At 39.7% G+C, this 57,671-nt stretch carries 49 protein-coding genes, 1 tRNA gene, 2 pseudogenes and 1 riboswitch (2 of these 53 only partly in view); of the genes and pseudogenes, 27 read left to right on the top strand and 25 right to left on the bottom strand.

The annotated features are described in order from the left end of the window. On the top strand, window positions 1-626 hold the 3' portion of the coding sequence (gene lipA / locus QT327_RS06255; RefSeq protein WP_130858586.1) for a lipoyl synthase. Its footprint begins 256 nt before the window's first position; 626 of the gene's 882 nt are visible here — the last part of the coding sequence; its start codon lies off the left edge, out of view; the stop codon is at window positions 624-626. A gap of 11 nt (window positions 627-637) precedes the next feature. Here lipA and QT327_RS06260 read toward each other — a convergent pair whose 3' ends face one another. Together QT327_RS06260 and metE are read right to left on the bottom strand one after the other, a co-directional pair. After that, a complete protein-coding gene (locus QT327_RS06260) occupies window positions 638-2,137 on the bottom strand; it encodes an NAD(P)H-hydrate dehydratase (protein WP_130858587.1) in 1,500 nt (499 codons plus the stop codon). 169 nt (window positions 2,138-2,306) lie between these two features. Further along, the gene (gene metE, locus QT327_RS06265) at window positions 2,307-4,628 is read right to left on the bottom strand and encodes a 5-methyltetrahydropteroyltriglutamate--homocysteine S-methyltransferase (RefSeq protein ID WP_130858588.1); all 2,322 of its coding nucleotides are present in this window, start codon (window positions 4,626-4,628) and stop codon (window positions 2,307-2,309) included. Window positions 4,629-4,771: 143 nt separating this feature from the next. Next, window positions 4,772-4,973, bottom strand: a riboswitch (cobalamin riboswitch). 178 nt (window positions 4,974-5,151) lie between these two features. Here metE and QT327_RS06270 point away from each other — a divergent pair. Both QT327_RS06270 and QT327_RS06275 read left to right on the top strand, forming a co-directional pair. Continuing rightward, entirely contained in the window at window positions 5,152-5,646 is a 495-nt protein-coding gene (locus QT327_RS06270) for a cation:proton antiporter regulatory subunit (protein WP_013668451.1), read from the top strand. Window positions 5,647-5,676: 30 nt separating this feature from the next. Continuing rightward, window positions 5,677-6,945: a cation:proton antiporter gene (locus tag QT327_RS06275; RefSeq protein ID WP_130858589.1), complete on the top strand. Its 1,269-nt coding sequence runs from the start codon at window positions 5,677-5,679 to the stop codon at window positions 6,943-6,945. A 16-nt stretch (window positions 6,946-6,961) separates the two neighbouring features. Here QT327_RS06275 and QT327_RS06280 read toward each other — a convergent pair whose 3' ends face one another. From QT327_RS06280 to QT327_RS06300, 5 genes are all read right to left on the bottom strand, one after another. Then, the gene (locus QT327_RS06280; RefSeq protein WP_242627413.1) at window positions 6,962-7,228 is read right to left on the bottom strand and encodes a hypothetical protein; all 267 of its coding nucleotides are present in this window, start codon (window positions 7,226-7,228) and stop codon (window positions 6,962-6,964) included. Window positions 7,229-7,318: 90 nt separating this feature from the next. Then, the gene (locus tag QT327_RS06285) at window positions 7,319-7,633 is read right to left on the bottom strand and encodes an MgtC/SapB family protein (RefSeq protein ID WP_242627414.1); all 315 of its coding nucleotides are present in this window, start codon (window positions 7,631-7,633) and stop codon (window positions 7,319-7,321) included. A gap of 9 nt (window positions 7,634-7,642) precedes the next feature. Then, on the bottom strand, window positions 7,643-7,963 hold the full coding sequence (locus QT327_RS06290; protein WP_013668454.1) for an iron-sulfur cluster assembly protein: 321 nt from the start codon (window positions 7,961-7,963) through the stop codon (window positions 7,643-7,645). A gap of 11 nt (window positions 7,964-7,974) precedes the next feature. Continuing rightward, the gene (uvrA, locus tag QT327_RS06295) at window positions 7,975-10,833 is read right to left on the bottom strand and encodes an excinuclease ABC subunit UvrA (RefSeq protein WP_130858590.1); all 2,859 of its coding nucleotides are present in this window, start codon (window positions 10,831-10,833) and stop codon (window positions 7,975-7,977) included. 220 nt (window positions 10,834-11,053) lie between these two features. Next, window positions 11,054-11,848, bottom strand: coding sequence for a lytic transglycosylase domain-containing protein (locus QT327_RS06300; protein WP_013668456.1), 795 nt, complete (start codon window positions 11,846-11,848; stop codon window positions 11,054-11,056). A 211-nt stretch (window positions 11,849-12,059) separates the two neighbouring features. On the opposite strand from QT327_RS06300, the gene QT327_RS06305 reads away from it, so the two are divergent. Together QT327_RS06305 and dnaA are read left to right on the top strand one after the other, a co-directional pair. Continuing rightward, window positions 12,060-13,325: a pseudouridine synthase gene (locus tag QT327_RS06305; protein WP_130858591.1), complete on the top strand. Its 1,266-nt coding sequence runs from the start codon at window positions 12,060-12,062 to the stop codon at window positions 13,323-13,325. A 1,089-nt stretch (window positions 13,326-14,414) separates the two neighbouring features. After that, window positions 14,415-15,845 carry a chromosomal replication initiator protein DnaA gene (dnaA, locus tag QT327_RS06310; protein WP_013663329.1) on the top strand — a complete coding sequence of 477 codons (1,431 nt, stop codon included), beginning with the start codon at window positions 14,415-14,417 and terminating at the stop codon, window positions 15,843-15,845. Between the two features lie 74 nt (window positions 15,846-15,919). Here the strand turns inward: dnaA and QT327_RS06315 are convergent, their stop codons facing one another. After that, window positions 15,920-16,357: an Hsp20/alpha crystallin family protein gene (locus QT327_RS06315; RefSeq protein WP_130858353.1), complete on the bottom strand. Its 438-nt coding sequence runs from the start codon at window positions 16,355-16,357 to the stop codon at window positions 15,920-15,922. A 130-nt stretch (window positions 16,358-16,487) separates the two neighbouring features. On the opposite strand from QT327_RS06315, the gene QT327_RS06320 reads away from it, so the two are divergent. Further along, window positions 16,488-16,934, top strand: a complete 447-nt coding sequence (locus QT327_RS06320) for an acyl-CoA thioesterase (protein ID WP_130858352.1) — start codon at window positions 16,488-16,490, stop codon at window positions 16,932-16,934. A gap of 90 nt (window positions 16,935-17,024) precedes the next feature. After that, complete coding sequence (locus QT327_RS06325; RefSeq protein WP_013663332.1) at window positions 17,025-17,378, top strand: HesB/IscA family protein; 354 nt, start codon at window positions 17,025-17,027, stop codon at window positions 17,376-17,378. Window positions 17,379-17,471: 93 nt separating this feature from the next. On the opposite strand, the gene QT327_RS06330 is transcribed toward QT327_RS06325, so the two are convergent. Continuing rightward, complete coding sequence (locus tag QT327_RS06330) at window positions 17,472-18,446, bottom strand: NAD(P)-dependent oxidoreductase (RefSeq protein ID WP_013663333.1); 975 nt, start codon at window positions 18,444-18,446, stop codon at window positions 17,472-17,474. 8 nt (window positions 18,447-18,454) lie between these two features. Next, complete coding sequence (gene rsmA / locus QT327_RS06335) at window positions 18,455-19,237, bottom strand: 16S rRNA (adenine(1518)-N(6)/adenine(1519)-N(6))-dimethyltransferase RsmA (protein WP_041386989.1); 783 nt, start codon at window positions 19,235-19,237, stop codon at window positions 18,455-18,457. 207 nt (window positions 19,238-19,444) lie between these two features. On the opposite strand from rsmA, the gene pdxA reads away from it, so the two are divergent. The 11 genes from pdxA (at window position 19,445) to QT327_RS06390 (ending at window position 30,015) form a co-directional block, all read left to right on the top strand. Next, window positions 19,445-20,500: a 4-hydroxythreonine-4-phosphate dehydrogenase PdxA gene (gene pdxA, locus QT327_RS06340; RefSeq protein WP_013663335.1), complete on the top strand. Its 1,056-nt coding sequence runs from the start codon at window positions 19,445-19,447 to the stop codon at window positions 20,498-20,500. Window positions 20,501-20,826: 326 nt separating this feature from the next. After that, entirely contained in the window at window positions 20,827-21,201 is a 375-nt protein-coding gene (locus QT327_RS06345; RefSeq protein WP_289552371.1) for a YceD family protein, read from the top strand. 14 nt (window positions 21,202-21,215) lie between these two features. Beyond that, entirely contained in the window at window positions 21,216-21,407 is a 192-nt protein-coding gene (gene rpmF, locus QT327_RS06350; protein ID WP_013663337.1) for a 50S ribosomal protein L32, read from the top strand. A gap of 105 nt (window positions 21,408-21,512) precedes the next feature. Further along, complete coding sequence (gene plsX, locus QT327_RS06355) at window positions 21,513-22,451, top strand: phosphate acyltransferase PlsX (RefSeq protein ID WP_130858351.1); 939 nt, start codon at window positions 21,513-21,515, stop codon at window positions 22,449-22,451. A gap of 8 nt (window positions 22,452-22,459) precedes the next feature. Then, complete coding sequence (locus QT327_RS06360) at window positions 22,460-23,449, top strand: beta-ketoacyl-ACP synthase III (protein WP_013663339.1); 990 nt, start codon at window positions 22,460-22,462, stop codon at window positions 23,447-23,449. Window positions 23,450-23,553: 104 nt separating this feature from the next. Further along, complete coding sequence (gene accB / locus QT327_RS06365; protein ID WP_130858350.1) at window positions 23,554-24,039, top strand: acetyl-CoA carboxylase biotin carboxyl carrier protein; 486 nt, start codon at window positions 23,554-23,556, stop codon at window positions 24,037-24,039. A gap of 49 nt (window positions 24,040-24,088) precedes the next feature. Continuing rightward, on the top strand, window positions 24,089-25,429 hold the full coding sequence (gene accC, locus QT327_RS06370; protein ID WP_130858349.1) for an acetyl-CoA carboxylase biotin carboxylase subunit: 1,341 nt from the start codon (window positions 24,089-24,091) through the stop codon (window positions 25,427-25,429). A gap of 226 nt (window positions 25,430-25,655) precedes the next feature. Beyond that, window positions 25,656-26,540 carry a twin-arginine translocase subunit TatC gene (tatC, locus tag QT327_RS06375; protein ID WP_013663342.1) on the top strand — a complete coding sequence of 295 codons (885 nt, stop codon included), beginning with the start codon at window positions 25,656-25,658 and terminating at the stop codon, window positions 26,538-26,540. A gap of 12 nt (window positions 26,541-26,552) precedes the next feature. Continuing rightward, on the top strand, window positions 26,553-26,993 hold the full coding sequence (rpiB, locus tag QT327_RS06380; protein ID WP_013663343.1) for a ribose 5-phosphate isomerase B: 441 nt from the start codon (window positions 26,553-26,555) through the stop codon (window positions 26,991-26,993). Between the two features lie 10 nt (window positions 26,994-27,003). After that, window positions 27,004-28,584: a M28 family peptidase gene (locus QT327_RS06385; RefSeq protein WP_130858348.1), complete on the top strand. Its 1,581-nt coding sequence runs from the start codon at window positions 27,004-27,006 to the stop codon at window positions 28,582-28,584. Between the two features lie 42 nt (window positions 28,585-28,626). Then, the gene (locus tag QT327_RS06390) at window positions 28,627-30,015 is read left to right on the top strand and encodes a LutB/LldF family L-lactate oxidation iron-sulfur protein (protein WP_013663345.1); all 1,389 of its coding nucleotides are present in this window, start codon (window positions 28,627-28,629) and stop codon (window positions 30,013-30,015) included. Between the two features lie 17 nt (window positions 30,016-30,032). On the opposite strand, the gene QT327_RS06395 is transcribed toward QT327_RS06390, so the two are convergent. The 5 genes and pseudogenes from QT327_RS06395 to QT327_RS06415 all read right to left on the bottom strand — a co-directional run bounded on the left by QT327_RS06395 (window position 30,033) and on the right by QT327_RS06415 (window position 36,983). Further along, window positions 30,033-30,833, bottom strand: coding sequence for a DUF4198 domain-containing protein (locus QT327_RS06395; RefSeq protein WP_165447084.1), 801 nt, complete (start codon window positions 30,831-30,833; stop codon window positions 30,033-30,035). A gap of 172 nt (window positions 30,834-31,005) precedes the next feature. After that, a pseudogene (locus QT327_RS06400) lies at window positions 31,006-32,798 on the bottom strand (acyl-CoA dehydrogenase FadE). Between the two features lie 62 nt (window positions 32,799-32,860). Next, window positions 32,861-34,033, bottom strand: coding sequence for an acetyl-CoA C-acyltransferase (locus tag QT327_RS06405; RefSeq protein ID WP_130858345.1), 1,173 nt, complete (start codon window positions 34,031-34,033; stop codon window positions 32,861-32,863). Between the two features lie 22 nt (window positions 34,034-34,055). Further along, window positions 34,056-36,485, bottom strand: a complete 2,430-nt coding sequence (locus tag QT327_RS06410; RefSeq protein ID WP_130858344.1) for a 3-hydroxyacyl-CoA dehydrogenase/enoyl-CoA hydratase family protein — start codon at window positions 36,483-36,485, stop codon at window positions 34,056-34,058. Between the two features lie 60 nt (window positions 36,486-36,545). Beyond that, a complete protein-coding gene (locus QT327_RS06415; RefSeq protein WP_013663350.1) occupies window positions 36,546-36,983 on the bottom strand; it encodes a MarR family winged helix-turn-helix transcriptional regulator in 438 nt (145 codons plus the stop codon). Between the two features lie 256 nt (window positions 36,984-37,239). Here QT327_RS06415 and QT327_RS06420 point away from each other — a divergent pair, with 256 nt between their 5' ends. Further along, the gene (locus QT327_RS06420; RefSeq protein WP_013663352.1) at window positions 37,240-38,106 is read left to right on the top strand and encodes a cupin-like domain-containing protein; all 867 of its coding nucleotides are present in this window, start codon (window positions 37,240-37,242) and stop codon (window positions 38,104-38,106) included. Between the two features lie 27 nt (window positions 38,107-38,133). Here the strand turns inward: QT327_RS06420 and QT327_RS28200 are convergent, their stop codons facing one another. Together QT327_RS28200 and QT327_RS06425 are read right to left on the bottom strand one after the other, a co-directional pair. Further along, a complete protein-coding gene (locus QT327_RS28200; RefSeq protein ID WP_354004758.1) occupies window positions 38,134-38,574 on the bottom strand; it encodes a hypothetical protein in 441 nt (146 codons plus the stop codon). 7 nt (window positions 38,575-38,581) lie between these two features. Beyond that, window positions 38,582-39,928: an AMP-dependent synthetase/ligase gene (locus QT327_RS06425; RefSeq protein ID WP_354004759.1), complete on the bottom strand. Its 1,347-nt coding sequence runs from the start codon at window positions 39,926-39,928 to the stop codon at window positions 38,582-38,584. 268 nt (window positions 39,929-40,196) lie between these two features. Between QT327_RS06425 and QT327_RS06430 the strand changes: the two genes are divergently transcribed. Continuing rightward, entirely contained in the window at window positions 40,197-40,691 is a 495-nt protein-coding gene (locus QT327_RS06430; protein WP_013663354.1) for a hypothetical protein, read from the top strand. A 50-nt stretch (window positions 40,692-40,741) separates the two neighbouring features. Here QT327_RS06430 and QT327_RS06435 read toward each other — a convergent pair whose 3' ends face one another. Next, complete coding sequence (locus QT327_RS06435) at window positions 40,742-41,041, bottom strand: PDZ domain-containing protein (RefSeq protein WP_289552375.1); 300 nt, start codon at window positions 41,039-41,041, stop codon at window positions 40,742-40,744. Between the two features lie 29 nt (window positions 41,042-41,070). Next, window positions 41,071-42,510, bottom strand: coding sequence for a M61 family metallopeptidase (locus tag QT327_RS06440; RefSeq protein WP_289552376.1), 1,440 nt, complete (start codon window positions 42,508-42,510; stop codon window positions 41,071-41,073). A gap of 268 nt (window positions 42,511-42,778) precedes the next feature. On the opposite strand from QT327_RS06440, the gene QT327_RS06445 reads away from it, so the two are divergent. The 5 genes from QT327_RS06445 to QT327_RS06465 all read left to right on the top strand — a co-directional run bounded on the left by QT327_RS06445 (window position 42,779) and on the right by QT327_RS06465 (window position 49,745). Next, entirely contained in the window at window positions 42,779-43,837 is a 1,059-nt protein-coding gene (locus QT327_RS06445; protein WP_130858341.1) for an efflux RND transporter periplasmic adaptor subunit, read from the top strand. Between the two features lie 3 nt (window positions 43,838-43,840). Further along, complete coding sequence (locus tag QT327_RS06450; RefSeq protein ID WP_013663357.1) at window positions 43,841-46,957, top strand: efflux RND transporter permease subunit; 3,117 nt, start codon at window positions 43,841-43,843, stop codon at window positions 46,955-46,957. A gap of 13 nt (window positions 46,958-46,970) precedes the next feature. Next, a complete protein-coding gene (locus tag QT327_RS06455) occupies window positions 46,971-48,278 on the top strand; it encodes a TolC family protein (protein WP_013663358.1) in 1,308 nt (435 codons plus the stop codon). A 90-nt stretch (window positions 48,279-48,368) separates the two neighbouring features. Beyond that, a complete protein-coding gene (locus tag QT327_RS06460) occupies window positions 48,369-49,220 on the top strand; it encodes an N-acetylglucosamine kinase (RefSeq protein WP_013663359.1) in 852 nt (283 codons plus the stop codon). 12 nt (window positions 49,221-49,232) lie between these two features. Next, window positions 49,233-49,745, top strand: coding sequence for a glutathione peroxidase (locus QT327_RS06465; RefSeq protein WP_130858340.1), 513 nt, complete (start codon window positions 49,233-49,235; stop codon window positions 49,743-49,745). A 404-nt stretch (window positions 49,746-50,149) separates the two neighbouring features. Here the strand turns inward: QT327_RS06465 and QT327_RS06470 are convergent. After that, a tRNA-Val gene (locus tag QT327_RS06470) sits at window positions 50,150-50,224 on the bottom strand. A 333-nt stretch (window positions 50,225-50,557) separates the two neighbouring features. On the opposite strand from QT327_RS06470, the gene QT327_RS06475 reads away from it, so the two are divergent. After that, window positions 50,558-51,193 carry a hypothetical protein gene (locus tag QT327_RS06475; protein ID WP_013663363.1) on the top strand — a complete coding sequence of 212 codons (636 nt, stop codon included), beginning with the start codon at window positions 50,558-50,560 and terminating at the stop codon, window positions 51,191-51,193. Window positions 51,194-51,260: 67 nt separating this feature from the next. On the opposite strand, the gene QT327_RS06480 is transcribed toward QT327_RS06475, so the two are convergent. The 5 genes from QT327_RS06480 to QT327_RS06500 all read right to left on the bottom strand — a co-directional run bounded on the left by QT327_RS06480 (window position 51,261) and on the right by QT327_RS06500 (window position 54,503). Then, on the bottom strand, window positions 51,261-52,160 hold the full coding sequence (locus QT327_RS06480) for a DUF72 domain-containing protein (RefSeq protein ID WP_130858339.1): 900 nt from the start codon (window positions 52,158-52,160) through the stop codon (window positions 51,261-51,263). Between the two features lie 68 nt (window positions 52,161-52,228). Continuing rightward, window positions 52,229-53,188, bottom strand: a complete 960-nt coding sequence (locus tag QT327_RS06485) for a M20/M25/M40 family metallo-hydrolase (protein ID WP_013663365.1) — start codon at window positions 53,186-53,188, stop codon at window positions 52,229-52,231. A 25-nt stretch (window positions 53,189-53,213) separates the two neighbouring features. After that, on the bottom strand, window positions 53,214-53,936 hold the full coding sequence (gene recO / locus QT327_RS06490; protein ID WP_013663366.1) for a DNA repair protein RecO: 723 nt from the start codon (window positions 53,934-53,936) through the stop codon (window positions 53,214-53,216). Then, the gene (locus QT327_RS06495; protein ID WP_130858338.1) at window positions 53,926-54,300 is read right to left on the bottom strand and encodes a diacylglycerol kinase family protein; all 375 of its coding nucleotides are present in this window, start codon (window positions 54,298-54,300) and stop codon (window positions 53,926-53,928) included. The genes recO and QT327_RS06495 overlap by 11 nt, the downstream gene beginning before the upstream one ends. A gap of 2 nt (window positions 54,301-54,302) precedes the next feature. Next, window positions 54,303-54,503 carry a signal peptidase gene (locus QT327_RS06500; protein WP_242627399.1) on the bottom strand — a complete coding sequence of 67 codons (201 nt, stop codon included), beginning with the start codon at window positions 54,501-54,503 and terminating at the stop codon, window positions 54,303-54,305. 207 nt (window positions 54,504-54,710) lie between these two features. Here QT327_RS06500 and ileS point away from each other — a divergent pair. Further along, window positions 54,711-57,671, top strand: a pseudogene (gene ileS / locus QT327_RS06505) (isoleucine--tRNA ligase) (it continues 452 nt past the right edge of the window).

The raw sequence follows: 57,671 nt of genomic DNA on the forward strand, positions 1-57,671 counted from the left end.
AAGCGGTTGAATTAGATGAACCCATGCGTGTAGCCACCTCTGTTAAGCTCATGCAGGTAAAGCATTGCGTAATTACTTCGGTAGATCGAGATGATTTGAAAGATGGTGGATCGACTATTTGGGCCGAAACAGTAAATGCCATTCGAAGGGAAAGTCCCGGAACAACTCTAGAGACACTCATACCGGATTTTAAAGGCATTTGGGAGAATTTAGATCGGGTATTAGCGGTACGTCCTGAAGTCGTATCTCATAATTTAGAGACTGTTCGACGTCTCACAAGAGAAGTACGTATACAAGCCAAATATGACAGAAGCCTTGAATGTTTAAGAAGAATATCTGCTGCAGGCTTACGCACGAAGTCTGGTATAATGCTTGGTTTCGGTGAGACGGAAGCTGATGTGATTGAGGCGATGCAGGATTTATATGATGCCGGTGTGCATATTCTCACGTTGGGACAATATTTACAACCGACGAAAGCTCATCACCCCGTAATTGAATGGATTACGCCCGAGCAATTTAAACATTATCAGGATATTGGCTTAAAGATGGGCTTTAAATATGTAGAAAGTGGACCTTTGGTACGTTCTTCTTACCATGCAGAAAAGCATTTATTCGATATGCAATAATTGATTTATGTCTATATCGACGACGAAAAATCCTCAATAACATTGGGGATTTTTTTTATCAAACAGCTTGCGGGTATTACACCCATGCCCTCTGCAGCTAATAGGTCTCCTGCTTTTCCATGTATAAAAACACCTAATATTGCAGCATCTGCTGCTTTATAACCCTGCGCCAATAAGGCTACTAAAATGCCCGTCAATACATCGCCCATACCGCCACTCGCCATAGCGGGATTTCCCGTAAAGTTAACCCATATCTTGCCATCAGGCAGAGCCACAAAGGTATATCGATTTTTTAGTACAATGATTAGTTTCCTCCTTGAAGCTTCTGTTCTTGCTTTTATGACACGATCCCACCAGTGATCACTATGTCCAAAAAGGCGGTCAAATTCTTTCATATGAGGTGTAAGGATTGTTTCCGCTTTTAATAGCGTCAGCAAGTTTTTATTTGCTGCCACTACATTTAACGCATCTGCATCCAACACGAGGGGGGGGAGATCATCTGCTAACAATTCGCTTAAACATCCCCTTATTTCCTCTCCCGTTCCTAAACCCGGGCCTATGCCTAATGACTTATACTTCCCTGTTCCTAATTCTGATAGTTTTGATCGGTCAAGTGCCATTACCTCGGGCAATCGAGTATTCAGGGCGCTTAATCCGCTTGACGGGATACAAACAGTAGTCAGCCCCGCTCCTGTATATAAACAAGCTTCAGCAGACAGCAATGCAGCTCCCATTGTATGCTCATTGCCAGCCAATATGCAGGCATGTCCATAGGTACCCTTATGACTAAAATTCTCTCGCACCTTTAAGCGAGAACGGATATCGTCATTCATAATCGAACAAAATTCAGTATCCAAGGAGGCCATAAAACCTTGGTGCAAACCGATATCCACCACATGGAAGCGTTTCAAAAACTTTCCGCTTTCGGGAAATAAGAAACTTATCTTAGGTGCTTGAAAAGTAATCACATCCTGCGCGATAATAACATTTTCGAAAGTCTCCATATTGCCTTCTGCAGGCATTCCGGTTGGAATATCGACCGAAACTACCACCTTTGCCTCTTTATTAATGTATCTAACAAGGGAACGCCAAGGATCAATTAGTGGCTTATTCAATCCTGAACCGAAAAGTGCATCAATCACAACGTCAGCTGTTATCGAAGGGAGCTGCTCAGCGGGAAATAATTCTTGAACTTGAATAGAATAGGTCAATAATCGTTTATAGTTGACCTCAAAGTCATCAGTTTTTTTATTATTATACCTAACTATCCATACCACAATATTGGTATAACCTCTTTCGAAAAGTAAACGAGCTATGGCTAGACCGTCTCCACCATTATTTCCCGTGCCACAGCAAATTATTACAGATGGGCGGTCTGTATATAAACTAACAAACTTATTCACAAAAGCCTCGGCTGCTCGTTCCATTAAATCAATGGACGAAACTGGTTCATTTATTATCGTATAAGCATCCACCTCCCGAATTTGAGAAGCTGTCAATAAATTTTGCATAGCGTAAGTTAACCAAAAAAAGTGGCATATTAAACATAGATAAATCCCTTATTATAGGAAACGTAATACGTTATCTATTAATAAGGGACTCATCAATATCCGTCGCTATTGAGGCTTATTTAGAAGAAAACAAGCTGCACAGCTCAAACTGAAAAAAGCCTATTCATTATTAAACGACTTCTATGACACCTCTGAGTGTTTTTGCAGCGTCCACCATTGCTTCCAGCGCTGCTTTTGTTTCCGGCCAAGCTCTTGTTTTTAGTCCACAGTCCGGATTTACCCATAATTGTTTAGGATTTATTACAGCCGATGCTTTGTCCATTAGCGAGATCATCTCCTCCTTACTTGGAATTCTCGGGGAATGGATGTCATAAACTCCCGGACCGATGTCATTTGGATAGTTAAAGTTAGCAAAAGCGTCCAGTAATTCCATTTGTGAACGAGACGTTTCGATAGTAATAACATCAGCATCCATAGCAGCGATGTCTGAAATAATGTCATTAAATTCAGAGTAGCACATATGAGTATGGATCTGGGTATCATCCTCGACACCAGCAGCAGTTAATCTAAAAGCTTTTACTGCCCAGTTTAAATAATCTCGTTGGTCTTTTTGACGCAAGGGCAGTCCTTCCCGAATAGCTGGCTCATCTATCTGTATTATCTTAATACCTGCGTGCTCCAATGCCAGTACTTCATCTCTTATGGCTAGTGCGATTTGAAAAGCAGTTTGCCAGCGAGGTTGATCATCTCTTACAAATGACCATTGTAGAATGGTGACCGGCCCCGTTAACATCCCTTTTACAGGCAGTCGAGTAATTGACTGGGCATAAGACGTCCAATATACCGTCATGTCTTTTGGTCGGCTAACATCACCAAATAAAACGGGCGGTTTTACGCAACGTGATCCGTAACTTTGCACCCATCCGTTCTTTGTGAAGGCATAGCCCTGTAATTGCTCGCCAAAATATTCAACCATATCATTCCTTTCGAACTCCCCATGTACCAAGACATCCAAACCGACCTGCTCTTGCCAGGCAATCGCCTCTTTTGTTTCTGCTCTAATTAGATTTTCGTATTCATCAATGGTGATTTCTCCTTTTTTAAATTTCGCCCGCCAGCCCCTCACTTCTTTTGTCTGCGGAAATGAACCGATGGTAGTGGTTGGATATAAGGGCAGGTTTAACGTTTCGAGCTGCTTTGCTTTTCGCTCCGCAAAAACGCTACGCCTGTTTGTATCTTTATCTGAAATTGCATTAACACGGTCTTTTACCTCTTGATGATGAATTAAGGCAGAAGTCTTACGCCGATTTTGCGAAACTTTGTTATCCTTAAATCGCTGAAGAACAGCTGTATCTTCATACTCGCTTCGTAACAAGGCCAGATCTTTTACTTCTTCCAATTTTTGTTTAGCAAAAGCAAGCCAGTCCTTCACTTCCAGTGGTAATGTCTCTTCATTATCCTCATAAGCCAAGTCACATGGAACATGTAACAGCGAACATGAAGGGGCAATCCATATCCGCTCCTTACCGATTTTCCGGATTGCTTTGTCAATCAGTGTGAGAGAGCGTTCATAATCATTTTTCCAAATATTTCGACCATCCACGACTCCTAAAGACAAAATAAGCTCGTTCGGTATGTTATCCAGCACTGCTTCGAGTTGATTTGCTGCCCTGACAAGATCTAAATGTAACGCATTAATAGGAAGTGACAAAGCGACCTCTAAATTATCATTTACTCCCTCGAAATAGGTTGCAATTAAAAGTTTAGTATCCCCGGCACTTTTAGCTAAACGCTTATAGACCTGCTGATATAACTTGCGAGCTTTATCAGGTAAATCCAATGCCAAAAAAGGTTCATCGAATTGAATCCATTTCACCCCATACTTTCGCAATCTCCCAATCACCTCTTCATAAACAGGCAGTAATGCCTCGATTAAATCTAAGCGATCGAAACCCGCTTCCTTTTCTTTACCCAATAGAAGATAAGTTATTGGCCCGATCAATACCGGTTTGGTATCGACACCCAATTGTTTCGCCTCGTAATATTCGTTGATAATTTTTTCCGAAAAAAGACTGAACTGCTGATTCTTTGTAAATTCCGGCACTAGGTAATGGTAATTGGTGTCAAACCATTTAGTCATTTCCATTGCAGTGACATCGATACCCTCATGTTGGAAACCTCTTGCCATAGCAAAATAGAGATCTAGTTCATGTTCCGAACTCTTATTTGCTGCAAGTCCGTGATACCGCGCAGGGATAGCCCCTACCATCAGTGTTGTGTCCAATACTTGATCATAGAAAGAGAAATCATTCGAAGGGATAAGATCTATTCCTATTTCCTTTTGAATTTTCCAATTAGTAGCGCGGATTTTAAGTCCTGCATCCAATAGCTCTTTTCTCGTAATCTTACCGCTCCAAAAGGCCTCACTTGCCTTTTTTAATTCCCGTTGGGCACCAATGCGCGGGTACCCTAAATTGTTTGTAAACAACATAGTTAAATAATTTAATGAATAACACTTGTTCTTTTTCAAAAACCCGCGGCTTGTAAAGAAGGAAGTTTAAGGCATAGTACGACAGGCTCCGATAAAGGAGTAGTATACTAAATGGGCCTCAACACAGCTTCTTCTCGCGAAAGCCTGTTGAAAATTCAATGGCAAGTCTCCTGGCTTGCATTCGTCCGTTTTACGTCTTCCCATTCTGGATTTTCCTGAACAGTGACTGTGGTATGTAAAACCTATCCCAAGAGGGAGAATGCTTACAGTTGCGCGACAGCCCATGATTTGCACATGGTTCCTTATTAATTCCCGTTAAGGGAAACCATTAAACGCTCAATCTGAGTATTACTTGATTAACAAGTCTCCAAACCTAAGATATTTTTAGTAACTTTGCAATTTGTTTACAAAGTATTCGACATAATAGGTAGACTACTACAATAATAAAATTTCCGCCAAACAGATAGTACAGGGTTGGCAATGGCGCCCAACTCATATATTGTTAACTAAATTAAGGATCAAAATGTCTATAGTTAGGGAAAGTGACTTACCTGGTATAGGTAAGAAATACCAAATTGAAACCGGAGCCGGTGATAACATGGTAGTGGTTATCCACGATGATGGTAATCGCGAGTTGTATCGTTTAGATGAGGAAGAGAATGAATCTAAATGTGTAATGACACTAAATGATGAGGAGTCTCGTCAAGTAGCAGGTATTATAGGTGGTTTATCTTACAAACCCAAGGCTCTTGAGACGATGGAGTTAGCAGTTAATGATCTTGTTATTGAATGGTATAAAATCGAAGAAAAGGCAGTCATTAATCAACAAACTATCGGACAATTAGGCGTTAGGCAAAAAACCGGGGCTTCTATTATTGCAGCGATTAAAAATGAAGACAGCGTAATAAACCCAGGTCCTGACTATTTAATAACACCCGGTACTACGTTAGTGGTTGCTGGAAAGCGGAGTAATATAAAAGCGTTAAAAGAATTATTAAAAAGCTATCAAGTTGTATAGTTAACCTTATAGGAAAACCCATGTGAAAGTATGCATACAGAAACCCTGATCTTAGAAATTGGAATAGCCGTTGGACTTGTTGCTTTAGTAGGTCTATTAGCCAATAAACTGCGTTTTTCAGTTATACCTTTCTTTATTTTGATTGGCATGGCCTTGGGAGAACACGCACCAACAATCGGTTTAATCGATTTGCAATTCACTGAAAGCAAACCCTTTATCGATTTCATGGGCAGATTAGGTGTTTTGTTTTTACTTTTCTATCTAGGTCTTGAGTTTTCAGTTGGACGGCTCATAAAATCGGGAAAAGCAATTGTATCCGGCGGATCAATCTATGTGTTTCTAAATTTTGTTTCCGGTTTATTAGTGGGGTGGATGATGAATTTACCTTTTGCGGAAATGATGATTCTATGCGGCATCATGACCAGCTCGTCCACAGCAATTGTTGCAAAAGTGTTGACAGACTTAAAGCGAACCGCAAACCCGGAAACGGAGGTTATTATGGGTATGATCATGTTTGACGACTTGTTTATAGCCATGCATATCTCTTTTCTTTCCGGTTTGGTTCTAACCGGTGGTGGCTCATTTTGGACCGTAGCCAGCACCTCCTTACTAGCACTTGCCTTCATTCTGCTTTTTTTGGTTCTCGGAAGGAAGGTGATCCCTTATATCGATAAGGTACTAAATGTTAAATCGGGCGAACTATTTATACTGATAATTTTCTCACTTCTATTCTTAGTTGCTGGCTTTTCGGAAACAATTCACGTTGCTGAAGCGATTGGGGCGCTGATGGCAGGCCTCGTTCTTGCTGATTCTCAATATATTAAACGAATAGAACAAATCGTATTGCCATATAAAGACTATTTTGGTGCGATGTTCTTCTTTAGCTTCGGTTTATCCATTGATCCTTTTTCCCTTGGAGGCGCCGTCATGTGGGGAGCTATAGCTGCATTGATAACTATCTTCGGAAATCTCGCCTCTGGTTATTTTGCTTCACATTTTGCTGGGTTGAAAAAGAAAACTTCTTTTGATATTGGCTTTACCTTATCTGCTAGAGGAGAGTTTTCCATTATCATGGCTAACATAGGCAAAGCGGGAGGGCTTAATCCGATTATCCAGTCTTTTGTGGTCGTATACGTGCTAATTCTAGCTATCGTTGCTCCAATATTAACCAAAGAATCCAGAAATATCTGGCATGGAATATTTGGAGGAGGATTATATGCGAAGGATAAGCAACCAGCGAAAACGCTTGAGGCATTAGAAGCGAAGAGTGCGGAGCAAGTACAGGTAGAAGATAAATAACCTACAAATATTATTATTATTTTCTCCAAGCAATCTCTTTGATGGAACTATGATGTTGAATTTTGTCTATGGCAGCCAAGATCTCTTTGTCTTTCTGCCCCTGAAACCCAATTTCAATAGTGATCTCATTATTAGCCTTATCAAAAAACAAATTGGCCAGCTTTAATTGCTCCGTATCTAACCATTCGTCAACGAATCTCATCGGATTGGTATCGTTGGTAAGCGTTAAACGTAGGATACGAGGTGCATAACGTTGTACAAGTCGCTTTTCTAGCGGTTGCAAAACCCACAATATAATAAGAACAAAGATTGTTGCAATTAGCGCGGCAAAATACATGCCACCACCGCAGGCCAAACCAATTCCGGCAACGGTCTATAATCCTGAGGCTGTCGTAAGCCCCTTCACAATGCCCTGTTTTAGAAACATAATGGTGCCTGCACCTAAGAAACCTATACCGCTCACTACCTGAGCCGCGACACGAGAAGGATCTAAAGTTACATGCCCTGTTTTGAGAATATCCGAAAAACCGAAAGACGACACCATCATCATCAAAGAAGCGCCAAGACAGACCATCATATGGGTGCGCATACCCGCAGCCCAATTCTTACGCTCGCGCTCTAATCCCACAGCAGCGCCAAATGCAGCTGCCAGCACAAGACGTATAACGGTTTCCTGATAGGATAACATAAAACATTTTTACATAAATCCCAACTCCAATCGAGCTTCCTCACTCATCATACTTTTATCCCATTTAGGCTCGAACGTAAGCTCCACAAGAGCATTCTTTACTCCCTCCACCTTCGCTACCTTTCGTTGCACTTCATCCAACAACTCACCTGCAACCGGACAGGCTGGTGCTGTAAGCGTCATAACTATTTTAGCCGTCCCATCCTCTTTGGTAATAATCTCGTAGACAAGTCCTAGCTCACATATATTAACAGGAATCTCAGGATCGAAAACTGTTTCTAACTCTGACTTGATTTTATCCGCTATTCCAAGTTTATCTAAAACTATCATGTTATATCGAATTATTTAGCAATACTCTCTTTGACGCTTTCCAGAAGCTCTGTTTTAAGAAAACGAGCCGTCTCACTCTTCTTATTTTTCACCATCTCCTCAGGCGTTCCGCTAAAAAGAATTTTTCCCCCACCCGCTCCACCTTCAGGGCCTAAATCTATAATCCAGTCCGAAACCTTAATAACGTCTAAATTATGCTCTATAACCAGAACGGTATTACCCCGATCTACTAATCGATTTAAAACACCCAACAGAACGTTAACGTCTTCGAAGTGTAGTCCTGTTGTGGGTTCATCAAGTATATAGAATGTATTCCCGGTATCTTTCTTTGATAATTCAGTTGCTAATTTTACCCGTTGTGCCTCACCTCCGGATAAAGTTACGGAAGATTGTCCTAAAGTGAGATATCCCAGGCCAACATCTTGCAATGTTTTGATTTTCCGATAAATTGCAGGAATTGACTCAAAAAACGGAACAGCTTCGTCAATACTCATATCTAGCACATCGCTGATAGATTTTCCTTTATATCTTACTTCGAGCGTTTCCCTATTATAACGTTTTCCATTACATCCTTCACATGGTACTTGTACATCCGGCAAAAAATTCATTTCAATCACCTTCATTCCGGCTCCCTGACAAACTTCGCAACGTCCACCTTTAACATTGAATGAAAATCTACCTGGCTTATATCCACGAATTTTAGCTTCAGGAAGCTGAACAAATAGACTTCGAATGTCTGAAAATACGCCAGTATACGTTGATGGATTTGACCGAGGTGTCCGGCCTATTGGAGTCTGATCTATTTCGATTACTTTATCAATATGCTCTAAGCCCTCAATCTTCGCATAAGGCATCGGAGTCTTTTTTGCCCTAAAAAAATGGTGGTTAAGAATTGGATAAAGAGTTTCCGTAATTAAAGTTGATTTACCACTTCCTGACACACCAGTAACCGAAATCAACGTTCCCAATGGAAAATCTACTGAAACATTTTTTAAATTGTTGCCCGTAGCCCCTCTTAAGCGTAAATGAAAGCCATTGCCTGTTCTTCTATTTTTCGGTACACGGATTTGCTTTGTGCCATTTAAATATGCGGCGGTTAACGTATCAGCTTCTTTAATCTGCGTAGGCTTCCCTTGTGCAACGACCACCCCGCCATTGAGGCCGGCCGCGGGGCCCATATCGATAACATAATCAGCTTCTAATATCATATCCTTATCGTGCTCCACAACAAGCACTGAATTACCGATGTCGCGAAGATCTTTTAATGCATTAATTAGACGCGCATTATCTCGTTGGTGCAAACCAATGCTCGGCTCGTCCAGAATATATAGTACATTAACTAACTGTGATCCTATTTGAGTAGCCAAACGTATCCTCTGTGCCTCCCCACCAGATAGCGTTTTTGCAGTACGATCCAACGTAAGATAACCTAAACCAACGTTTAACAGAAAATTCAAACGATTAATGATTTCTTTTAAAATTTCCTCGGCTATCACGATCTGACGTTCATTTAGTTTCTCTTTTAAAGAAGAAAACCAAGAGCTAAGCGCTACAACATCCATATTTGCCAGTTCGGATATGTTCTTATTAGCAAGCTTGAAATGAAGAGATTCTTTTTTTAGTCGTGCACCACTGCAAGCTGGACATTTCTTCATCACCCTGAAAAGTTCAATGTCTTCCGTTTTCCGTTCAGATTGTTCTTCCAGTAGTTTAAATATTCCGTCAAAGGTTATCTTGTATTCTTTAACATTCCACTTGTTATAGGCAACGGGCACTGTTATTAAATCAGGCGAACCATTTAACAATATGTCCAACTGTTCTTCTGTAAGCTTATTTAGAGGCTCAGACAATGAAAACTCATATTTCTTGGCAACAGCCTTTAACTGCTGAAAGGTCCAATTGTCTTTATACTCTCCCAGCGGAGCTATTCCTCCTTTAAGAATGCTTAATTTTGGGTTAGGTATAACGGACTCCTTGTCGATTTCAAACACATAACCTAGACCGTCGCATTGGTCACAGGCACCATACGGCGAATTAAAAGAAAAAGTGTTGGGCTGTGGCTCATCATAAGAAATGCCACTTTCCGGATCCATTAAGTAACGACTAAAGAAATATTCATTATTATCTTGGTCACTCAGCTTTATGATTCCTTTGGCTGCTTTCATAGCCTGTTGAATAGATGCTTGAAGCCGCTTTCTCTCTTGCTCACTAATCGTCAACCGATCGATAACCATTTCGATATCATGAATCTTGTATCGATCAACCTGCATTTTAGGTACTAAATCCATCATCTCACCGTCAACTCTCACTTTAACAAAGCCTTGTTTGCGAATCTGCTCAAACAGTTCTCTATAATGCCCTTTTCGGCCTTTTACTAAAGGGGCCAAAATATTCACGGCTTGCCCATCAAATTGTGTTAATATTCTTGTAATAATCTGATCTTCGGACATCCGTTCCATTTTACGGCCCGTAACATATGAATATGCTTCGCCAATACGGGCATACAGTAATCGCATAAAATCATATATTTCAGTAATAGTGCCAACTGTAGACCGCGGATTTTTACTGGTTGTTTTCTGCTCGATTGCAATTACAGGACTTAGACCAGCAATTTTGTCTACATCAGGGCGTTCCATGCCCCCCATAAATTGCCTACTGTAAGCACTAAAAGTCTCCATATAACGCCGCTGTCCCTCGGCGTAAATTGTATCAAATGCAAGTGACGATTTACCACTTCCGCTTAAACCTGTTATTACTACCAGCTCGTTCCGTGGTATCACAACGTCTATATTCTTTAGATTGTGAACACGCGCGCCAAAAACTTCAAGTTCACTTTGCTCTCCTAAATCAGGTGTATTCCGATTACTCATGTATAAAAAAGGATATAAATTGTGAATCTGTCAAGGGATAATCGCTGATGCTTTTATTTAGTATTTTTAACCTCTCCTCAACAGCCAAAGCATAGTACAAACTTAGGTAAATTACTTCGATATACAATCAAAGCTACGTCAATACTAATCATTTTTGCTAAAAAAATTAACAAAAAAAGTCACAGCATAAGCTGCGACTTTTTTATATCAGCGTAATAAGCTACAGCCGATCGGAATGTCCCTCGCTTTCATGGTTGGCATCAAGCGCAAGTTTTGAGTTTGGGCTGCTGACACCCTTATATCCGTAGCTTGTTGGGTTTTCAATAACCTCTTTCGTAGAAATTAGTTTATAAACGTAATTAGCTGTCTCTTTATTCAGCTTCAGTTTATAGTAATCTTCCTCGTTCTGTCGACGGATAGTCTTTCTAAGGCTCCCTCCTCCTACATTATAAGCCGCAGCTACGAGTGTCCAGTTTCCAAAATCTTTATATAAGACTTTCAAATACTTGCATGCTGCCTCAGTAGACTTTTCTACGTCAAGGCGCTCATCGAAGGACGGTCCAACTTTTAATCCGAAAGCCTTCGCGGTAGCTGGCATAAATTGCCATAGACCTGCCGCTCCTTTGTGTGAGGTGCCTTCGATCAACCCACTTTCGACAAGTGGCAAATACTTGAAGTCTTCTGGGATTCCGTATGCGCGAAGAATAGGTTCAATTTTTGGGAACCATGCTTTCGCATTCTTGTGAAGTTTGTGAGTCTTAAGTCGCTCAAAGGAGTGTGCTTTTAAAGAACGCTTAATCTTTCGTTCAACATTTTCATCTCCTACTGGAAGATATTCATCTGCAAAATTTAAGCTCGCAAATAAAGATCTCTTACTTTTTGACCCACTTTTTGTACTTGCTGGTATGGCGTTATAAGTTCGATGCTCAACTACAGGCCGGCTGTAAATAAACATTTTTGAAAGAACTAAAACAACTAAAACCACCACGCTTGTACATAGGTGTTTTTTTATCATTTTTTACCTTTCTGTTTTGGTTATGCAAAAAAGCGCAGCAAATATAAAAATTATTTCCTTACAATACAAACACTTACAAAACACACCTTGATTATGTGAAATTTTATACGTATAATATAAGTCTAATATTTTGGTAAAATTCACATTCAAAGTACTTTAATACTCATTATTTTGAGTACCTTTGCGAGATAATTTTACGGATAAAATAATTATGCCATTCAGCAACAAAAGGAACAGTCGAGATGACAAATCCGCTTATTCAAGACGTTCTTCTTCAAGGAACGACACCAGGAACAGTCGAGATGACAAGTCCCCCTATGTAAAACGTTCTTCTTCGAGGGATGAAGACAGGAATCAACGAAGCGATAAACCTTATTCTACGCGTTCGTTCTCACAAAGCGATAACAACAAAGAATTTAGAGACAAAGAGGAAAAATCGGCCTTTTCAAAAAAATCGAATTACGGAAGTCAAAAACACAAAAGGGACGACCGATCTTCCAGTACAAATCAAACGAACAAAACAGATAGATATAATAAACAAGAAAGGTCCTATTCGGGAACTAGAAGAAACACAAGAGACGAACGGCCTTACTCGTCGGACAGGAAAAATCAAAATACGAGGTTTAAGTCTGACAACAATTTTGCTGAGGGATCAAGGTATCGTTCCGATGAAAAAATGGGTAACCGATCTTATGGCAACACAAAGCGTGATAAATTTAAATCCAACGAACAGCGCTTTTCAAAAGAAAGAGAAGAAAATGGTTTAATCAGGCTTAACCGCTATATTGCGAATTCAGGTGTTTGTTCACGCCGAAAGGCGGACGAACTCATACAGGCAGGAGTTGTGACAGTGAACGGTGTGGTTGTTACGGAATTAGGCACAAAGGTCGATGCTGCGAAAGATGAAATAAGATATAATGGTGAGAAGTTGAAAAGGGAAAAAATGGTGTATGTGCTTCTGAACAAGCCTAAAGACTATATTACCACAACTGATGATCCACAAGAAAGAAAAACGGTGATGCATTTGGTTGAAAAGGCCTCAAGAGAGCGGATTTATCCTGTAGGTCGATTAGACAGAAATACGACAGGCCTTCTGCTTTTGACAAACGATGGTAATCTGGCAGAGAAGCTCTCTCATCCGAGAAACAACATCATGAAAATATATCATGTGGAGCTAAATAAGAGCTTAACCCAGGGAGATTTCAACAAAATAGGCTATGGGGTTGAACTAGAAGATGGCTTCATTAAACCCGATGAAGTAAGTTATATTCAAGGAGCAAGTAAACGGGAAATTGGGATACAGATTCATAGTGGTAGAAATAGAATCGTGCGGCGCATATTTGAATCTTTAGGCTATGATGTTATAAAACTAGATCGTGTAATATATGCGAACCTAACTAAAAAAGATTTACCAAGAGGCCGTTGGAGGTATCTAGAAGAAAAAGAAATTATCCAGCTAAAGCATTTTATTAAATAATTCAATTTTGCGCATAAAAAGAAAGGGCGCTTATCATACTAATAAGCGCCTTTTTATATTTAAAAAAATCTCATTCCTTCCCGTTACGATTTCTTTAGTTAACACTGATTCCTTTTTTACAAGGAAATTCCTTAGAAAAGCAATTATTACAGCATTGGCATCAATTCCGTGCCGATCCTTTTTTCCTTTATAATCAACTGGGAAAGGATTTTCAGGTTAATAAATTCAAGTCCTGCCACATGGGAAGTTTCTCCGCAGCCGACGGTAACTTTGACGGCTTACGATAAGCTGCTCCGACATGATTACAACTCCGCCGTTCCCGCAAATGTTTCACGCCCCGGACAACAGCTTTTTTTACAACAAACTGGAAATCAAATCGTTTTTTTTCCTCCCGCTATGCAAGCTTTGAATATGGATTCATTCATAAATCGCATAACTTAGAACCTGCCGTATCTTATCCTTTACTCCTTTCGTTATTTGATGCACCATTTGTACTTACGCGATCTACAGACCATGCGGGAAGGCAGCGCCGAAAAAAGATCTAGCTCCATTTAGGGGTACTATGAATAGATTCATAACACCTTTTATAGTACTAGACAAGTAAGCTCTGTTAAATGACATTTAAATAGCATGATAATTGTCCGCTGCGATTGATAGCCAATCTTATCGCCTATATATAATAGTCACTCATTTTTTAAACTGCTTCATAAACTCCCTTATCGAACAGCGGGACAAAAGAAAAAGCTAATTTAAATTTTTATTTTTTTTTAGGATTAATTTGAGAAATTTATGGCAGACATAGAACCCTCACCGAAGGGAATTCAACTATCATTTTTTACCAAAAAAAAAGCACAAAAACATGGGTGAAAAAAAACCACACTTTATCTGGTTGTGGAAAAATTTCACATTCCAAAAAACAAGTATAGATAAACAGCATATAAACGATATAATAAACTATAAAACAATCAGTTAAAACATTATTTAAATTTTAATTTTTTAGTTGTTTTTTTTTGTGAACTTCGACTCTCCGATAGGTTATTAACATTTTAACCTTCGATTATTGATAATCAGAATATTAGAATTTACGGTATGGAAAAAACGAGTACAAGTGTATGGAATAGCTGTCTAGAAATCATCAAAGATAACATTCCGGCTCAAAGCTTCAAGACATGGTTCGAACCAATATCGGCTTTGCGTTTGGAAGGAAACGTATTAACCATACAGGTACCCAGTTTATTTTTTTACGAATGGTTGGAGGAACACTATGTTGGCTTATTGCGAAAAACGGTAAAGAAGCAATTAGGAGAGAATGGTCGACTAGAATATAACATTGTTGTAGAAAAGTCATCGAATAAAAACATACCTTATACAACAAACATGCCCTCTAATGGGAATGGCGCAGAAGGCAAAAAACAATCTATCCCCGTACCTGTTGCACTCAATAAAGATATAAAGAATCCATTTGTTATCCCCGGGTTAAAAAAGCTTCAAGTCGACCCACAACTTAACCAAAATTATACATTTGATAATTTTATCGAAGGCGACTGTAACCGCCTGGCACGATCAGCAGGTTTTGCGGTAGCTAGCAAACCTGGTGGAACCTCTTTTAATCCACTCATGATATATGGTGGCGTCGGTTTGGGAAAAACGCACCTTGCCCAAGCTATAGGAAATGAAGTAAAGCGTCATATGCCAGACAAGTTGGTCATCTATGTCTCCTGTGAAAAGTTTTGTCAACAATTTGTTGATTCCTTAAAAAACAACACGATCAATGATTTTGTCAACTTCTATCAGGCAATGGATGTGATTATCATGGATGACGTGCACAATTTTGCAGGAAAAGATAAAACTCAAGATATTTTCTTTCATATTTTCAATCACCTTCACCAATCAGGCAAACAGATCATACTCACATCGGATAAAGCGCCCAAGGATTTAGCTGGATTAGAAGAGCGGCTGTTAAGTCGTTTCAAGTGGGGACTTTCGGCCGATATGCAAGTACCCGATTTAGAGACGAGAATGGCCATCCTCAAGAAAAAAATGTATGCAGATGGTATTGAACTCCCCTATGAAGTAGTGGAATATGTGGCTAACAATATTGACAACAACGTCCGTGAGCTTGAAGGGGCAATGGTTTCGCTACTAGCGCAAGCGACATTGAACAAAAAAGAAATAGACCTGAATTTAGCCAAGTCAATGCTAAAGAATTTCATCAAGAATTCGCATAAAGAAATCTCTATTGACTACATACAGAAACTAGTTTGTGAATATTTTGAAGTTCCTGTAGAGATGGTTAAATCAAAAACCAGAAAACGAGAAATCGTTCAGGCGAGACAAATTTCTATGTATCTTGCCAAGAATCACACTAAAACTTCTCTTAAATCAATTGGGGCTTACTTCGGTGGCCGTGACCATTCTACCGTGATATACGCCTGCCAAACGGTAGAGGATTTAATAGATACTGATAAAAAATTTAAAGCTTACGTGCAGGACATTCAGAAAAAGCTTAAAATGAGTTAAAAACCTTCTGAACGAAAATGCGAATAAAATAACAAAAGGCCGTATAGGCCTTTTGTTATTTTATTCGCATCAACTTACTTTACCGAAATTTCCTTTACAACCGGTTTCACTTCTTCTTTCTTTGCTACAGTTAACGTCAGCACACCATCTTTGAAATTAGCCTCGATCTTATTCACATCTACACTCTCTGGCAGAGTAAAGGAACGTTTAAAAGAGCTATAACTAAACTCTTTGCGGCTATATTGCTTCGCTTCATCTAAACTCTCTGCCTTATGCTCGCCACTAACAGCTAAAACATCCTTTTCTACACTAATTTTAAAATCTTCTTTACTAAATCCAGGTACCGCAAATTCAACATGAAAACCCTCCGCTGACTCAGAAACGTTTACGGCAGGGAACTTCGATAAGCTACGACCGGATCCATCATAAAACAGATTGTCAATTAAATTACTTACCCATGGATCAAAGGTTTTAACACGGTTATTCGTATCAATAAATCTTGAAATGTTCATTATATTGTCCTCCTAATTATTACTTTTTATTTGACAAACTTTGTTCAAATTGGATACCAACAGAAACAAATAATGCGAAATCAGAAACAATAAGACATTTTGTCATTTAAATCCATCAAATAACGACAATATGACAGAAAATCAATTAGCCAATTTTGCGTTCTCAACATCAATTCAGATCCGCTTTGTTGATCTTGATGCCTTTAGGCATGTCAATAATGCTAACTACCTCACCTATTGTGAAATTGCGCGTACTATTTATTGGAACCAAAAGATTAAATGGAACTGGAATACAATCGGCGTGATTATCGCGCGTGCGGAAGTTGATTATTTGAGTCCTTTAACGCTCAAAAATAATCTGCGCGTATATATAAGAACATCAAAAGTGGGAAATAAAAGTTTCGAACTGGAGTATCTTATGATCTCGAAACGAAATGGGAAGCTAACGACACATGCCAAGGCAAAAACTGTATGTGTATGTATCGATTACAGAAGCAACGAAACAGTTTTGATCCCAAAGAAGCAAAAGAAACTGATGCTGCAAGAGCTTAATCACTTTGTTAATAAAGGGTCATAAAGCCATAGCACTTCGAAAAAACACTGATTTCCTGTATCTTTGTAAACAAGTATTCAAATTTCAAAAGGAAAGCGAATAAAAGAAACGATTATGAGTACAGAAGTAATAACAAGTGCTGCACCCTTAACCTTGACCGAAGGTGCAGTAAAGGAATTGAAGAAGCTCCGGGAACAGCAAGAGATTGCAGATGACTTCGGTTTACGCGTCGGCGTCGAAGGCGGTGGTTGTGCCGGCATGAATTATATTTTAGGTTTTGATCAAAGAAAAGAGGGCGATACGGAATACCTTATCTCAGGAATTAAAGTGTTCATGAATAAAGCTCACGGATTATATCTCGCTGGAATGGAAATTGATTTTCAAAACGGATTGAATGCCCGCGGGTTCACATTTAATAATCCTAACGCAACCAGCACTTGCGGATGCGGGACTTCTTTTTCTGCTTAAATAATAGGAAACCGAAAGCTATAGCAACGCTGCGATGTCGTTCCGGATATCGCAGCGTTCTTAAATTATTAGGCAGAAACGATTCAATCCAAGCTATATGTGGAGTTTAGTTTCATTCGCATGAAAAAATTCAATTACCTTATCGGCTAAAATAGCCGCTATTTTATAATACGACTCAACTGTCCATCCCGCTACATGAGGACTCATCAACACCTTCTCGTTCATTTTTAATTTCTCGTACCAATCGCTTTGTGTCAAAGCAGGGAAGCCCTCGATTGGCAAGACATCAAACGATGCGCCTAAAATTCTACCTTTCTCTATCCCTTTAAGCACAGCGTTCACGTCAACAATTTCACCTCGTGCTCCGTTTAGAAAGAAAATCGGCTTACGGAATTGCGACAAATACTCTTCATTCACCATGTTACGAGTTTCTCGTGTTAATGGAATATGCAAACTCAACACATCTACCTGTTTCACCATTTGTTCCATACGAACTTCTTCCACATATATATCAGAAAAACCAGTTTTATATTTATCGTACGCTATGACCTTTACACCAAATCCATTGAGTTTTCTTGCCATCGCCTGTCCGTTATTGCCGTAGCCAATTAAACCTACCGTCCGTCCCGCCAATTCAAAGCCTCGATTAGCTTCACGCAACCACTGCCCCTCTCTGATTTGAACGTTTCCCCGAATTAAATTGTTCATCATGGCAAGCAACATACCTATCAAATGTTCGGCCACTGCATCCCGGTTGCCTTCAGGAGCGTTTAATAATTGTATACCTTTCTCTACCGCTAAAGGCTCATCAATGTTGTCCATACCTGCTCCTGCCCTTCCTATGCATTTCAACCGCTGTGCAACATGGAGAACCTCCGCATCGATCCTAAACTTAGATCGAATAATTAAAACTTCATAGTTAGGAAGTATTTGAAGTGCTTCGAAACGCGTAATCTCAGGACGATAATCACAAATCACCCCTGTATTTTTTAATTTATCAAGAAAAACCCCATGGATATCGTCTACAACCAAAACTCTCCACATAAAAGAATTGTCTTTTTGAGCCATTACAATATTTATTTTAGCGACTTTTCGATTTCATTCGTTAACTCTATGAAATCGTCGACCGATAGCCTCTCGGCACGCAAATCTAAAAATGGATGATTGGGCATCCTTGCCTTATCAGCTATTACGCTTAAGGCATTTCGTAATGTTTTTCGACGTTGGTTAAATCCCGCCTTAACGATTTTTTGGAAAAGATTTTCGTTACAAGCCAACCTGTCAATGCTATTACGCTCCAAACGAATAACGCCGGATAAAACTTTTGGTGGTGGGTTAAACGCCCCCGCCTTCACGGTAAAAAGATAAGCAATATCATAATAAGCTTGCAAAAACACACTTAAGATACCATAATCCTTACCCCCCGGCTTCGCCGCGCAGCGTTCAGCGACCTCCTTTTGAAACATTCCCACCAACTCAATAACCTGATGTCTATGCTCTAACACTTTAAATAGAATTTGAGAAGATATATTATAAGGGAAATTCCCGATGATCGCTAGCGGTCCGGGAAAAACAGAAGCAAAATCTAATAATAAGAAGTCGCCATGTATTAATCTTTTATCAAGTGAGGGGTACTTAGTCTTCAAAAATTCAACTGATTCTATGTCCAAATCAATTAACCAAGATTCAAATCGTTTATCTTCAAGGAGAAAATCTGATAATATCCCCATCCCTGGACCTACCTCCAAAACCTTATCAAAACCCTTCTCGGGTCGCAAAGCGTTCACTATGCGCTTTGCTGTATTCTTATCCGTGAGAAAATGCTGCCCTAAATGTTTCTTCGCGCGAACTACTGTCATCTTTGATGGTACCTTTCGCCAAAGATACATTTATTAGCTTAAATGTACTTTTAGATAAACAGTTTTATCCTGCAATTTGGCATAAAGGGCAGATAAAAGAGTTCCATGTTCCTGTGTTCTGTCTAATAATTGTTTTAAGCAGCATTATCCGAATTGCATATAAGTTCAATTTTACATAAGTTTGGCCTATTAAAAGAAGCAGTTAATATGAGCGACAAACTGAAGGTTGGAATAACTATTGGAGACGTGAATGGAATCGGCCTAGAGATTATTATAAAAACTCTTGCGGATAATAGAATATTAGATTTCTTCACACCAATTGTATATGGAAACACCAAAGTTGCTTCTTTTCACCGCAAAACAATAGGAGTCAACGATTTCAGTTTTAATGTAATCAATAGTCCGGAGCAAGCGCATGACAAAAGACCAAATATGATTAATTGTTGGCAGGAAGATGTCAAAATCACACTCGGAGAGTCAAATGAAATAGGAGGAAAATATGCTTTCTTATCCTTAGAACGGGCGACTCAAGATTTGATAGATGGCCAAATCGACGTTTTAGTCACGGCTCCAATAAATAAACACAACATTCAGCAAGAAGCATTCTCTTTTCCAGGGCATACCGAATATATACAAGCAAAAACAGGAGCAGATGACGCACTTATGTTTATGGTAAGTGACGAATTGAAAATAGGGGTGGTTACTGGGCATATTCCGGTCAACGAAATTGCAAAGTCAATTACAAAAGAAGCCATTCTAAAAAAGCTTGAGTTGATGAATGCAAGTTTGCGAACAGATTTTTGGATCCAGAAACCAAAAATTGCCGTTTTAGGGTTGAATCCTCATGCTGGCGACAACGGACTTATTGGCACAGAAGATATTGAAATCATTCTTCCCGCCATACGAGAAGCCAATGAACGCGATATTTTTGCTTTTGGGCCCTATGCTGCAGACGGTTTTTTTGCGGGAGACAATTATAAAAACTTCGATGGTGTATTAGCCATGTATCACGATCAGGGCCTTATTCCGTTTAAACAGATTGCTTTTCACAACGGCGTCAATTTTACGGCCGGATTACCTGTTATCCGAACCTCTCCCGACCATGGAACGGGCTATGATATCGCGGGAAAGAGTAAAGCATCAGAAACATCCTTTAGAGAAGCTATTTTTACTGCTCTCAAAATCGTCAGGAGAAGAAGAGAACAGGAAGAACTGATGGCAAATCCACTCAAAATAAGAAAACTCTCGAAGGATAGGGATTAACAATCTTATAGCATCCATCGTTTATCATCGATACGCTTACTTGCAAGGAGCAAAACGGGGTGGTAAAATCTCTACATCGTATCCAAGCCAGTAGACACACTACTTTCAAAAAAACTTTCAGTTCTAATTTATTATTTCTAAATTTGCGAGCTTAATTGTCGTGCTTTGAAAACTTTAGATCAATATCGAATACCATTACGGGTTTAAAGCCTGGGAAACACGAATTTGAATTTGAGATAAGCAAACTTTTTTTTGAGGAATTCGACTATTCCTTGGTTAAAAATGGTGAGCTAAAAGTTTCCCTTGTTCTTGATAAGCAAGAGACAATGATGGTTGCAGATATCCATATCACCGGCAAGATAGAATTGACCTGCGATGTTTGTCTCAATCAATTTTGGGGTAAGTCGGATATTTTGCAGCGACTCATTATCAAATTTGATGATGAAGACAGTGTTTCAGATCTTACGGATGAAATAATGGTTCTTAAAAAGAACGAACACGAACTTGATTTGGCGAATATATTTTACGAGTATATCACATTATCCGTACCGTATTATAGTCGATGTGAGGAACAGGGGATAAATGTTAGTTGCGATCAGTCGATGATTGATAAATTAAACAGTTTAAATAGTCAGGACGATGCATCAACCGATACAGATCCCCGCTGGGAAATATTAAAAAAAATAAAAAACAATAATTAAATAGAAAAGACGAGATGGCACATCCAAAACGTAAAACCTCTAAGTCTAGAAGAGACAAAAGAAGAACACATTATAAGGCAGAGTTACCTACACTTACGACCTGCCAAACTACCGGTGCAGTACATTTGCCACACCGTGCTTACAATGTTGACGGCAATCTTTATTATAACGGCAAGTTACTCATTGAAAACACCTCGATTGCCTAAGTTGATTTTTCAATATTAAAAAAACATCCCAAGGTTCGCTATTTCTGAAAAAATGCGGTACTTTGGGATGTTTTTAGTTAATAGAACAGCAAACGATAATCAAGGATGAAGATTGGTTTAGATATCATGGGCGGAGACTTTGCACCAAACGCCACTGTTTTAGGTGCAATAGAGGCCTCAAAGGTATTATCGAACGATCAGCAATTAGTACTGATTGGCAATAAGGAACTAGCATTACCCATTTTTGAACAGGCAGGTATAGACGCGTCATTATTTGAATTTATACATACTACCGAAACAATCAGTATGGGCGAGCATCCAACAAAGGCAATCACTCACAAACCCAACGCAAGTATTAGTTTAGGTTTTCAATTGCTAAAAGAAGGAGGCATTGACTCTTTCGCATCTGCAGGTAATACGGGTGCCATGCTAGTTGGCTCTATGTTCAGTGTCAAAACTGTACCAGGTGTTATCAGACCAGCCATAGCTACAAATGTGCCACGTTTAACCAGTGGATTCAGCGTTTTATTAGATGTTGGTGCAAACGCAGATTGTAAACCTGATAATTTACTGCAATTTGGTATATTGGGAAGTTTATATGCCCAACATGTCTACAGCAGTGAAAACCCTGCAGTTGCTTTATTAAACATAGGAGAAGAGGAAGAAAAGGGCAATATGCTTACCAACGCTGCCCATAACTTAATGAAAGAAGCACAAGCTTTTAATTTTATCGGAAATATTGAGGGCAGAGATTTGTTTGAAGATCATATTGACGTTATCGTATGTGATGGATTTACAGGAAATGTTGTATTAAAGCTTGCAGAGTCTTTCTACAGCTTAACTGTAAAAAAAGGTTTTAAAGATCCATTTTTTGATCGATTCAATTATGAACAATATGGGGGTAGTCCAATCTTAGGGGTCAATGCCCCCGTGATCATAGGACATGGTATTTCCAATCCGGAAGCAATCAAAAACATGATCCTTTTATCTCGGGATATGATTGAATCAAAATTCGTAGATAAGGTAAAAGCTGCTTTTAAATAAATAAGAGAATGTCTAAAATTCATGCTGCCATAACTGCCGTTAACGGATATGTTCCTGATTATATACTAACAAATCAGGAATTGGAGACTATGGTTGAAACGAACGATGAGTGGATTACCACACGAACAGGTATTAAGGAACGGCGCATTTTAAAAGGGGAAGGACAAGCGACCTCTGACATGGCAGTACCGGCTGTTGAGGGCCTTTTACGCAAACGAGGGATTTCAGCGGAGGAGATTGATCTAATCATTTTCTGTACCAGCACTCCAGACATGCCTTTTCCTGCTACCGCGAACATTTTAGCCGATAAAATAGGCGCTATTAATGCCTGGGGCTATGATCTTCAAGCGGCCTGTTCAGGTTTTATTTATGGTCTTACTACCGGTGCCCAATTTATCGAGTCCGGAAAACATCAAAAGGTATTAGTAGTTGGCGGAGATAAAATGTCTTCGATTATAAATTATGAAGATCGAGCGACATGCATCATATTTGGAGATGGTTGTGGGGCTGTCTTATTAGAACCTAATACAGAAGGACTGGGAGTTTTGGATGCTATTTTGAAAAGTGACGGCAGTGGAAAAGAATACCTCAATATCAAAGCGGGAGGATCTTTAATGCCTGCAACCCATGAAACTGTCGATCAAAAGTTGCATTATGCTTTTCAGGAAGGTAAAACAGTATTTAAATTTGCTGTTACCAATATGGCTAACGTTGCCGCTGAGATCATGGAAAGGAATCAACTCACCGCTGCAGATGTCAACTGGCTTGTTCCTCACCAAGCAAATAAACGCATTATCGATGCAACTGCTGAAAGAATGGGACTAGGTCCCGAAAAAGTAATGATCAATATTCAAAAATACGGGAACACAACCAGTGGTACAATCCCTTTGTGCTTGTGGGAATGGGAAAACCAGCTGAAGAAAGGCGACGTGCTGATCTTAGCCGCTTTTGGCGGGGGCTTCACTTGGGGTTCTGTATACCTCAAATGGGCTTATTAATACAATTTTAGTTTCAGTTTTGATCAAAGATACTAACTTTGCAATCTCTTTATCGATTTCGTAAAATATACAATTGTTAGATATTAAACTTAGAACCAACGAATATGAGCATGGATATTAAACAAATTCAGGACCTGATAAAGTTTGTCGCAAAATCAGGAGTCAATGAAGTTGCTATTGAGGAAAAAGACTTTAAAATAACCATAAAAACAAATCAAGAGCCAACTTATGTCACTGCAACCCTGCCCACTGCTACTCCCGTGGTGCCACAAACTCCTGTAAGTTCTCCTGTTGCAGCAGTGCCGGTATTAAACACAGATACGCCAAAGCCTGCAGAAGACTCTTCAAAATATTTAACGATCAAATCACCAATGATCGGTACATTTTATCGTTCTTCAAGCCCAGATAAACCAGCCTTCGTGAATGTAGGAGACGAAGTGAAAACAGGGCAAGTGGTTTGTATTGTAGAAGCAATGAAACTATTCAATGAAATTGAATCAGATATTTCAGGAAAAATTGTTAAAATACTGGTAGACAATGCACAACCAGTGGAATACGATCAGCCTTTGTTTTTAGTTGATCCTTCATAATAGTAACTTTTGGACCGAATTTAGTACACTGGTTTATTGAAAAAAATTCATGTTTAAAAAAATTTTAATAGCAAATAGAGGAGAAATTGCTCTACGAATTATAAGGACATGTAAGGAAATGGGGATTAAGAGTGTTGCTGTATACTCAACTGCCGACCGTGAGAGCTTACATGTGCGTTTTGCCGATGAGGCTGTCTGTATCGGCCCTCCAGCCAGTAAAGATTCTTATCTTAACATTCCTAACATTATTGCCGCTGCTGAGCTCACTAATGCGGACGCGATCCATCCCGGATATGGTTTCTTATCGGAAAATGAGAAATTTTCTGCTATATGTCGAGACTATGGCATTAAATTTATCGGTGCAACGCCTGAGCAGATTCGCAGTATGGGAGATAAGGCCTCAGCCAAAGAGACCATGAAAAATGCTGGCGTACCCACAATACCTGGATCTGATGGTTTGGTTCCCAATGTTTCGGAAGGGTTAAAAATAGCGAACGAAATAGGTTATCCTGTCATTCTAAAAGCTACCGCTGGAGGTGGTGGACGAGGTATGCGTGTTGTTTGGAAAGATAGTGAATTTGAACCGGCATGGGACTCGGCACGTCAAGAAGCAGGTGCAGCATTTGGAAATGATGGTATCTACCTAGAAAAGTTTGTGGAAGATCCACGTCATATCGAAATCCAGGTCATTGGCGATCAGTATGGAACCGTTTGTCATCTGTCCGAAAGAGATTGCTCTATACAAAGACGCCATCAGAAACTGGTAGAGGAAGCGCCATCTCCCTTTATTACACCTGAGCTCAGACAAAAAATGGGTGATGCAGCAATTGCAGGTGCAAAGGCAGTGAATTATGAAGGAGCCGGTACCATCGAATTTCTTGTGGATAAACACCGAAATTTTTACTTTATGGAGATGAATACACGCATTCAAGTGGAACATCCCGTAACGGAAGAAGTCATTAACTTCGATTTAATAAAAGAGCAAATAAAAGTTGCAGCAGGTGTTCCGTTATCTGGCAGGAATTATGAGCCGAATATGCATGCAATAGAATGTAGAATAAACGCAGAGGACCCCTTCAACGGATTCCGTCCATCCCCTGGAAAAATCACAACATTTCATTCACCTGGCGGTCACGGAGTTAGAGTTGACACACATGTTTATGCAGGTTACCAGATCCCGCCTAATTATGACTCTATGATCGCTAAGCTTATTTGTGTTGCACAAACTAGAGAAGAAGCTATTTCGACAATGGAAAGAGCTCTTAGCGAATTTGTTATTGAAGGTATTAAAACTACCATTCCTTTGCATTTACGATTAATGAGAGATCCTAACTTTAGAGCGGGAAATTTCACAACAAAGTTTATGGAAAACTTCGACCTTTCAGAGTAATAGTTATAGCCCCGGCAACGCTACTCTTGTCGCTAGCTTTCAAAATAAAATACGCTTTTATAAGCGAAAGTCTTTTAAGATATGAGCTTTTCATGCGATAATCTTTAATTTAAATACCATTCTTATATTAAGAATGGTATTTTTGTTTCTTATGAAATACGATTGGTGAGTTGGATCAACCTATTTCATTAACACTTTGATTGGTTTTTATTTACTACTAAATATTATGAGTGAAATCTCCGGAAAAAAAATTATTGAAACCATTAAACAAAAAGGCAAAACCATCGAAGCCGAAATGTCATTCTTTGACCATTTGGAGGTTCTAAGATGGCATCTGATTCGTTCAGCCATAGCAATAGCGATATTTATGGGGTTGGCTTTCGCCTTCTATGATTTCATTTTCGATACCGTTATTATGGGTCCGAAAAAACCTGATTTTTGGACATATAGAATGATGTGTATCATTGGAGAAAAATTTAATTTAGGCCCTGATTTCTGTGTAACCGAAATCCCGATCAATATTATAAACACTGATATGGCGGGACAATTCACCTTGCAATTGAACTCTTCGCTTTTAATTGGCTTGGTTTTGGGCTTTCCTTATCTTCTCTACGAAATATGGCTCTTTGTAAAACCGGCCTTAACCGATATTGAAAGAAAGTCGGCCAATGGTTTTGTATTTTACGCGACACTTTTATTCATTTTAGGAATCCTTTTTGGCTATTTCATGATTGCTCCTTTGTCTGTCAATTTTCTGGCGCATTATTCGGTAAGTCCGGAGATTGATAACCAAATAACGGTCGACTCATACTTATCTTCGGTTGCCACATTGACCCTGGGTACAGGTATCGTTTTTGAGCTACCGATCATTATATACATTCTGTCGAAAATCGGCATTATGACACCCCAATTTATGAGAGCAACTAGACGCTATGCTATCGTCGTCATTTTAGTGATAGCCGCTATTGTGACACCTACGCCAGACATACTAACCATGTTAACGGTAAGCTTCCCTCTGTTTTTGCTATATGAGCTTAGTATAGTAATTGCGGGACGGGTTGAAAGAGCTAAATTAAAAGCAGAAAAAGCATTTTACAATAACGAACAATAAATCAGTATAAAGATGCAAATCAAAACAGTAGCTATCGGCGGCGATCATGCAGGCTTCGAATATAAAGCAGCCATTATTCAATATTTAGAAGAATTAGGATATACCGTGCGCAACTTTGGAACGGATAGTGTTGAATCCGTAGATTATCCTGATTTCGCCCATCCTACTGCGAGCGCAGTAGAAAGTGGTTCTTGCGATATAGGCATATTGGTTTGCGGCAGTGCTAACGGTGTCGCCATTACAGCTAATAAACACCAAGGAATACGGGCTGCCATTTGTTGGAAGCCAGAGATAGCAGCGCTTGCTCGCCAACACAACAATGCAAATATTATCTGTTTGCCGGCACGTTTCACATCCATAGAAGAATGTAAAGAAATGGTACAGATCTTTCTCGCTACCGAATTTGAAGGGGGTAGACACGGTACTCGTGTTAATAAGATAGCCTGTTTATAGTTTTTGGCCTATGTCGATTAAAGGGATAGTCACTACAATACTTTTTTTCGTTCTTATCGGATGTTACGCACAACACAGCGTACCTTCCACCTATGCCGAGCTCATCGACCCTACATCTGCGAGAAAACACTTAACAATTATCGCATCAGATGAGTTTGAGGGAAGGGAAACGGGAAAAGTAGGAGCAGACAAAGCTGCGAATTACATTGCGCAGCAATTTGAACTATTAGGTTTAACGGCACCCGTTAACAGTAGCTATTACCAACCCGTGGAACTAGCTACGAAAGCTTTTTCGGTTGATACCTTTGAAGTAGGTGAACATACCTTTCGGCATGAGAAGGATTTTCTGATTATTGGCAAAAGATCGGAACAGGAAATAAAAACTGACCGGATGGTTTTTATTGGTTATGGTATTAGCGACAAGCATTACGACGATTTAGCTAAAATCGATATTGCTGATAAGGTAGTTCTGTTACTTAATGAGGATGAACCGAGGGATAAGATGGGGAAATCACTTATAACGGGGCAAACGAAAGGCTCTATTTGGTCGACCAGCAATAGCAAGCGAATGCAGCATATAATCAGTAAGAAGCCAAAATTGATTTTAGCTATATCAAAAAATGCAGACACCTTAATACAGCAAATCAGTAAGAAAAAATATGCAGAAAAGATTCAATTAAAAGAAGATTTGACACAGGAAAATCTAAGCACGGATCATTCCCCTACAGTTGTTTATATTTCTCCACAAACGGCTAATTTAATATTATCATCCCACGGATCCAATCTTGAAAAATTGAAGCAGGAGATTACCGAAAGTGGAAAACCTAGAAGTCGGGTGCTTAAAAGTACCTTAAAATTATCCTTCGGGCAAAAAATCATTGATGTCAAAGCGCAAAACGTTTTGGGCTATTTGGAGGGCACCGACTTAAAGGACGAACTTTTAGTGATAACAGCTCACTATGATCACATTGGGGTTAACCCAAATGGTGAAATAAACAATGGAGCGGACGATGATGGCTCGGGGGTTACGGCTGTACTTGAGATTGCAAAGGCATTCGCACGAGCGAAGGAGAATGGTCATTCTCCAAGAAGAAGTATCTTATTTATGATGGTTACAGGCGAGGAAAAAGGTCTATTAGGATCCGACTATTATACGAGGCACCCTGTATTTCCATTAAATAAAACCATCGCCAATCTTAATATAGATATGATTGGTAGAATTGATCCGTCGCATTTCGCTAAAGCGGATTACGTTTATTTGGTAGGTTCGGATAAATTGAGTTCAGAACTTCATCACATTAGTGAAGCGGCGAATAAAACATATACCAAATTGGATTTAGATTATCGATATAACGATCCTAACGATCCCGAAAAGATATATTATCGTTCGGATCATTACAATTTTGCAAAAAACGACATCCCTGTTATTTTTTACTTTAATGGCGTCCATGAGGATTATCATGATATTGGAGATACAGTGGATAAAATTGATTTCCCACTGCTCTGCAAACGAGCAAAGCTTGTCTTTTATACAGCATGGGATTTAGTCACGAGAGATACAAAACCCATTGTCGATTCACATAAAAAATAACGATCGGGTATTTACGTTATTAAAGTAAAAACACGCTGCCCTATGTCTACAAAAACTGCATCAAATTTCATATTAGCGAGCGAGAGCAAAGCCTTTGATCTACAACATCGAAGGGTTATTAGCTTTAATATTGACCGATATGATACGGCAGTCAGTAATGGGCTTAAGCGATGGAATAATCTAGAAAATGCAAAACGCAAAGCGCACAGCCTGAAGTGGCGGGTAATGGAAAATTTGGATAAGCTTTTACCTGAGTTTGAAGCGAATTTCCAAAAAAATGGCGGAAAAGTCATTTGGGCTAATGATATACAAGAAGCGCAGCAGGAAATACTAACGATACTGAAAAGAATACAGGCGAAGAAGGTAGTGAAGTCAAAATCAATGGTAACCGAGGAGATTGAACTGAATGCCTTCTTGGAAAGCAATCAAATCGAATCAGTTGAAACTGATTTAGGAGAATATATTGTTCAGCTGCTTGGTCAAAAGCCCTATCATATTGTCACTCCAGCTATGCATCTCAGCTTGCCCGATATAGCGAAGCTATTCCACGAAAAATTCGGCACACCCGAAAATGCAAGTGCAGAACAACTTACCTTGAAAGCACGGGAGTTATTAAGAGATGAATATCTGTCTGCCGATGTTGGAATTACAGGCGCAAATTTTCTCCTTGTAGATACAGGTAGCATCGCCATTACCGAGAATGAAGGGAATGCACGATTAAGCACGAGCTTTCCAAAAATACACATAGCCGTTGTTGGTATAGAAAAACTGATTCCGTCTATCAGCGATTTGGATTTATACTGGCCTCTTTTGGGCAATCACGGTACTGGCCAAAACCTCACCGTTTATAACACCATTTTAAGTGGCCCGAAGCGAGAAAACGAGTCTGACGGACCTGATGAGATGTATGTTATTTTACTCGATAATGGTCGGACAGATTTATTAGCACAGAAAGATCAAAGACAGGGACTTTATTGCATCCGCTGTGGAGCCTGTCTGAATGCATGCCCAATTTATAAAAATGTTGGGGGCCATACTTACGGCACAACCTACAGCGGCCCTATAGGATCAATTATTACGCCCCATATGAAGGGGATGCAAGAGTTCAAGCATTTAAGTTATGCCAGTAGCTTGTGCGGCAAGTGTTCAGAAGTATGTCCCGTTAAAATTGATATTCATAAAATGCTTTTACTAAATCGGCGGGACTCCGTTAAGGAAGGACTAAACCCTCAAGTTGAAAACTGGGGATGGAAGGCTTTCGTGAAGATTGCAACCAAAAGGAAATGGCTAGACTTTTGGGGTGGCAAATGGAAAAATTTCTTTCTAAGCAGGTTTTTTGCAAAAGCTTGGGGAACCAAAAGAACATTACCCTCTATTGCCCCTGAATCCTTTAGCAAGCAATGGAAAGAACAGCAAAAGGACAAGATCTGATACGGATACACCGATTATCATTGAAACCGAAAGGAAAAGGAGCTTTGATAATAGTTGTAATTAATGCCCTTTTCCTGACTTGGATTAGCGTACACTGTTTGTAAAAGCCACAACCCGGATCGATTAAGTTTAAAGTATATTTTACCCTCTGCATTGGAGCGATATTTTGCCGCATGCACTTGCCCATTGCCTGATTTCGTGTAAATAGTGGTACTCGTTCCTTCCAATGGTTTGCCATCCAATAAGATTACGGCAGTTATATCATCTCCATATTGTAATTTATAGGGATTTTGTTCAAGTATAATTTCCAGCTGTTTGCATTCCTTTGCTTTATAAAGATTTCCATTTGACTTGTCAGTGATTGTAAGAGCCTTCGCAGTAAAAAAAGTATTTGCAGTATATTCAGTGGTAAACCCCGATGAGTCAATAACCGAAGCCAAATCAGTCAAATTTTCAGTTTTTGCGAAATCTTCTACTACTAGTTGGTCATAAGTAACTGCTCCGCCTTTAAACTCAATTGTCAATAGACTTTGTCCCCCATTTTGTTGAACAGCCGCATATTTTAGAAAGTCTTTATTCAATGGAATAGTGTCGGCCACCTTCTTTCCTCCTTGGGTATAATTTGCATAAATTAGATTTTTAACTGCTTCCGGTGCTATTTCTGAAGATTCTAAGCCTCTTCCTTGATATATGGTGTAAGTTACACTATCTCCTGATGAAGCGACATACTTATCGGCAATCAGGGAATAATCTTGCGCGTTGGCTTGAAAAATCGATAAAACAAGAAAAGAAGAGATGACTAGGAAACTTTTGATCATATTATACATTGGACTATCCTCAACGTTAAGTAAGTCCAAACCTAACATAAAATTTTTACTTCAAAAAGCCTTAGAACTAATTTTAACACTTTTCCAACATTAATGACCTTGATCAATACCTCATGGCAAAACTTCGATTTTGCCATGAGGTTTGACTTTGCTAATAATTTATCTAAAAACAATATCCGTTGGCATCAATAAGCAGCTTGGCCACTCGTTGCCTCGCCTCTTTAACATTAAATGGCTCTAGCTTTGTAAATCTTCGTAAGCCTGCCAACATCATTTTTAACTCATCGCCTTCTGCAAAAGAATTCAGTGCTTCTTTACCAGCCAAGTACACTTGTCAACTGCATTGTATAAAAAGATCCGTGCCATGTCTATTTGTCCCGCCACTTCTTGCTCATTTTTGAAGTGTACTAATTTTTCCACCCTTAATAAAGTAGATTCAGCAAGATAAACGGTGCCGATAATATCGGCGATATTCATTAAGATCTCCTGTTCCTTTTGTAGCGTCATCATTAACTTCTGAACGGCAGCACCGGCAACTAATAGGCCCGCTTTCTTCAGATTCACAATAACTCTTTTTTCGTAAGCAAGCAAAACATCCTCAGGTTCTGAAAAGTCAGGTATAGCCATTAATTCTCCTGCCACCTCTTGTGCTGGCCCCATGAGATCAAGTTCACCTTTGAGCGCTCGCTTTAGTAACATATCAACAATGAGTAAACGGTTTACTTCGTTAGTTCCTTCAAATATTCTATTAATTCTCGAATCGCGATAAGACCTCTCCATTGGAGCGTCGGCTGAATAACCCATTCCACCATAAATTTGCACGCCTTCATCAACGATATAGTCGAGCATTTCTGAACCACAAACCTTAAGAATTGCACATTCAATAGCAAATTGTTCGGTCGACTTTAGTTTAGCTTTGGCGGGTTCCATACCGTCGGAAACAAGCGCTTCATAGGCATCATCAATATTCTGCCCTGCACGGTAAGCGGCACTTTCCACTGCGAAATTTCGAATTGCCATCTCCGCAAGTTTATACCGAATTGCACCGAATTTCGCAATTGGCAATTTAAACTGCACCCGTTCATTTGCATAGTTAATTGCTTGCGAGATAACCTTACGTGAAGAGCCGATAGCTGCTGCACCAAGTTTAATTCGCCCAATATTTAGAATATTGACCGCTATTTTAAATCCGTTTTCGCGTTCTGATAGCAGATTTTCTTTTGGGACAAGGCAATCATTAAAAAACACCTGTCTTGTTGAAGAACCTTTAATTCCCAGTTTATGTTCTTCGGGATTCATCGTAATACCCCCAAAGGCACGCTCTACAATAAACGCCGAAAGATTCTTATCATCATCAATCTTAGCAAATACGATAAATATATCGGCAAAACCACCGTTTGTAATCCACATCTTTTGACCGTTGATCAGATAGTGCGTTCCCTCATCATTTAATTTAGCGGTCGTGCGACCGCTATTAGCATCCGACCCTGCATTAGGCTCCGTTAAGCAATAAGCTGCTTTATACGCTCCTGTGGCTAGTTTTGGAATGTACTTTTGCTTTTGCTCGGTATTCCCGTAATAAAGGATAGGTAAAGTTCCTATACCGGTATGAGCAGAAAGTGCTACTGCAAAACTATGTCCGGCACCCACTGCATCTGTAACAAGCATAGACGTGTTGAAGTTCTTTCCAAAGCCCCCATATTCTTCCGGTATAGAAACACCTAACAAACCAAGTTCTCCTGCCTTATCAAGCAAGGTTTGCATTAGGCCTTCTTCTTGATTATCGATTCTTTCTAAATTTGGAGTAACCTCCGTCTGAAGAAAATCTTGGCAGGTTTTCTTGATCATCAGCTGTTCCTCATCAAACTCCTCAGGAATAAAAACGTCTTCGTAACGGGTCTCTTTAATAACGAATTCGCCACCTTTTATTGCTCTCTTTTTATCCACGGTTTCCATAATCTGTATTTTTAGTAATTGTTAGGCAATGGTCTTAAGTTCCACAACATAAAGCATAAACACTAAAGCATTTCGAAGATTCCTGCAGCCCCTTGCCCTGTTCCGACACACATCGTCACCATTCCGTATTTTTGCCTCCTTCTTTTTAGTTCGTTAAAAATTTGTACGCTTAATTTAGCTCCTGTACAACCTAATGGGTGTCCCAAAGCAACAGCTCCGCCATTTACATTAACTAAATCAGGATTTAAATTTAACTCGCGAATAACGGCCAGCGATTGGGAAGCAAAGGCCTCATTTAATTCAATAAGACTAAGATCATCCAAATTTAGTCCCGCTTGTTTCAGCGCTTTTGGTATAGCAAATATGGGACCTATTCCCATAATACGTGGTGGAACACCGGCTACGGCATAACTAACTAATCTGGCAATCGGTTGGCAATTTAATTGCTTTAGCTTTCTCTCTGATACAACCAATACAAACGCTGCACCATCTGACGTCTGGCTCGAGTTACCAGCTGTTACAAGTCCGTCCGCCGCAAAAACAGGCTTCAGTTTAGCCAGCGCTTCAAGGCTTGTATCAGCCCGGGGTCCTTCATCTGTATCCACTATATATTCTCTCGTACCGATCTTATTATCGCGAACAAAGTTTTCCATTACCGTAAAAGGCATAATTTCCTCTTTAAACAAACCCTTTGTAATCGCTGAAATTGCCTTTTGATGCGAATGATAAGAAAACGAATCCATATCTTCCCTGTTCACCTTATATTCTTTAGCGACCGCTTCGGCCGTCAAGCCCATATTCCAATACCAGTCGGGGTGTGTCTTTGCTACATCTGAATTTGGAACCACTTTCCACCCCCCCATAGGCATACCCGACATCACTTCAACACCGCCGGCAACAATTACATCTGCCATTCCTGCTTTTATTTTAGCCACAGCAGTTGCTATTGTCTCCAAACCTGATGCACAATATCTATTGACCGTAACGCCGGGAACCTTATCAGTATCGAGTGCCATCAAAGAAATGAGCCTTGCCATATTTAACCCTTGCTCTGCTTCAGGCGTAGCGTTTCCAACAATGACATCATCTATTTCTTCTTTATTAAGGTTAGGAACAGAATTGACCAGGTGTCTTATGACCGCCGCAGCCAAATCATCAGCACGTGTAAATCGGAAAGCGCCTTTTGGAGCCTTTCCTACAGCCGTTCTGTAACCCGCTATTATATATGCTTCCATATCTTCACTATTTTAAGATAACTTAGTTTCTGAGTGCTTTACCTTTAGTTAACATGTGCTGTATTCGTTCCAGTGTTTTCCTTTCCGCTGTCAGCTCCAAAAAGGCCTTTCTTTCAAGATCCAACAAGTATTGCTCGGAAACTTCCGTAGGTGCCGAGAGGTCTCCCCCACACAATACCCAGCCAAGCTTCTCTGATATTTTCTGATCATGTTCGCTAATATAATTTCCTGATTTCATTGAGTTTGCTCCAACGTACACGATGCCTAATCCCTGCTTTCCCAATACTTTAATATTGTTTCTCGGAATAGGCGCAGTATAGCCGGCTTCAGCCAGACCTAAAGCCTTTGCCTTTGCATCCGCAAGCAATCGGCTACGATTCATCGTAATGGCAAATTTACCTTGTTGGAGATAACCTAGTTCGTATGCCTCTATTCCGGAAGTACTTACTTTTGCTTGGCCGATGGTTAAAAAACGTTCCTTTAGCACATTTTGACTAATTTGATCTGCTTTATACTCATCTGAAGCCCTTAAGGCAAATTCTTTCGAGCCACCACCACCCGGTATCACCCCAACCCCAAATTCAACGAGTCCCATATAAGTTTCCGCATGGAGCTGCACGAAATCAGCATGCATAGCAAATTCACACCCTCCTCCCAAGGTCAGATTAAATGGAGCAACTACGACGGGTATATTCGAGTAACGCAAGCGCATGGCCGTATTCTGAAATAACTTAACGGCCATATTTAACTCATCGTAATCCTGCTCTACGGCCATCATAAAAATCATCCCGATATTGGCTCCGGCAGAGAAGTTGGCTCCGTCGTTCCCGATAACCAAGCCCTTATATTCTTTTTCGGCCATATCAATTGCTTTGTTAATGCCTTGAATCACATCTCCACCGATCGTATTCATCTTCGTATGGATCTCTGCATTAAGTATCCCGTCACCTAGGTCGATGATTGATACGCCACTATTTTTCCATAAGGTCTTCGTTTTTCGGAGATCGTCTAAGTTGATAAAATCAGCTATACCAGGGATTTCTTTATAGTCTTTGCTCTGAATATCATAAAATAATCTTTTCCCGTTTTCGACCTTATAAAAGCTTTTATGCCCGGATTGCAACATTTCCAATACCCACGATGCGACTTCGCCCGTTTGCCCTGGAATCCGCTTTTCTTCTTGCTTTATTTTTTCTAATGTTTCCTCAACACCTAGCGCATCCCATACTTGAAAGGGTCCTAATTCCCAACCAAAGCCCGCGCGCATCGCATCGTCAATTCGATAAAACTCTTCACTTATCTCCGGAATACGTTTAGATACATATTCAAACAGTGGATAATGCATGGCGCGAAATAATTCCGCTGCTTTATCATTTCCCTGTTCATAAACTTTCATTCGTTTCGCCAGGTCATCAATCTTTTTGGTTTCCTCTAATGTTACCGATTTTATCTTTTCCTGCTTTCGATAAGACATGGTGCCCAAGTCAAGCACCAGGATTTCACTATTTCCCTTCTCATCTTTTACTTTCTTATAAAAGCCTTGTTTAGTTTTTTCACCCAGCCACTTTCTTTCAGCCATGTTGTCAATATAGCTTGGCAAAACGAAAATATCCCGCGCTTCATCTTCAGGAACATTTTCGTATAGGCCTTTTGCAACATTCACCATCGTATCCAACCCGACAACATCCGAGGTCCTAAAAGTGGCAGATTTGGGGTGTCCCATAGCAGGACCTGTATATTTATCTACTTCTTCTAGGGTGAGATCTAGCTTCTTAACCAAATGTGTGACGGCCAACATTGAGTATACACCAATCCTATTTCCAATAAATGCGGGAGTGTCTTTGCACAACACAGTTGTTTTGCCTAGAAATTTATCTCCATAATGCATTAAAAACTCGATAATCGCAGGTTCCGTTTCGCGTGATGGGATGATTTCCAACAACCTCAGATAACGAGGTGGGTTAAAGAAATGAGTACCACAAAAGTGTTTTTTGAAATCTTCACTTCGTCCCTCAATCATTAGATGCATAGGAATACCAGAGGTATTACTACTAACAAGCGTCCCTGGTTTTCGATATTGTTCTATCTGCGTGAAAATCTGTCGCTTAATATCCAAACGCTCTACAACCACCTCTATAATCCAATCGACATGCGCTATATCAGCCATATTATCTGTAAAGTTACCTGTTGTGATACGCTGAACATATTGCTTGCTATATATAGGCGATGGGTTTGTCTTTAATGCGGTTTCTAATGATTGACTAACGATACGGTTTCTAACCTGTCGGCTTTCCAAAGTTAGACCTTTGGCCTGTTCGTCAGGGGAAAGCTCCGTCGGAGCGATATCCAATAATAAAACAGAAACACCTATATTGGCGAAATGACAGGCAATACGAGACCCCATTACCCCTGAACCCAATACGGCTACCTTCTTTATACTTTTATTGATCATAACTAAGAGGCTTTTGATAAAACATAGTGACAATAGCTTTTTTCAAGCTTTTTATTCAGCTTACCCTTCTTTCGGAACATATTTAACAGCCAATTCATTTAATCGTTTCAATGTATCTATAAGTTTTTGTCGCTCACTATCTTTAATTAAGCTGTCCAGGTAACTATTAAATTCCCTTACAATATTTTTTGCAATCTCTCGCCTTTTCTGTCCTTCCTCCGTTAAAAAAACACGTACCGAACGCTTATCCTGTGCGTCGGCTCTTCTATAAATTAGCCCTTGTTGTTCCATTCCGCTTAACATACGCGATAAACTTGTTGATTTAACACCTAATAATCCGGCTATTTGCGTAACGGGTGTCCCGTCTTTTCTGATATTGATCAAAACATATCCTGTTGCCTGTGTAATGCCGTGTTTCGATGCTAATTGATTGTATTTACTAGCAATTGACTGCCAGGTAATCTTTAAGTAATAATCAATGGTATTCTCTTGGCTCATTTTTTATTATGCTTGCATAGCAAATCTAATCTATAATTCCATAAGAAACAAGAACTTTATAAAGTTTTCAGTTAATTGAGGATTTTCGAAGCAATTTGGCTTCCACACTGTCTTTATCATTCAATTCTAAGATCATATCGTCTCTTAAGAGCGATTTTGGCATTTCTCTTGTATATAATTTATCTAAATAAAAAGCATACTACATATGCAAAAGAATTTATAAGTTTGCAGTTACACGTGTCATAACCTATAAGAAGTGCAACTAAAGAAGACAGATAGGCGATCAGGGTTGAGCTCAAAAGAGTTCCTTGACCAATATTTTAACAAAGGGGTTCCGGTTATCTTGGAAGATTTCGTCAGTAAAGATAGTCCTGCATTCAGTAAATGGAACTACGACTACTTCAAGGAGATTGCAGGCGATCATGTTATTGAACTATATGGCAAAGAGGACACTTCAAACGATCGGGCGAAAAGTGCTCCGGTGACGAAGATGAAATTCTCCGAATATCTGGATTTGATCGAACGTGAACCAACGGACCTGCGTATATTTTTGTTTAATTTGATAAAACTAAAACCTGAACTAAATAATGATATAATATACAATGATTTAACGGGTGGCAAGGTTCTTAAATGGCTTCCCTTTTTATTTTTCGGCGGAGAAGGCTCGAGCACACGGAATCATTTTGATATCGATATGTCACATGTGTTCATTACACAATACAAAGGTATCAAGCGAATCTGGCTTTTTCCTTTGGACCAGTCGGATTTGATGTACAAACTTCCTTATAATTTTCATAGTATTGCCAACTTAAAAAATCCCGACTACGCTAAATACCCAGCGCTTAAATACTTAAACGGCTATGAAGCGGAAATCCATCCTGGTGAAACCTTGTTGATGCCTTCCGGCTATTGGCACTACATACAGTATGTGACAGAAGGCTATTCCATCAGTGTTCGGGCATTGCCTTCAAAAAGAATGGACAAGTGGCGCGGTTTCAGAAACCTGGTGATCACACGTCATTTCGACAATACGATGCGGAAAATCTTCAAGGACAGGTGGTATCAGTACAAGATCGCTATAGCGACTTCACGGGCAAACAGAGCGATTAAAAAGATTAAATAGAGGATTATAATTTCCTCTATTTAGCTGCTATGGATGTTGTTCCCTTGGTTTCTGATCATGTTCATCGCTATAAATATGATCAATCAGTTCTTTGGTTCGCTCTAATATCACTTTTCGTTTCAGGCTTAATTTCGGTGTCAGCTCACCACCATCAATCGTCCATTCATTTGGTAGCAGAACAAATTTCTTAACCTGTTCCCAATGCCCAAAACTTTCATTAGTTTTATCAAGGACATGTTGATATTTTTCTATAACCTTGGGATCTTTTATCAGATCTTCCTTCGTACTTCCGGAAATTCCATTTTTGCCTGCCCACTTTTTTAATTCCTCAAACGCAGGAACGATGAGCGCGGCAGGAAAACGTTTTCCTTCTCCAATCACCATAATTTGTGCAATCAATGTCGATTCCATAAATTTATTCTCTATTATCTGAGGAGCGACATACTTACCACCTGCCGTTTTAAACATTTCCTTTTTACGATCTGTTATTCGCAAAAAAGCCCTCTGTTGTCAACTCACCAATGTCGCCGGTTTTAAAGTACCCATCTTCATCGAAAGCCTCTCGTGTAGCCTCATCATTTTTATAATAGCCCTTCGTCACATTTGGCCCTTTACACAGAATCTCTCCATCACTAGCTATTTTTACCTTCACTGATTTTAACAAAGGACCTACAGTTCCAAACCCCAATCCATTTCTCTCAAAATTATTTACTGCTATAACCGGTGAAGTTTCCGTTAAACCGTAACCTTCCAACACCGGGATACCTGCGGCCCAAAATACTCGTGCCAAACGCTCTTGTAAAGCAGCACCTCCACTGATAATGCCCACAATATTACCTCCAAGAGCCATCTGCCACTTTTTGAAGATAAGCTTTCTAGCTATTGCCAACTTAATCTTGTAGAAAAACGAATTCTTACGGGGTTCTTTAAATTTCAAGCCCAAGTCTAAAGCCCAGAAGAACAGCGCATGTTTAATCCCGGTAAGTGCCTTTCCTTTATCCACAATCTTGTCGTAAACCTTTTCCAATACCCGGGGCACTGTTGTAAAGCCATTCGGCTTCACGTCATTGATGTCGGCAACAATGGTATCCATATTTTCCGCATAATAAACACTTATCCCTTTATAAAAGTATAGGTAAACGACCATCCTCTCAAAGATATGGCATAGAGGCAAAAAGCTAATGGCTGTCTTATAATTCTCCGGAAGCAAATGGGCACAATCGGTGAAATTACTTACCAAATTTTTGTGTGATAAAAACACGCCTTTAGGACTACCGGTAGTTCCCGAGGTATAAATGAGCGTCAATAAATCATCTTCATGAATATCATTTCGGTAAACGTCGAGATCAACGGTGGTGAGCGATGCCCCAATCTCTTCAATTTCCTTCCAATATTTCTCCCCCTCTACTTTATCAAAAGTATATAATGGAATATCCAGATTGTGTAAGGTAAGTGCAGTCTTCAATTTTTTAGCTAAATCCGAGGTGCCTACAAAGGCCATTTTCACTTCTGCGTTTTCGGTAATATAATTTAGGTCGTGATCCGATAAGGTTGGGTACAACGGAACTACCGCAGCACCTATTTGGTTGATCGCAAAGTCGGTAAAGTTCCATTCCGGTCGGTTAGCTGACATAATGGCAAGCTTATCTCCTTTTTTTATGCCTAAATTGAGCAAGCCTTTACTAAGGTTATCAACAATCTGAAGAAAATGATCGGTTTCATAACACATCCATTTTCCTCCCTCCTTCCCCGCTACAACCGTTTTTTGTCCAAAGGAAGACTTATAATTAGATAACAAATCAAAAACGCGCGAAAGTGCCATAAGTTTACGTATTAATTTATGAATCGGTTTATTCAGCGTCCATTAAAGATAGCAAAATTTATCGGCTCTGTATCATTTTAAGCTAAGAAAAAATTGAAGCAGAACAAGTAAAACGGCAAATATATGCTATGTATACATAATAAAAAGACATTTACATTTTGTCTCTTGAACAATAAAATCAATCAAAAATTGTTTTTGTAACAAGTTAGCGTAACTTTGGCGCTTAAAACTGACGACTTACTGTTAACATTTATTTAAGATTAATTCTATGAAAAAATTGCTTTTTATTGCATGGGGTGTGGTTTCTCTTTTGTTCATATCCGTTAAATCACAAGCGCAAGCCACAGACGGTTACGAATATAAAAGTGCAATCGGAGGTCGCTTTGGTGTCGCCAATGGAGTGACTTTTAAAACTTTTCTACAAGGCCAAAATGCATTGGATGTGATTCTGAACTTCCGCTCCAATAGTAAATCATCCACCTTCAAGCTGGTAGGTTTATACGAAATCCATAATGACTTTGAAGGTGCTCCCGGTCTACGGTGGTATTATGGTGCCGGTGCTGGTATCGGAACTTATAAAAATAAAGAGACAGATAATAGCGGCGCTGCTTTCAGTATTGACGGCGTCCTAGGTTTAGATTATAAAATTGATGGCGCGCCGATTAACCTTTCTTTGGATTGGAAACCGGAAATGCGTTTTGCTCCCGACAATACCGGTTTAGACTTTGCCGGTTTCGGCCTTTCCATTCGCTTCGCTTTTTAAACAATCGAAAAAGAGGGAAGCAATCGTCCTTCCCTCTCTTAAACAACTATTTATTGCTCAGCCAACCACTTCTCTCTTAGTTGCTGTTGTTCAGCAGTCACATTTTCAGCTGGCATGAATGCATATTTTCCTGTTTTACTTGCCTGCACTTTTACAGCTAATTCTTGAATAATGCCATCACGGGAAACAAGCATTTTTACAACGTCCCCGATTCTACTGGCTTGAACTACTCGTTCTAACTCTTTTCCGGTTGCGTCTATGCGATAGCCGTTAATTGCAATTAGCTCATCCTTCACGTTAATGCCTCCGTCCCATGCTCCTCCACCACGTATTACATTCTGAACCAACAATTTATTATCTGTTGTTGAAGTCTTAATGCCTAGATCCGGCGTTTCGTAGCCGCGTTTAAGTCGACAAGCTCCAATCCGACAAACTGCAAATATTTATTATAGTCAGGCGAACCGGCGGTATTAACCAAATGATAAATATCATCTAAAGAAGTTCCTGCTACTTTTTCAGCTAAGTCTTTGAAGGCTGCATCAGAATAGCCTTTGCCCTGTTTTTTATAAAATTCGTTATAAGCCTCTCGCATGACGTCATCCAGACCTTTTTGCCCTTTGGTAGAATGCAATATTTTCAGGTCCATCATCATCGCAATCAAAGCTCCTTTATTATAGTAGGAGACGATACTGTTCAATGAATTCTCATCCTGGCGATAATATTTGATCCAAGCATCAAAGCTTGATTCACTTAACGGTTGAACCTGGTTGCCTGGTCGGTTTTCGACGGCTGTTACGTCTGTCGCCAACATCTGTAAATAACTGTCTTCTGTATGAAAACCAGCGCGTCGCACTAATAAATTATCATAATAAGCGGTAAAACCTTCTCCTATCCAAAGGTTAGTAGTATAATTCTCCTGATCATAGTTAAACGGCCCCAAAGCTTCCGGGCGTAATCTTTTAATGTTCCATAAGTGGAAATATTCGTGTGCAACTAAACTGAGAAAAGATTTATATCCGCTTTCACTGTTATAGTTAAACCGACTTGCACCGAGTACAGTAGAATTAAGGTGCTCCAATCCACCACCTCCTGAATGGTAGTTATGAACAATAAATACATATTTTTTATTCGGGTTCTCCCCAAAAATGGCGGTAGCAGATTCCACGATCTTAGCCATATCTTTAGCCAACCTCACCTTGTCGTAATTACCGCCGCTAACCATTGCAACCTCATGCGGAATTCCGGCCGCAGTAAACTCGAACACATCTTGGTTTCCTACTTCTATCGGTGCATCAAATAAAATATCAAAATCAGCTGCGAAATATGTATTGACTTCGCCTTCTTTTTCCATCAATCCTGTTGAAATCTTGTTCCACGATTTGTGAGGTATGATTTTCACCTCTGCAGGCCGATTTATTTGATTATCTACATACATAAAGATACCCGTCGGCGATAAAAAAGCATGCGAAGCATCAATAAAACTAGTGCGCACCGATACTTCAAACGCATAAACACGATAACTCACCATAATCTTTCCGGCGCCTTTGCTTGAAACCCTCCAGGTATTCTTGCTTACTTTTCGACTGGTCAGCGGCCTCCCATTGGCATCTTTGGCATGGAACCCTTCTACATTCTTCGAAAATTCTCTCACTAAATAAGAGCCCGGTGCCCAAACAGGCATTTTTACGTCCACGTAATCTTCTTTAACGCGATCAATTTCCATGGTAATTTCCGCGTAATGGGCCTGAGGCTCTTTAAAAGACACTTCAAAACGAATAGGGTTAAGTGCCAGCGCTTCGGCAGATAAGGTTGTTATCATGATAGTTAAAAAGCTAAAAAGTTTAATAAATATATTGTTCATGCGTGAAAGAATTAAACTGCAAAGGTAGCAATTTACAGCAGCATCACTGCACCTATTTGTCCTCTTCCATTGGGAGGGCGATTTTAACATCAATAATGTTGCAAAACTGTATGGCAAATAATAATTAACTTTATGCCTTGTAACGCTTGGCAGAATCCGTCAGATCAACTTTTGTGAGCTAACATCTAATATAAAAGAGAACTAAAACGCAGTCAATTTTTTCTGAATGAAGAGAAAGTACATTTACTTAATCATTATTGTAGGTATTATCGCTTTCGTTGCCTACAAGTTTTCCAGTGAAAAAGGAGGTAAAATTGCCCCACCTAGTGAAAGTCCAAAAGGTGCTCCCATTGAAGTAAATGGGATTGTGGTATCACCGAAAGATTTTGAGAATATTTTAACGGTATCGGGTAGCGTTGAACCAAACGAGCAAGTTCAAATTCGGAGCGAGGTTTCAGGTATTATACGAAATCTTTACTTCCATGAAGGATCTTTTGTAACAAAAGGACAAATTCTGTTTAACATTGACGACACAGAATTACAAGCTCAATTATTGCAACGTCAAACCGAAGAAAAACTTGCGGAAGAGAACGCTCGCCGAGCCTCCCTCTTGTTAGAAAAGGAGGCGATCAGCACGCAAGAAAAGGATGTGGCACTCGCAGATTTACAATCAGCTCAGGCGCAAACACAATTAATAAAAGCGCAGATAGCGAAAACAAAGGTAAGGGCACCTTTCAGTGGAAAAATAGGTCTTCGCTCGGTATCGGCAGGAGAATATTTGACACCCACTACGATTGTCGCAAATTTAATGAGTACCAACCCGGTAAAAATTTTATTTTCGGTTCCTGAAAAATATACAGCACAAATAAAAGAAGGGCTGCCTTTAAACTTTACGATAAGCGGCTCGTCAAAACAGTATGGCGCAAAAATATATGCCATCGAACCTGGAATTGATGCACAGACAAGGACAATACAAATTAGAGCTTTAGCTGCCAACGATTCAGGCGAGTTATTTCCAGGTTCTTTCGCCAGGGTGCAACTACCCATCAATATGGTAAAAGAAGCCGTTTTAATCCCCACGGAAGCCGTTATCCCGGTACAAGGAGGCAAACAAGTTTTTGTATGCAAGGGAGGCAAGGCGAGCGCGGTGGACATTGAAAGCGATAGCAGAACAAGCACAGATATCCTCGTGAACAAGGGTATTTCTATCGGTGATACCGTGCTCACTTCGGGTGTCATGGCCTTAAAAAACGGGATGAATGTGCATGTTAACTTAAAAAATTAAGCCATGAGTCTTTCAACCACCAGTATAAAACGTCCAGTTCTGACGATCGTCATGAACCTAATCTTGATTCTTTTTGGGATTATTGGTTACACCTTTTTAGGTATACGAGAATTCCCCTCTATCGACCCCCCTATCGTTTCGGTCCGTACCAATTATGCCGGGGCAAACCCCGACATCATCGAATCACAAATTACGGAACCCCTGGAAAAGTCGATCAATCAAATAGATGGTATTCGCAATATTTCATCGTCCAGCAATCAAGGTTCAAGTAATATTAACATAGAATTTGTTCTTGGTAAAAATTTAGAAGAAGCAGCAAACGACGTAAGAGACAAAGTCTCACAAGCACTCAGAAGCCTGCCACAAGATATAGACGCACCTCCGGTTGTTTCAAAGGCAGATGCTGATTCGGAACCCATACTTACTTTGACTGTAAGAAGTGACACGCGCGATCCATTAGACCTAAATGACATCGCAGAAAATGTCATTGCACAACGATTACAAACCCTTCCCGGCGTGAGTACCGTTCAAATTTGGGGACAACAACGTTACGCTATGCGTCTATGGATTGAGCCAATGCGTTTAGCCGCTTACGGTTTAACTCCCCTAGATGTCCGAAACGCATTGACGCTACAAAACGTCGAATTGCCATCCGGAAAGATTACGGGAGCCAATACAGAGCTTACTGTTAAAACAGCGGGAAACCTTGTAACCGAAGAAGATTTTAATAGATTGATCATTAAAACCGATGGTAATCGGATTATACGTTTTAGCGATGTTGGACGTGCCGTATTGGGACCTGAAAATATTGAAACGAAGATGACGGAATCAGGTATTCCAATGGTGGGGCTAGCTGTGATTCCTCAACCCGGAACTAATTATATCGAAATTGCAGAAGCATTCTACAAAAGAATTGAACAAATAAAGAACGAAATTCCTACCGATATTATACTAGACGTCGCATTGGACAACACGCTGTTCATCAAAAAATCCGTTACGGAAGTGGCCGAAACGATTGCTATAGCCCTGGTATTGGTTATATTGATCATATTTTTGTTCTTCCGAAACTGGGGTATCGCCTTCAGGCCGTTAATCGATATCCCTGTATCTTTAATTGCCACCTTCTTTATTATGTACCTTTTTGGTTTTTCCATTAATGTATTAACACTTCTCGCCATTGTATTGGCAACCGGACTTGTTGTGGACGACGGAATCGTTGTAACCGAAAATATTTACAAAAAGGTGGAAGAAGGTATGTCACCGATGCAGGCTGCCATCAAAGGATCAAATGAAATTTTCTTTGCTGTCATCTCCATTTCGATAACCTTAGCAGCGGTTTTCTTACCCGTTATGTTTCTGGAAGGATTTGTAGGACGGCTTTTTCGTGAATTTGGTGTCGTTATTGCGTCGGCGGTACTCATTTCTGCCTTTGTCTCGCTGACATTAACGCCAATGCTGAATGCTTACCTAATGAAGAAGGGCGGCACCAAGCACTCTCGGTTTTATGAACTCACCGAACCCTATTTTGTAAAAATGACTACTGGTTATGGTAAATCATTGACTCATTTCCTACAGCATAAATGGCTTAGCTTTCCTATCCTTTTCATCTGTTTTGGATTGATTGCCTTCTTTTGGACACATATCAAAAAAGAAACGGCTCCATATGAAGACCGGAGTCTGATTCGCGTCAATGTAACAGCTCCAGAAGGAAGTTCCTATGATTACATGGACCGTTTTATGACCGAACTTACACAGCTCGTTAATGACTCCATTCCTGAAAAATCTGTTAATTTGGTCATGACATCACCGGGATTCGGTTCATCTTCAATTAACAGCGGGAGAATGCGCATGACCCTAGTAGCTCCGGAAGACCGGGTACGTTCACAGGCAGAAATTGCAGAGGCATTAACTAAACAAACGAGAAAATATACCGAAGCCCGGACCTTCGTCACGCAAACGCCGACAATCTCGGTAAATAGACGAGGCGGGCTACCTGTACAATATATTATACAAGCACCAACATTCGACAAGCTCCGTGAAAAAATACCGGAATTTATGGACGAAGCGAACAATGATCCGACGTTTTCTGTGGTTGACATTGACCTTAAGTTCAATAAACCGGAACTCAATATAAGCATCGATCGCGACAAAGCCCAAAGTTTAGGCGTATCGGTACTCGACGTTGCTCAAACCCTGCAGCTCTCGCTAAGCGGCCAACGCTTTGCCTATTTTATCATGAATGGCAAACAATATCAAGTAATCGGTCAATTTGACGATGTAGACAGAAGTTCTCCTTTGGATTTAGCCGCTATATTTGTTCGAAGCAATACAGGGCAATTGATTCAATTGGACAACGTTGTAACGATCGAAGAACGTTCTAGCCCACCTCAATTATATCATAATAACCGGTTTATGTCGGCTACCGTATCGGCAGGATTAGCACCCGGCGTAAGTCTCGGCGAAGGTATTGATGCAATGGACAGAATTGCAGCCAAAGTACTTGACGACAGCTTTTCTACAGATTTAGGCGGTGAATCACGCGACTTTAGGGAAAGTGGGTCGAATACCTTATTCGCATTCGGGCTCGCTTTATTATTAGTATATTTAATATTGGCGGCGCAATTTGAGAGTTTTCTCGATCCATTTATCATTATACTTACCGTTCCTATGGCTGTGGCCGGTGCACTGTTATCCTTATGGGTGGTTGGAGAAAGTTGGAATGTATTCAGTCAGATCGGCACTATTATGTTGATCGGTTTAGTCACTAAAAATGGTATTCTGATAGTTGAATTTGCCAATCAACTTAAAGAAGAAGGCAAGACCGTTAAAGAGGCTATCTTAGAAGCGTCCGAGGCTCGGTTACGACCGATATTGATGACAAGCTTTGCAATCGCATTGGGAGCTCTTCCCATTGCATTGGCCCTTGGTGCAGCTGCAACAAGCAGAATAGGCATGGGAGTTGTAATTGTAGGCGGAACGATTTTCTCATTGATCCTAACCTTATTTGTCATCCCTGCCATTTACTCGTTATGGTCAAGAGAGTATAAACCGAATTTGGATTTGAAAGAAGCAGAAGAAGTAGAAAGACAGGAACTAAAAGCCGCTCAGGCAATGCTATAATAGCTAATCGTTTATGAAAAAATTATTGTATATTTTCTTACCGATATATATTTTGCCCTTTATTGCCTTTGCACAAGAGATATTGAATTTGGAAGATGCTGTCGCTATTGCCCTTAAACAAAACTATGACATCAGGCTTGTTAGCAATGATGTTGCTATTGCAAAGAACAATGCAAATTTGGCCAATGCCGGCATGTTGCCAAGTGTTACGGGCGATGCTTCTGCATCCGCTGCTACACAGAACACGACACAAACACTATTAAGCGGTGAAACCCGATCGTTAAAAGGGGCACGGAACACATCCATGGCTTATGGTGCAAATCTGGATTGGACTGTTTTTGATGGGTTTCAAATGTTTGCGCGTTACGATCAATTGAAAGAATTACAGAAGCTAGGTGATGCGAATTTAAAACAGGCAATTTTATCCACCGTTTTTAACGTCGTTAGCGAATATTTTAACCTGGTACAACAAAAACAACAACTTACCGCCTTACGAACAGCACTAGACCTTTCAAAATATCGCCTAGAAATGGCTGAGAATCGATATCAGATTGGAAGAGCCTCTAAATTAGAGGTTTTAGCCTCCAAAGTCGACTTAAATACCGATACCACAAATCTTATGCGTCAAAATGTGCTTTTCAGCAACACAAAAATCAGATTGAACGAAATCTTAGCTCGCGATGTCAATACGCTTTTTGACGTAACGGACAGTATCAGTATAGAAGACAATCTTAAATATGATAACTTATTAAATCTCGCACTCCAACATAATCCGGCTTTGCAAGCAGCTTTAATTAATCGAAGGATAGCACAGCTTGAATTGAAAGAAGTAAAAGGTCAGCGTTATCCCACAATAGACATAAATTCCGCGTATACACGAACACGAACTACGGCTGAATTAGGCTTTGCGACGAAAAATCAGGGCAATGGATTTAGTTACGGCGTGTCAGCATCAATGAATATATTCAATGGGTTTTTACAGAAAAGGAATGAGAGGAATGCAGCATTGGCCATTGAAAATGCGAGCATTAACCTGGAGAAAACGAATCAAGCACTTCTTTCACAGCTTTCATCTGCCTATCAGACTTATCTCGTTAATCTAGAATTAGTTGATCGAGAACAAGGAAATCAAATGGTTGCTAAGCAAAATATGGATATAACGCTCGAAAAATATCGTCTAGGAAGCATTACACCCTTAGAGTTTCGCGAAGCCCAAAGAAACTATGTTGATGCAAGCGTTCGATTCAGCAATGCTCAATATGAAGCAAAAATGGCAGAAATTGGTCTAAAACAGATTGCTGGGTCACTCACGCTCAATTAATGTGCTTTAGACACTTTATAAATGGTTATTCCAGTATTTTAGTATATTTGTATCTAAAACGTTAACACATAAAGCCTACCAAATTTTACTATGATATTGGTTGTAGATAGCGGATCGTATAAATCTGACTGGATGCTTGCACTTCCAAACAGCGAACCTTTAACTTTCAGAACAAGAGGATTAAATCCCTTTTTTACCACGGAGAAGGAAATCGTAAAGATTGTGCAGAATATCACAGATATAGCACCCTATGCAGATCTTATTTCAGAAGTCTATTTTTTTGGATCGGGCTGCACAAATCCCGACCGTCGGGAAATGGTATCAAATGCTCTTTCTCAAATCTTCAAAAAGGCTTTTATTTCAGTAGAAACCGACCTTATCGGCTCCGCTTATGCTACCTGTGGAAATGATAGTGGTTATACCGCAGTACTTGGAACGGGGTCAAATGTTACCTTTTTTGATGGTGAACAGGTACAACCAACAAGGCAAGGACTGGGTTTTATACTAGGTGATGAAGGTTCCGGCGCTTGGTTCGGAAAAAAATTGATAACAGCTTTTCTCTATGGTGCTTTACCCGAAGAGCTCTCCAGGAAATTTGAAAGTACTTACCGGATCAATAAAGAAATGGTTATCAAAAACGTTTATCAAAGGAATTCTCCAAACACCTATCTCGCCTCCTTTGCGCCTTTCATGGAAAGCAATCAAACGCACCCATATATTATGGGTCTATTGCACCGTGGCTTTGAGGAATTTGTAAAAACAAACATTTTATTGTTCCCTGATTATCAAAATCATTTATTTCATTTTGTGGGATCTATCGCTTATTACTTCAGTGACCAACTAAGGATCGTATGCGAGCAATACGCCGTACAAATCGGCAAAATAATTAAACAGCCTATTGAAGAATTGTTTAACTTCGTTATCGAAAGAGAAACAGTTTAAATCAATAGAAACATGAAAACGCTGCTTTTAATTATGAGCATGTTTATGGCTCTCCCACCTGAAAATATTTATCAGTTTTCATTTACCTCCATCGACGGTAAAACAATTGATCTAAAAGATTTCAAAGGAAAAAAAATCTTTTTGGTTAACACCGCCTCTAAATGCGGCTTCACTCCCCAGTATAAAGAACTGGAGGAATTATCAAAAAGATTCAAAGACAAGGTTGTCGTGATCGGATTTCCTGCCAACAATTTCGGCTCACAGGAGCCTGGTTCTAATGACGACATAAAGTCGTTTTGTGAACAAAATTATGGCGTGACTTTTTTACTCGCAGAAAAAAGCAGTGTGAAAGGCGACGATATTAACCCTATTTTTGATTATTTAACAAAAGCGGAGAATCCGGATTTTACAGGCGACATCAAATGGAACTTTGAGAAGTTCTTAATTGACGAAAACGGCCACTTGATACATCGTTATCGTTCCGCCACCAAGCCGCTATCAACTGAAATCACTTCTCAACTTTGAGTATATATTAAAATTGAAATAAAAAGCCTTGATGATGGGCATCAAGGCTTTTACTTAACCAATTATAAACCTAAATTATGAAAAGACTACTTTAATACTGCATGACAGCAGTCAAAACACTTACCACAAAGTCCATGCCAATAAAAAAAATGAGCAACCCTTTTTCGGATTGCCCATTTACATTTTAGGTTTGTAATCGGTATTTATAAAAGTATGACAAACAAGTGATAAATCAAAATTAAACTGCAATCTTTTTTATTGTCATGACACAGATTCAGTAATCGCTGTCAGTTAGAAAGTAGTATCAGTTTTACTCATCAATCGAGTGTCATTTAATATCAAACAATAAAAGGGAATAAAAATAGATATAAAATAAAAAAGCACCTTGAATAGATGCTTAAGTGTGGAGGCTACTGGATTCGAACCAGTGACCCTCTGCTTGTAAGGCAGATGCTCTGAACCAGCTGAGCTAAGCCTCCTTTTCCTACCTATCCAGGTATTCTTCCCGTTTGGGACTGCAAATATAGAGTTGTTCCACAACAATGCAAAATATTTTTGAACTATTTCTTCGCTTATTATGTAATCAGTTAATTTTTAATATTTTACTCTTTTGGTAAAAGTGGTTTTCTTAAACTTATCGACGCTATTCCTTCCTTCTGGGCTTTTTTATCGTCATTTAAAGCCTTTTTTATACACTTTCGTTTGCTCCCACGGTCTGCCGTCTTATCCAAATACCGGAAAACCATGGCATTCTATAAGGTTTGTGTTATATTTGCCGGAGTTAAATACGTCAAACACAACTTATATTACTTATGCAAAGACTAAAATTTTCTTTCTTCATTTTCGTTCTTTCCTTTTCTTTAGCTAATGCACAAGCGCAAACTGCACCTACTTCACCTGTTAAAACGTCAAAAATTTCCCAGGCAAAATCACAACAGGGATTGAACGGAGGATCTATTGCAAGTCAGTTTGACTATATTAACAACACTTCAAATAATTATCAGGACTATAAAGTAGTTCGAAAAACCTCCTTAGAAAAATTAGAGACAAACATAACAGATTCAATCAAAGCTATGCAGACCAAACTGGCCAATGTAAAAGCCACTTTGGACAACCATGATCGTGAGGTTTCTTCTCTTCAAGATAGCTTGAACAAGGTAGCACAGGAACTCAAAACTACCAGGGAACAAAAAGAGAGCTTTAGTTTTTTAGGGATCCTCTTACCGAAGAGTACCTATAACTTACTTATATGGTGTATAATTGGTGTACTTGCTCTGGCACTTACGTTTTATATATATCGTTTCAACCAAAGTCATTTAGTAACTGCCGATGCAAAAAAAACATTGGAAGAACTACGCCTCGAATTCGAGCAACATCGCAAGAAAGCTATGGAAAGGGAACAAAAGCTAAACAGGCAGCTCCAAGATGAATTAAACAAGAGGCTGTAAACCATAATATAGAGTGCTCCATGTTTTTGACAAGATATAGGAGACACTCTTTTTTTGTAGCTTATTTTCAAAGTAGCTTAGCCTGTTCACCTGTCTCCGCTAGTCCTTTCGGAACGTGTAAGTCAAGATCAAAAACGCTGTTCAACTTTTCAATAAAATAAGAGGAGAGTAAAGGCGACTCCCTTTCTATATTCTGATGCACAAAAAAGTACAAAGATTGCAAGCCTTCCGATCGCCATTCCTGTATTCTGTCTATCCATCGATCCAAACGTTCGTAGTCGCTTGAGTGATTTGCCCCAACATAGCGAATAAAGGCCTCAGGAGAGGTTAGTCGCATGTGCAACATATCCCTACGACCCGCGGTATCAACTATTATATTTGCCATACGATGCTCTTTTAGTAGATTACTATACTCGTCAAATATCTCTTTATTCTGAAACCACTCTTCATTTCTAACCTCTACCGCCAATGGTATGCCTTTTGGAAAAGCTGACAAATAAGCAGAAAGGCGGTCCAAATTAGTTGGTTTAAAATTGTCATGAAGCTGCAAAAATGCCATGCCAAGTTTTTCTTCAAAAAAGCTAATCGCATCGCAAAAAGCAATCGTAGGTTCCTCAGCATTTAATAAACGTCTGTAGTGACTGATCTGATTTGGCAATTTTGGGAAAAATTTAAAATCAGCAGGCACTTTATTCTTCCAAGTCAATACTTGTTGTTTATCCGGCGCATTGTAGAAGGTAGCATTGAGTTCAATTGCATTAAACTGGTTTGCGTAGTACGATAACTCGTCTTTTGTTCCACGTGGATAAAATCCTTTTAGATCTTGTTTATTCCACTTAGCACATCCTATGCTCACCTTAAAAGCCGCCTTGTTTCTAGTAGCATTCAGTAGGTTAATTGTATCCGAATGGGTGTCAGGCAAAGTAAAATCCACTTGCCCGGGGTCTTCAACTTGTCCAAATTTCATTGTTAATTTTTTTTATTATCGACATCGATCAAGAGACACACGCATAAATATACAAACATGTAAAAATCTTACTTGACTTCCGTAAAGTTAAGTTTATTTTTATTCATTGCTTTCAAAATGATTTCTATTTCCAAATCGACTATTTTTGCCAATGCTGTTATATTGACTTTTTCAGGAGTATCCGTAGGCATATGGTAATCTTCATGTCCACCCGTGTGAAAAAAAAGAACCGGGATACCTTTAGCGTAAAAGGAGCCATGATCAGAACCACCACTTCCGCTTCTGTCTGTAAAATATTTAATATCGCTTGTAATACCTTCAAAAACGGCTGGCCAACTATCGCTTGTACCGAAACCGCCTATTCCAAGTCCACGCCCCGGATCATACCTGCCAATCATATCCATGTTCACCATAAAATTCACTTTATTCATTGATGTAACAGGATGTTCTACATAATACTTAGAGCCCAGCAGCCCCAATTCCTCTCCCGAAAAAGCTACGAAAAGAATATTATAATTCTCTTGCCGTCCATTTTGTGAAAAACACCTTGCTAGTTCCAATAGTCCCGCGACGCCCGAGGCATTGTCATCGGCACCATGATGGATCTTCCCTTCAGGCAAAGCGTCCTTAGAACTGCCCTGTGTACCTAGCCCCAAATGATCATAATGGGCTCCAATGATGATTGTATTTGTCGCCCTATTATCCAAATATCCTATCAGGTTATCGGCTTTCCGCAAACTATCGGGAACAACCACCTTTTTCACTTTTGCTATAAACGGCTGTCGATAACCCTTATCTCCTAATGGCTTCAGGCCATATTTCTTAAAATAGCGCTCAATATACTTCGCCGCCTTTTTTATACCTTTACTGCCCGTTCCTCTACCTTCCAACTTATTTGCTGCCAAAAAATAGATATGCTTTTTTATCAAAAGTGAGTCTGCTTTAATTTCGCCGCTTTGAGCATGACAAAAGGAAACAGTTAAAAAAAACATAGAAGGCAGCACGTAACTTTTAATGAATGTAAACATATTATTCGTATATGATATGATTGCTTTAAGCCAAAACTTCTTCCAGTATTTCGAGTGATTTTATTTCGCCTAAACCATCGATATGGAGTTGATAAAAATCGATCAATTTCTGCAAAAGAATTCTTCGGTCCCGGTTACCTATTTTCACATTGTTAAGCGATGCAAAACTGGTATTTAAAAGTGTATTCCACTGACCGGTATGTGGTTCCTGCAAAACTAAGATATGACCTGGGGTGAATCGAGTAAAAACACCTTCCTTAAGATCAAAATAAATTTGTTCTCCTGTTCGGGATGCTGGATAGAAGCCTAAATATTTGGTGAGTTTTAGAAGAAAAGCTAAATGAAAATTGATCGGTGTTTCCTCGGACGAATCTAACCAGCATATTGCACTAAAGAGGTATTCAAAAAGCTTTTCATCCGGCCCCTGCTGCCGAATGCTTTTATATATTATTTCCGTAATAAACAAGGCCATGGAGCTTTTTATAATATCGTAGGGAATCCGTTGAAAAACCGGTAATTGCCGAGCCTCCGCCATCCGGTTTAATCCCGTTGTAGTTTTTTGATATACGACAAGATCTAATAAATGTAGTGGTTGCAATATATTAAGGTGAATCTTCGCCCGTGCCCTCTTTACGCCGTTGATAAGATAAGACTGTATACCAAACTTTTCCGTAAATATTTGCGCCACAACACTCGTCTCGGCATAAGGAGTAATCTTCAGGACAATTCCTCTGGTTTTATGTAACACTATTGAAATGCTTTATTACTTGCACAAGTTTAGGCAAAAAAATAATGATTCCACAAATAATAGAAAATACAGCCAACAGCAGAACGGCGGAGGCGGCGGCATCCTTCGCCTTTTTTGCTAAGGGATGCCAGGTAGGTGAAACCAGATTGGTTAAAGCTTCCAGCGCAGTATTAAATAGCTCAGCAGCCAATACAAGAAAAATGGATACCCCAATCCAAAGCCACTCATTGAGATCGATTTTCAATAAAAGCCCCATTATAAGGGCAAGTATTGCAAAAGCAGATTGGATCCTGAAGTTCCTTTCGGTTTTAAATGTATCACGTAAACCATACCAAGCAAATCTCAACGCAGATAGAAAGCCCATAATTAATCACTTTCGGAGGATTGCTGTTGCTCTTCTCTTGATTCAAGGATGCTTTGACGCTCTATTTTTCTAATTAAACTATAGACAATAGTAACAAAGCCGACACCAAATACCAGTACACCCAATGTTAATGTGATTCCATAGAAATCATTTTCCAACCTTTTCAGATACATGCCCAACATGCCCATCAGAATTCCCAACATTGTAATTAGGATACCGCGTTTCAGATATTTATTCATAACTACTAAGAGCTAAACTGTCAGTTAAAGATAATAAATTTTCGCTTTGTGACGATCTAAAGGTTTAAATCGAAAGAAAATACAGGAATAAGCAGGGAAGCGATTACACCGTTTTCACTTTTCGCCTTAATGTCTTAACTTTGCATCCTTAATTTTTGGATTAATACACTGATGTACAAGGAATATAAACAGCTCGATTTACCAAATATAGGCAACAATATCTTAGCTAATTGGCAGGCAAAGAATGTGTTTGAGAAAAGTGTCACCAGCAGGCCTTCTACAAAGCCCTATACTTTTTATGAAGGTCCTCCCTCTGCCAATGGTATGCCTGGCATACACCACGTCATGGCTAGGACAATAAAGGATATTTTCTGCCGATATAAAACCTTAAAAGGCTTCCAGGTAAAGCGGAAAGGCGGATGGGATACCCATGGTCTTCCCATCGAACTTGCTGTAGAAAAAACTTTAGGTATTACTAAAGAAGATATTGGTAAAAAGATATCAGTAGAGGAATACAATAACGCCTGTAAGCGCGAAGTAATGCGCTATACGGATGTTTGGAATGATCTGACTGAAAAAATGGGTTATTGGGTTGATCTCAAAAACCCCTACATTACTTATCAAAACGAATACATCGAAACCATTTGGTGGATATTAAAGGAATTATACAATAAAGACCTATTATACAAAGGTTATACTATTCAGCCATACTCTCCTGCTGCGGGAACCGGCCTGAGCTCACATGAGCTAAATCAACCCGGCACCTATAAACCTGTTAAAGACACGACAATTGTAGCAGAATTTAGAATCGTCAAAGATCAGATTCACCCATTAATGCCTCAGTTGTTCGAAGAGGAAGGAGAAGATACGGCAATCATCGCCTGGACTACCACACCTTGGACTTTACCGGCAAATTGCGCACTCGTCGTGGGAAAAAATATTACCTACGTAAAGATACGGACGTTTAATCCCTATACATTTGAGCCGATCAGCATTGTTTTGGCAAAAGATTTAGTTGGCAAGTATTTCAAATCGGAGGCGAAAGATCTTCCCTTCCAAGATTACAAAGAAGGTGACAAACTGATTCCTTGGGAACTTGCAACTGAATTTAAAGGAGAAGACTTGCTCAATTTACGTTATGAACAACTACTTCCTTATGTCATTAATGATGATTTACAGCAACATGCATTCCGTGTCATCCCTGGGGATTTTGTGACGACCGAAGATGGCACCGGTATCGTACATGCTGCTGCTACATTTGGTGCAGACGACTTTAGAGCCTGTCGTGAAAACGGAGTTCCCGGAGTTTTAGTAAAAGATGAAAATGGCAAAGATGTTCCAATTGTAGACAAACAGGGACGATTCGTCAAAGAAATTACAGATTTCGCCGGACGTTTTGTTAAGGAAGAATACTACAGCGACGAAGAAAGGCAAGAGCCGGACTTTAAACCAACGGATGTGTTAATTGCGATCAAGTTAAAGGAGGAGAATAAAGCCTTTGATGTCAAACGATATGAACACAGTTATCCACATTGTTGGCGTACCGACAAGCCTATCTTGTATTATCCCTTAGACAGCTGGTTTATAAAAACCACTGCCGTTAAGGAAAAACTCGTGGCACTTAATAAAACGATCAATTGGAAGCCTGAAGCTACCGGCACAGGACGTTTTGGAAATTGGCTGGAAAATCTAGTTGATTGGAATCTATCTCGATCTAGGTATTGGGGCACTCCCCTGCCTATCTGGCGTTCAGAAGATGAAAATGAAGAAATTTGTATAGGATCGATACAGGAATTACGTGAATATATCGAGTTTAGTTTAACTACCAATGTGTTAAATGAAGAAGAAAGCGCCAAACTACGCGAATATCTGGTAAAACTCGACACTGATAAATTTGATCTTCACCGACCTTATGTAGACGACATTGTGCTTGTGTCTGATAGCCTTCAGAAATTGTTTAGAGAGCCTGACCTTATCGATGTGTGGTTCGATTCCGGATCAATGCCGTATGCACAGTGGGGGTTAGACCATGAAAAATTAGCAAAAGGAGAGAAATTTCCATTCAAAGAAGGTTTTGAAGAGGCGTATCCAGCCGACTTTATAGCTGAGGGCGTAGACCAAACGCGGGGGTGGTTTTTACATTGCATGCAATAGCAACCATGCTTTGTGATTCCGTAGCATTTAAAAATGTGGTTTCTAACGGTCTGGTGCTCGATAAGAATGGAAACAAAATGTCCAAACGCTTAGGTAATGCGGTAGATCCTTTTGCCACCATTTCAAAATACAGTGCCGATGCTACCCGTTGGTACATGATCAGCAATGCTGCACCTTGGGATAACTTAAAATTCAATGAAGAAGGTTTAGATGAAGTGCGGCGTAAGTTCTTCGGAACACTATACAACACTTATGCTTTCTTTGCGCTATATGCCAACATTGACGGCTTCTCTTACATGGAAGCAGAGATCGCCTATAATGACCGTCCTGAAATTGATCGTTGGATCATATCACTCTTGAATAGTTTGACAAAAGAGGTAGATACATTCTATCAAGATTTCGAGCCAACAAAAGCAGCTCGTGCCATCCAAAATTTCGTGGATGAGCATTTAAGTAATTGGTATGTACGACTATGTCGCCGCCGTTTTTGGAAAGGCGAATATAGTGAAGATAAAATCTCTGCTTATCAAACCCTATATACCTGCTTAGACACAGTTGCGAAACTCATGTCTCCAATCGCTCCTTTTTTCAGTGATCAACTATTTCTGGACCTCAATAACGCAACGCAGAAAGATCGGGCGGAATCAGTTCACCTTTCTTTCTACCCGACTTATAATGAAGCGCTTGTAGACAAAAATCTGGAAGAACGGATGACCTTGGCCCAAGATATATCGTCGTTAACTTTATCTCTACGTAAAAAAGTAGGTATAAATGTTCGTCAACCACTAAACAAAATTCTACTTCCGGTGTTAGATGATACATTCAGGGAGAAAGTAGAGAAAGTGAAAGATTTGATTTTATCGGAGACAAACATCAAAGAAATAGAGTTTATAAAGGATACTTCCGGGATTATACGAAAAAAAATCAGACCTAACTTCAAGGCCTTGGGACCTAAGGTTGGAAAAGATATGAAACTGG

Origin of the sequence: Olivibacter sp. 47, from assembly GCF_030372825.1 — a bacterium.
Lineage (GTDB): Bacteria > Bacteroidota > Bacteroidia > Sphingobacteriales > Sphingobacteriaceae > Olivibacter > Olivibacter oleidegradans.

What these genes read in the sequence shown, in the direction of transcription:
- QT327_RS06300 (WP_013668456.1), bottom strand. Translation starts at nt 11,848, where the DNA reads ATGATAAAAAAACACCTATGTACAAGCGTGGTGGTTTTAGTTGTTTTA.
- QT327_RS06285 (WP_242627414.1), bottom strand. Translation starts at nt 7,633, where the DNA reads ATGTTATCCTATCAGGAAACCGTTATACGTCTTGTGCTGGCAGCTGCA.
- QT327_RS06395 (WP_165447084.1), bottom strand. Translation starts at nt 30,833, where the DNA reads ATGATCAAAAGTTTCCTAGTCATCTCTTCTTTTCTTGTTTTATCGATT.
- accB (WP_130858350.1), top strand. Translation starts at nt 23,554, where the DNA reads ATGAGCATGGATATTAAACAAATTCAGGACCTGATAAAGTTTGTCGCA.
- QT327_RS06290 (WP_013668454.1), bottom strand. Translation starts at nt 7,963, where the DNA reads ATGATAGTTTTAGATAAACTTGGAATAGCGGATAAAATCAAGTCAGAG.
- QT327_RS06465 (WP_130858340.1), top strand. Translation starts at nt 49,233, where the DNA reads ATGAAAACGCTGCTTTTAATTATGAGCATGTTTATGGCTCTCCCACCT.
- QT327_RS06485 (WP_013663365.1), bottom strand. Translation starts at nt 53,188, where the DNA reads ATGTTTACATTCATTAAAAGTTACGTGCTGCCTTCTATGTTTTTTTTA.
- QT327_RS06260 (WP_130858587.1), bottom strand. Translation starts at nt 2,137, where the DNA reads ATGCAAAATTTATTGACAGCTTCTCAAATTCGGGAGGTGGATGCTTAT.
- metE (WP_130858588.1), bottom strand. Translation starts at nt 4,628, where the DNA reads ATGTTGTTTACAAACAATTTAGGGTACCCGCGCATTGGTGCCCAACGG.
- QT327_RS06325 (WP_013663332.1), top strand. Translation starts at nt 17,025, where the DNA reads ATGAGTACAGAAGTAATAACAAGTGCTGCACCCTTAACCTTGACCGAA.
- QT327_RS06500 (WP_242627399.1), bottom strand. Translation starts at nt 54,503, where the DNA reads ATGTTGGGAATTCTGATGGGCATGTTGGGCATGTATCTGAAAAGGTTG.
- tatC (WP_013663342.1), top strand. Translation starts at nt 25,656, where the DNA reads ATGAGTGAAATCTCCGGAAAAAAAATTATTGAAACCATTAAACAAAAA.
- QT327_RS06475 (WP_013663363.1), top strand. Translation starts at nt 50,558, where the DNA reads ATGCAAAGACTAAAATTTTCTTTCTTCATTTTCGTTCTTTCCTTTTCT.
- QT327_RS06480 (WP_130858339.1), bottom strand. Translation starts at nt 52,160, where the DNA reads ATGAAATTTGGACAAGTTGAAGACCCCGGGCAAGTGGATTTTACTTTG.
- QT327_RS06315 (WP_130858353.1), bottom strand. Translation starts at nt 16,357, where the DNA reads ATGAACATTTCAAGATTTATTGATACGAATAACCGTGTTAAAACCTTT.
- QT327_RS06360 (WP_013663339.1), top strand. Translation starts at nt 22,460, where the DNA reads ATGTCTAAAATTCATGCTGCCATAACTGCCGTTAACGGATATGTTCCT.
- QT327_RS06405 (WP_130858345.1), bottom strand. Translation starts at nt 34,033, where the DNA reads ATGGAAGCATATATAATAGCGGGTTACAGAACGGCTGTAGGAAAGGCT.
- QT327_RS06425 (WP_354004759.1), bottom strand. Translation starts at nt 39,928, where the DNA reads ATGGCACTTTCGCGCGTTTTTGATTTGTTATCTAATTATAAGTCTTCC.
- QT327_RS06320 (WP_130858352.1), top strand. Translation starts at nt 16,488, where the DNA reads ATGACAGAAAATCAATTAGCCAATTTTGCGTTCTCAACATCAATTCAG.
- QT327_RS06415 (WP_013663350.1), bottom strand. Translation starts at nt 36,983, where the DNA reads ATGAGCCAAGAGAATACCATTGATTATTACTTAAAGATTACCTGGCAG.
- QT327_RS06455 (WP_013663358.1), top strand. Translation starts at nt 46,971, where the DNA reads ATGAAAAAATTATTGTATATTTTCTTACCGATATATATTTTGCCCTTT.
- QT327_RS28200 (WP_354004758.1), bottom strand. Translation starts at nt 38,574, where the DNA reads ATGTTTAAAACGGCAGGTGGTAAGTATGTCGCTCCTCAGATAATAGAG.
- QT327_RS06450 (WP_013663357.1), top strand. Translation starts at nt 43,841, where the DNA reads ATGAGTCTTTCAACCACCAGTATAAAACGTCCAGTTCTGACGATCGTC.
- QT327_RS06430 (WP_013663354.1), top strand. Translation starts at nt 40,197, where the DNA reads ATGAAAAAATTGCTTTTTATTGCATGGGGTGTGGTTTCTCTTTTGTTC.
- plsX (WP_130858351.1), top strand. Translation starts at nt 21,513, where the DNA reads ATGAAGATTGGTTTAGATATCATGGGCGGAGACTTTGCACCAAACGCC.
- rpiB (WP_013663343.1), top strand. Translation starts at nt 26,553, where the DNA reads ATGCAAATCAAAACAGTAGCTATCGGCGGCGATCATGCAGGCTTCGAA.
- QT327_RS06445 (WP_130858341.1), top strand. Translation starts at nt 42,779, where the DNA reads ATGAAGAGAAAGTACATTTACTTAATCATTATTGTAGGTATTATCGCT.
- rpmF (WP_013663337.1), top strand. Translation starts at nt 21,216, where the DNA reads ATGGCACATCCAAAACGTAAAACCTCTAAGTCTAGAAGAGACAAAAGA.
- QT327_RS06305 (WP_130858591.1), top strand. Translation starts at nt 12,060, where the DNA reads ATGCCATTCAGCAACAAAAGGAACAGTCGAGATGACAAATCCGCTTAT.
- QT327_RS06330 (WP_013663333.1), bottom strand. Translation starts at nt 18,446, where the DNA reads ATGGCTCAAAAAGACAATTCTTTTATGTGGAGAGTTTTGGTTGTAGAC.
- QT327_RS06460 (WP_013663359.1), top strand. Translation starts at nt 48,369, where the DNA reads ATGATATTGGTTGTAGATAGCGGATCGTATAAATCTGACTGGATGCTT.
- QT327_RS06385 (WP_130858348.1), top strand. Translation starts at nt 27,004, where the DNA reads ATGTCGATTAAAGGGATAGTCACTACAATACTTTTTTTCGTTCTTATC.
- QT327_RS06275 (WP_130858589.1), top strand. Translation starts at nt 5,677, where the DNA reads ATGCATACAGAAACCCTGATCTTAGAAATTGGAATAGCCGTTGGACTT.
- QT327_RS06440 (WP_289552376.1), bottom strand. Translation starts at nt 42,510, where the DNA reads ATGATAACAACCTTATCTGCCGAAGCGCTGGCACTTAACCCTATTCGT.
- dnaA (WP_013663329.1), top strand. Translation starts at nt 14,415, where the DNA reads ATGGAAAAAACGAGTACAAGTGTATGGAATAGCTGTCTAGAAATCATC.
- QT327_RS06345 (WP_289552371.1), top strand. Translation starts at nt 20,827, where the DNA reads ATGATGGTTGCAGATATCCATATCACCGGCAAGATAGAATTGACCTGC.
- QT327_RS06495 (WP_130858338.1), bottom strand. Translation starts at nt 54,300, where the DNA reads ATGGGCTTTCTATCTGCGTTGAGATTTGCTTGGTATGGTTTACGTGAT.
- pdxA (WP_013663335.1), top strand. Translation starts at nt 19,445, where the DNA reads ATGAGCGACAAACTGAAGGTTGGAATAACTATTGGAGACGTGAATGGA.
- QT327_RS06270 (WP_013668451.1), top strand. Translation starts at nt 5,152, where the DNA reads ATGTCTATAGTTAGGGAAAGTGACTTACCTGGTATAGGTAAGAAATAC.
- uvrA (WP_130858590.1), bottom strand. Translation starts at nt 10,833, where the DNA reads ATGAGTAATCGGAATACACCTGATTTAGGAGAGCAAAGTGAACTTGAA.
- rsmA (WP_041386989.1), bottom strand. Translation starts at nt 19,237, where the DNA reads ATGACAGTAGTTCGCGCGAAGAAACATTTAGGGCAGCATTTTCTCACG.
- QT327_RS06390 (WP_013663345.1), top strand. Translation starts at nt 28,627, where the DNA reads ATGTCTACAAAAACTGCATCAAATTTCATATTAGCGAGCGAGAGCAAA.
- accC (WP_130858349.1), top strand. Translation starts at nt 24,089, where the DNA reads ATGTTTAAAAAAATTTTAATAGCAAATAGAGGAGAAATTGCTCTACGA.
- QT327_RS06410 (WP_130858344.1), bottom strand. Translation starts at nt 36,485, where the DNA reads ATGATCAATAAAAGTATAAAGAAGGTAGCCGTATTGGGTTCAGGGGTA.